Source organism: Pseudomonas sp. DE0010 (assembly GCF_007680745.1).
Classification (GTDB): Bacteria; Pseudomonadota; Gammaproteobacteria; order Pseudomonadales; family Pseudomonadaceae; genus Aquipseudomonas; species Aquipseudomonas parafulva_B.
In genome coordinates this window covers 1-57,671 of the sequence record NZ_VEJQ01000018.1, presented here as the reverse complement: position 1 = coordinate 57,671, position 57,671 = coordinate 1, and the positions used below count along the sequence as shown (strand labels likewise).

Here is a 57,671-nt window from a genome sequence, read left to right as displayed (position 1 = left end):
TGGATTCGCAAGCATGTTTGAACTGGCCTGGCCGTGGATATTCGCCTTGCTGCCCCTGCCTTGGCTGGCACGGCTCGTCCTGCCTGCCGCCGACAGTGGCGAGCCCGTGCTGAAAGTCGGCTTCCTGCACGAGCTCGAGAGCCTGGCGGGTCGCCGCGCCCGTCTGAACCTGCCAACCTGGCGCCAGCAGGCGCCGTTCGTCGTGATCTGGCTGCTGTTGCTGTGCGCCGCCGCTCGCCCCCAATGGCTGGGCGAGCCGATGCCGGTGGCAGCCAGTGGGCGCGATCTACTGGTGGCGGTGGACGTGTCTGGCTCGATGGACTTCCCGGACATGCAGTGGCAAGGCGAGGACATCAGTCGGCTCGACCTGGTGAAGGCCCTGCTGGGCGACTTTTTGCAGGACCGTGAAGGTGACCGAGTGGGGCTGATCCTGTTCGGCAGCCAGGCCTACCTGCAGGCTCCGCTGACCTTCGACCGGCGCACGGTGCGTACCTTTCTCGATGAAGCCCAGATCGGCATCGCCGGCAAGAACACCGCCATCGGCGACGCCATTGGCCTGGCCGTAAAGCGGCTGCGCCAGCGGCCCTCGCAGAGCCGGGTACTGGTGCTGATCACCGACGGGGCCAACAATGGCGGGCTGATCCACCCCCTCACCGCCGCCCGTCTGGCGGCTCAGGAGGGCGTGCGCATCTACACCATCGGCATTGGCGCCGACCCGCAAGCCACCGGCACCCCTGGCCTGCTGGGCCTGAACCCCAGCCTGGACCTGGATGAAGCGTCCTTGCGCGAAATCGCCGAGACCACCCAGGGCGCGTATTTCCGCGCCCATGATGGCGCCGAACTCGACGCCATCGGCGACACGCTGGACCGGCTGGAACCTGTGGCGCAACAGCCGACCCAGGCGCGTACCGCCAAGGCCCTGTATGCCTGGCCGCTGGCCCTGGCGCTGCTGCTGAGCGTGCTGCTGGTGATCAGCGTGCAGTGGCCGGACAACCCGCTGCAGCGCCAGCTGCGCAAGCCGCGCTTTCTGAAACCGCACCCACAATGGCGGCAGCGCCTCAAACGCCTGCGCCTGAGGAGGCCGCGATGATTGATCTGTGGCCCCAATGGCTGCGCCCGCTGTGGTTGTTGAGCGTGCCCGTGCTCGGCTGGTTGCTGTTCAAGCTATGGCACCGGCGCAGGCGCGCCGGGCGTTGGCAAATGATCCTGCCCCCGGCCTTCCACAACGTGCTGCTCGGTGGCGGCAGCGGCACCACCAGCAAGCTACCCTGGATAGCCCTGGGCCTGGCCTGGCTGCTGGTGGTGCTGGCCCTGCTGGGCCCGAGTTGGCAACGCGTGGAGGAAAACCACCAGCGGCCTGCCGACCCTCTGGTCATTCTGCTGGAACTGACCCCGCAGATGCTGGCCGAGGACAGCCCGCCCAATCGCCTTGAGCAGGCGCGCCGCAAGGTCCTCGACGTACTTGAGCACCGCCGTGACAGCCAGACCGCACTGGTGGTCTACGCGGGGTCGGCGCATACCCTGGTGCCGCTGTCCGATGACCTGGCCACCACCCGCAACCTGCTCGAAGCACTCGACCCCTCGATCATGCCCAAGCCCGGCCAACGGGCAGACCTTGCCGTGCACAAGGGCTTGGCGCTGCTCGCCCAGAGCGGCCTTGGCCAGGGGCGATTGCTGCTGGTCGGGTCCTCGCTCAGCGCCGCCGAGCGCCAAGGTATCAGCCAGGCACTGGGTCGCCACGGTCCGAGCCTGCTGATGCTGGGCATCGGCAGCCGCGACGGGGCGCCAGTGCGCCAGGCCAACGGCGAATTTCTCAAGGATGACCAGGGCGCGATCCTGTTGCCAAGGCTGGACAGTGCAGCCCTTAGAGGCTTCATCAACGGCACCGGCGGGCGCTACCGGCATGCCCGCATCGATGACCTGGACCTGCGCGGCCTCGGGCTGTTCGACAACCCGCGCAGCACACGCAGCGAGGGCCAGACCTTGCAACTGGACAGCTGGGCCGACCAGGGGTACTGGCTGCTGATTCCATTGCTGTTGCTGGCAGCCTGTGCCGGTCGGCGGGGTTGGCTATTCTGCCTGCCCCTGTTGCTCGCCCTGCCCCAGCCCGGCCAGGCGTTCGAACTCGAGGATCTGTGGCTGCGCCCCGACCAGCAAGGCCAGCGCCTGCTCGAACAGGGTCGAGCGGCCGAAGCCGCCGGCCGCTTCCGTGACCCCCAATGGCGGGGCATGGCCCTGTACCAGGCGGGTGACTATGCCGGCGCCGCCGAGGCGTTTCTGCAGGTGGACACCGCCGCCGCCCACTACAATCGCGGCAATGCCCTGGCGTACAGTGGTGAACTGGAAGCGGCGCTGGACGCGTATGACCAAGCCCTGGAGCGTCAGCCCGACCTGCAGGCGGCGCTGGACAATCAGGCCCTGGTCGAGCAAATGCTGGCCCAGCGCCAGGGCAAAGCTGCCGAACAGCCCGGCAGCACCGAAGCCCAGGGTTCGCCAGGCCGTGAAACCGAAGGGAACAGCAGCGCACAAGGCAGCCCGGCAGAGCCTGCGCCCGGTTCCGACGAGCAGGCCGGGGACGGCGCCTCGGCGCAAGGCGACGGCAGTGACCAGGGTGCACCTGGCAACCCGCCAGGCGAGGATGACGATGTGGTCGAACCACCCCACACGCCTGTCACCACCGCGCTGGATGCCGAGCAACGCCAGGCGCTTGAACAATGGCTACGAGAAATCCCCGACAATCCCGCGCAGTTGCTCCGGCGCAAATTCTGGTACGAACAGCAATTGCAACAGGAAACCCCACGATGAGTCGCTGCGGCGTCTTTCTTTTCATGCTGCTCTGGAACCTGCTGGCTCATGCCGAGCCGTCGCTCAAGGCCAGTGTCGATCGTACCCGCCTGGAAGCCGGCGAGAGCCTGGAGCTGACCCTCGAAAGCCAGGATGTGACCGAGTTCGGCAAGCCTGACCTGCGGGCCCTGGAAGGCGACTTCGAGGTGCGCAGCACCCGGCAGCTGAACAGCTTGCACACCCTCGATGGCGAAACCCGCGCCAGCACCCGCTGGATCATCACGCTCCTGCCCCGGCGCAGCGGCAGCCTGCAGATTCCTGCCCTGCAACTGGGGCAGTCGTTCAGCCAGCCGGTGGACCTGCAAGTGCTGCAGGCCGATGCCAACCGCGAGGACAACGCCCAGGTATTCATCGAGGCAACCCTGGACAGCACCGATGTCTACGTGCAGGCCCAGGCTGTACTGACCCTGCGCATCTACCATTCGGTGGCGCTGTATGACGACAGCAGCCTCAGCCCGCTGCAACTGGACAACGCCAAGGTCGAGCCCTTGGGCGAATCGCGCACCTACGAAAAGGAAATCCAGGGTGTGCGCCATGGCGTGATCGAGACGCGCTATGCGGTCTATGCCCAGCAAAGCGGCACCCTGGACATTCCTTCACTGACCTTCACCGCCACGGCTGCGGCCAGCAGCCAGGCCGAGCAGAACGGCAACGGCGCTGCACGTGCCGGCCGCCAGATACAGGTAAGCTCACTGCCGCTGCGCCTGACGGTACGGCCCGTCCCGGCCCAGTGGCCAGCCGGACTGCCCTGGCTGCCCGCGCGTAGCCTGACCCTCGAGGAACGCTGGAGCCCCGACCCTTCCGGCCAGCAGACCCAGATCGGCGACTCGTTGACCCGCACCGTCACCTTGCGCGCCGAAGGCCTGTCCAGTGCTCAGTTGCCGCCAGTGCCGCCCACCGAGGCCAACGGCCTGCGCCGCTACCCCGACCAGCCGTTGTTGCGCAACGAGATCAGCGAACGGGGCATGACCGCCACCCGCGAGGAACGCGAGGCGCTCATCCCCACCCACAGCGGCCCGCTGGCCTTACCTGCGCTGGAAGTGACCTGGTGGAACACACGCGAAGATCACCTCGAGCACAGTGGCCTGCCTGCACGCTCGATCACCGTGCAGGACAACCCTGCCCTGGTGGCCGAGACTCCGGTGGTGGGCAATGGCAGCAGCGCGCTGCTGTGGCCTTGGCAGGTGGCGACCCTTGTGCTTGCGTTGACCACGTTACTGGGCTTCACCCTGTGGTGGCGCGCCCGTTCGCAGCCAGCGGTGCTGCGTGCGGCACAAACAGGGCCCAGCCCTCGAACCCTGCTGGACGACCTCAAGCGTGCCTGCCTGGCCAACGACCCCCAGGCCACGCGCCAGGCCTTGGATGCCTGGGCGCGGCAACAACCGCAGACCCTGGCCGAAATGGCAGCGCGCTTCGTGCCCTTGTCCGACGCCCTGGATGGGTTGAACGGTGCGCTGTACAGCGAAAGCGGCCAGCACTGGCAAGGCGAAGACCTGTGGCGGGCGATCGGCACCATTCCACCGGCCGAACAGGTGCTGCTGCCCACTGGCGAGAGCGGCAGCCTGCCACCGCTGTACCCCAAGTGAGCCGGTAGCGCCGCACGTCGTCGACCGGCGTCGCGCCGCGTACTGACCGGCTTTACCAGCCCGCACAGCGCCGCGTGCATGGGGTACCATGACGCCCTTGCCCGCTCGTGCACCTTCATACTCACAGGTCATCCATGCGTCTGTTTCACACTTCCGATTGGCACCTGGGCCAAAGTCTCCATGGCCAGGAACGCGACTTCGAACACGCCTGCTTCCTCGACTGGCTGCTCGGCCAACTGCACCTGCGCCAGCCTGATGCGCTGTTGATCGCAGGCGACGTCTTCGACACCGTCAACCCGCCGGTCAAAGCCCAGGAGCGATTGTACGATTTCATCGTCAGGGCCCACGAACAGCAGCCGAAACTGGATATCGTGATGATCGCCGGTAACCACGACTCCGGCTCGCGCATCGAGCTGCCTGCGCCGTTGATGCGCCGCCTGCGCACCCACGCACTGGGCCGTGTGCACTGGCTGGACGATGGGCAACTGGATGTCGAGCGGCTGCTGATTCCGCTGACCAACGCGCGCGGCAAGGTGACTGCCTGGTGCCTGGCCTTGCCGTTCCTGCGGCCGGCGGAGGTGACCGGCCTGCAACTGGGCGACGACTACCTGCAAGGCATCACGCGGGTCCACCAGCAACTGATCGCCGCCGCCCAGGCCAGGCAGCGCAAGGACCAGGCGCTGATTGCCATCAGCCATGCGCACATGGCCGGCGGTGCGGTCTCCGAAGACTCCGAGCGCAGCCTGATCATCGGCAACGCCGAGGCATTGCCGGCCAAGCTCTTCGACAAGGCCATCAGCTACGTCGCCCTGGGCCACCTGCACAAGCCCCAGAAGGTCAACCGCGAAGACCGTATCCGCTATAGCGGGTCGCCCATTCCGTTGTCGTTCGCGGAGGTCAACTACCCCCACCAGGTGCTGGAAGTCACTTTCGACGGCGCGGCGCTGGCCAGTGTCGAGGCTCGCCCAGTTCCGCGTGCGGTGCCGCTGCAACGCATAGGGCCGGCCCCACTGAACGAGGTCTTGACGCAACTGGCCGACCTGCCCGTGGTGGACCTGCTCGATGACCCCAACCGCCAGCCTTGGCTGGAGGTGCGCGTCGTGCTGAACGAGCCGCAGCCCGACCTGCGCCAGCAGATCGAAACCGCGCTGCACGACAAAGCCGTGCGGTTGATTCGCATCGGTGCCGAGTACGCCGGCCGAGCGGCCGAGGACGAAGGCCCGGCGTTCGTCGAATTGGCCCAGATGACCCCGCAAGACCTGTTCAGCCGTGCCTGGGCGCAAGCCTATGGCGACCCTGCCGATGAGCAGACGCTGGCCGATTTCGCCCTGCTGCTGCAGGACGTACAGCACGAAGAAGAGCAACCATGAAGATTCTTGCCATTCGCCTGAAGAACCTGGCATCGCTGGCGGGCCCGATCGATATCGACTTCACCCAGGAGCCCCTGGCAGGCGCGGGTCTGTTCGCCATCACCGGCCCCACCGGGGCGGGTAAAAGCACCCTGCTCGACGCGCTGTGCCTGGCGCTGTTCGGTACGGTGCCACGTCTGAATGACATCGGCCGTGAGGCCAAGGTGCCGGACGGCGATGGCGAGATCCCCACTTCGGACCCGCGCAACCTGTTGCGCCGCGGTACCGGCAGTGGCTTTGCCGAGGTGGATTTCGTCGGCGTCGACGGGCGCCGCTACCGGGCGCGCTGGGAGGCGAACCGTGCTCGCGACAAGGCCAACGGCAAGCTCCAGCTCAGCCGCCAGAGCTTCTACGACCTGGACAGCGAGCAGGTGCTGGGCAGCGGCAAGAACGAATACAAGCTGCTGATCGAGACGCGCCTGGGCCTTAACTTCGAACAGTTCACCCGCGCCGTGATGCTGGCGCAAAGCGAGTTCGGGGCGTTCCTCAAGGCCGACGACCGCGAACGCAGCGAACTGCTGGAAAAACTGACCAATACCGCGATCTATTCGCGCCTGGGCCAACGGGCCTTTGCCCGAGCACGCGAGGCGGGCGAGGCGCATGCCGCCTTGAAAGAGCGAGCCAGCCACCTGCTGCCCATGGCCGCGGATGCCCGCGCCGAACTGGACCAACGTCTGGAACAGGCGCAACGCGAGCTCAAAACCGCCCAGGCTGGCGAGCGACAGCTGGAGCAGCAGCGCAGTGGGTTGATCGAACATGACCAGTTGCAAGCCCAGCAGGCGCAGGCCCGCACTGCCCTGGAGGCTGCCGAGCAGGACTGGCAAGCCTTGGCCGAGCCGCGCCTGGACCTGGCGCGCCTGGAGCGTCTTGCCCCGCAGCGCCATCAGTTTCACCGCCAGCAGGCACTGGCGGCGCAGCGCGCGCCGATCATCGCCAGGCTTGCCGAACACACCCGGCATCACACCGAGCTGCAACAGCGCACAGCCGAGCAGCAGCAGGCGTTGGAAACAGCACATCTTGCATTGACCGCCGCCCAGGCCGCCCATAGCGAGGCAGGCCCGCTGCTGCGCCAAGCCTATACGGCCCAGGACAACCTGGCCCGCCTCGATCAGCAACTGGCCGTCCAGCGCAGCGACAATCAGCAGGTCGAACATCAAGTGGCTGAGGGCCAACAGCAGTTGCAGCAACTGCAAGCCAGCCAAGAACGCAGTCAACAGCAACTGGCCCAGATCGACACGGCGTTGGCCGAGAGCCAGCATCTGGCCGGGCTGGCCGGTGCGTGGCATGCCTATCTGCCGCAACTCAAGCAGGTGATGCTGATCGGCGGCCGGCTGGGCCAAGGCCGCGAGGAACTGCCCGGCCTGCAGGCTCAAGCCAGCCAGGCCACTGCCCACCTGCAGGCCGAGCGCGACGCCCATGACGCCCTGTTCCGCGAAGCCAAGGCGCAGCCCAACGCCCTGGCAGAACAAATCGACCTGCTCGGCAGCATGCTGCAGGACAACCGCAAGCAGCATCGCGCCGTGGAGCAATTGACGCGTGTACACGCCCGCGTGCTCGAGTTGAGTCAGCAACAGGCCACCCTGCGTGATCGCCAGCAGCACGCCATGGTCGAGCGCCAGCGTCTGATTGGCGAAGGCACCGCCGCCAAGGCTGAACTGGAAAGCGCCGAGCAGGCGCTGAACCTGACGCGTCAACTGCTGGAGCGCCAGCGGCTGGCCCGCAACACCACGGTTCAAGCCCTGCGCGAGCAACTGCGCGACGGCGAGCCCTGCCCTGTGTGCGGCAGCGCCGAACACCCGTTCCATCAGCCCGAGGTGTTGCTGCAAAGCCTGGGTGAACATGACCAGGCCGAAGAAGAGGCTGCCCAGCGTCAGGTGGCAGCGCTCAACACGCGCCTGGTCGAGCTCCGCACCCAGCTAGGTGTGGTCAATGCTCAGCTCAAGGACTTTCAGCAACAACTGCCGGCGCTGGACGAGCAGTTGCAGCCTGTGGTTGCGCAGCTTCATGAACATGCCCTCTGGCCTGCTCTGGCGCCCCAGGACGACCATGCCCGTAGCGGTTGGCTCGACGGCCAATTACGGCGTCTGGATACAGAGATCGGCAACGACGAGAAGCGCCAGCGGGCCTTGCTCAGCCTGCAGAAAGAGGCCGCGCGTCTCAACCAGCAACTGCAAGCCGCCCAGGACGCGCACCAACACGCGCAGCGGCACCTGGAGCAACAGCACCTGGCCCTGGAAAACGACGAGCGCCTCCTGCAGCAAGGGCTCGCGGACTTGGCTGGGGTCCTGCCCGACGAAGCGCTCAAGGCGCTGCGAGACGATCCGGCCAACGCGTTTCTTGCCCTTGACCAACAGATCGCCCAGCGCCTGCAACAGCTCGACCAGCGCAAGGATGAGCTGGAAGAACAGCAAGCTCGCCAGGTCCAGCTGGACAAACTGCACGATCAACAGCAGGTGCGTGTGCAAAGCCTTGCCCAGCTTGACCAGCAGCTCAAAGCCCTGGAGGAGCAGCGACAGCATGCCCAGGCCATGCTCGCGCAGTTACTGGGCGAGCACGTCAGTGCCGAGGCCTGGCAACAGCACATGGACGCCGCGCTGGAGCAAGCGCGCGCGGTCGAAGCGGATCTCGCCCAGCGCCTGCAAGGCCTGCACACCCAGGCTGTGCAGGTGGCCGGTGAACTGAAGGCCAGCACCGAGCAATTGCAGGCGCTGGAGCAAGAAGCCGAGCAGTTGCAGGATCAGATCGCCCAGTGGCGCGCCACACACCCGGAGCTGGACGATGCAGGGCTTGATCGCCTGCTGGCCATGGACGACACCCAGGCCAGTGAACTGCGCCAGCGCCTGCAGGGCGCGGAAAAAGCCCTCGAGCAGAGCCGTGTGCTGCTTCAGGAGCGCGAGCAGCGCCTGCGCCAGCACGCGGCGCTGATGACGCTCGACACCTCGGTCCAGGAAGTGGACCAGGCGCTGCTCGAACTGCGCGAGCGTCTGGTCGTTCACGAGCAGACCTGCGCCGAACTGCGGGCCCAACAGGCCGATGACCAGCGACGTCAGCACGCCTCGCAGGCCCTGGCCGAGCAGATCGAGCAGGCCCGTCAGCAGTGGCAGCGCTGGGCTCGGCTCAGCGGCCTGATCGGCTCGGCCTCGGGTGATGTGTTCCGCAAGATCGCCCAGGGCTACAACCTCGATCTGCTATTGCACCATGCCAATGCCCAGCTGCGTCAACTGGCGCGGCGCTATCGGCTCAAGCGCGGCGGCAGTGCGCTGGGGTTACTGGTACTGGACACCGAAATGGGCGATGAACTGCGCTCGGTGCACTCGCTGTCAGGGGGTGAGACCTTCCTGGTTTCCCTGGCTTTGGCCCTGGGGCTCGCCTCGATGGCATCGAGCACGTTGCGCATCGAGTCACTGTTTATCGACGAAGGTTTCGGCAGCCTCGACCCCGAGTCCTTGCAACTGGCCATGGACGCGTTGGACGGCTTGCAGGCCCAGGGTCGCAAGGTCGCAGTGATTTCCCACGTGCAGGAGATGCACGAGCGCATACCGGTGCAAATTCAGGTCCGGCGCCTGGGCAACGGCTTGAGTGACGTCGAGGTGTACGGTTGATCCTCTATTCGTTTCGCCGCTGCCCCTGGGCCATGCGTGCCCGGCTCGCGTTGCGCTATGCCGGCTGTGAGGTGACCGTGCAGGAGGTGGCAATGAAACACAAGCCCGCCGCCCTCCTGGCGCTGTCACCCAAGGGCACCGTTCCGGTGCTGGACACCGGGAACCAGGTGCTCGATGAAAGCCTGGATATCATGCGCTGGGCACTGGCGCAGAACGATCCGCAAGACTGGCGCCTGTCGAGCTCGCCCGAAGCGGCGCAGCAAGCCGAAGCGCTGATCGCCGTCAATGACACCACCTTCAAGTCCCAGGTGAACCTGTACAAGTATGCCGAGCGCTATCCACAGCACTCACGGCACGACTACCGCGAAGCTGCGCAACACTGGCTGGAACATCTGGAGCACCTGCTCCAGGACCGACCCTACCTGCTGGCCGAGCACCCAAGTATCGCTGACGCCGCACTGTTGCCGCTGATCCGGCAGTTCGCCGCGGTCCAGCCCGACTGGTTCGCCACGGCCCCCTACCCGAGGGTGCGTGGCTGGCTGCAGGGCTGGTTGGGCTCGGACTTGTTCAGAGCCATTATGGCCAAGTGACAACAGCTGTCATCGCACGCGAAGGTCAGCGCATGAACTTCAGGTCCGACGGCGCCGGCTGATCGAAGGTCTGTACCGTTTCCCCCAGCTTGCCCGTGAGCGGGTCGCGGCGCATGACTTTGATCTGGTTGCTCTTCTGATTGGCGACCAGCAGGAACCTGTCACTGGGGTCCAGCGCGAATTCACGGGGATGGTCACCTTCGACCGACCGACGTTGCACCAGCGCCAACCGTCCATCCTGCTTGCCTACGCTGAACACGACGATCTCGTTGGCCGTGCCGCGGTTGCTGACGTACAGAAAGCGACCGTCTGCCGACAGGTGCAAGCCCGCGCCTGCCTTGGCAGCCGCCTCCTGGCGCTCGGTCAGTGGCAGACGCTGGCGTTCGATCAGGTTGCCCTCCCGGACATCGAACATCACCACTTCGGCATGCATCTCCAAGGTCAGGTAGGCATGCTTGCCGCTGGCGTCGAACAACAAGTGGCGTGGTCCACTGCCCGCAGGCAACGAAACCGAGGCAGGCTCTGACGGGGTCAGTGGCTTATTCGTGCTCGCCCCGTCATAGCGGTAGACGAACACCTTGTCTGCACCCAGGTCGCTGGCATAGACATGCTGGCCGTCAGGGGACGGCACCACCGAATGGACATGGGCGCTGGCCTGCCGCTCGGGGTTGACCCCGCTGGCCTGGTGGCGCGCCTGCTGAACCACCGGCTGCAAGGCACCCTGCCTGTCAACCGGCAACACCGAAAGGCTGCCGCCTGGGTCGGGGTCGACCGCGTAGTTGGCCACGAACAGGTAACGGTGGTCCTGGCTAAGGCTGGCGTGGGTAGGCTCGTCGCCCTGGCTAGGCAGTTGATCGAGCAGGCGTACATTCCCATCACTGGCAATGTTGAATGCGCTGACGTGACCGTCTGCGGTTTCATTGACGGCAAACAGCAGGCGCTTGTCTTCGGAAAGCACCAGCCACGAGGGGCTGACGCTCTCTACCACCTGCAGCGGCTCGGGGCGGATTGTGCCGGCTTGGCTGTCGAAGGCGTAGCGGTAGATGCCTTGGCTGGCACCGTCTGTGTAGGTGCCAACCAGCAAGGTGGCAGCCTGGGCAGTGTAGGTCAGGGTCATGCAACTAGCGGTTAGCAGGGTCTTCCAGGTCCGGTTCATGGTCTTCTTCTTCCGGGGCGCGAAATGCATCCAGACAGATGAGTCGGTGCTCACTTTCGGCAGTGCAGATGCGCCAGTCGTTCACTTCTTTACTGGCTGCATCGACCTGCGCGGCGGTGAATACCCAACGGCGCAGTTGCCGGCCGTCCATGCATTCGATGGCAAGGCCCTGCTCGTCGCAGGTGAAATCGAACGCGTGAAGGCCGTCTATCAGAAGCATGTCGCAGTGTTGCAAGGCGCTGGCGAGAGGTGACATGGGGGTACCTGTACGGGACAATGCGTGTGGAAAAGCCCCGCATTATACCCCCATGGCCGCGCAACACCCGGTCGTTTCAATGGGCGAAAATCGAACCCCCCGCCTTGCCTGCCATCTTCTCGGGCTTGATGAGGAACCGCGCCAGCGCCGGCAGCAGCCACAGCGCACCGAACATGTTCCACAACAGCATGAAGGTCAGCATCAGGCCCATATCCGCCTGGAACTTGATCGCCGAGAAGATCCAGGTACACACACCGATGGCCAGGCACAGGCCGGTGAACAGCACAGCCTTGCCGGTGGAGCGCAGCGTCTGGTAATAGGCCTCCTGCAACGGCAGCCCAGCGCGCAGGAAGCTCTCCAGGCGGCTGTAGATGTAGATGCCATAGTCCACGCCAATACCCACGCCCAGCGCAACCACCGGTAGCGTCGCCACTTTGACGCCGATGCCCATGTACGCCATCAACGCGTTGCCCAGCACCGAGGTCAACACCAAGGGCAGCACGATGCACAGGGTCGCGGCGAAGGAACGGAAGGTGATCAGGCACATGATCGCCACACACAGGTAGACCAGGATCAGGATGGTCAGCTCGGCCGACTTGATCACCTCGTTGGTGGCCGCTTCGATACCGGCATTGCCGGCAGCCAGCAGGAACTGCAAGCCTTCCCTGTCGTGGCTGTCGGCAAACGCCTTGGCAGCCGCCGTTACCCGTTCGAGGGTCTCGGCCTTGTGGTCATTGAGAAACACCAGCACCGGCGCCAGCGAGCAATCGCCGTTGTACAGGCCATCGGCCCGTGCGATGGAGTTGTTGAGGACATCGGGGTTGCGCGAGAGTGTTTCCCACTTGAGGCTACCCTCGTTCATGCCCTTGATCACCTGTTTGGACACGCTGACCAGGGAAATGGCCGACTGCACCCCAGGCGTGTTTTCCATGGTCCACATCAGCTCGTCGATCGGCGCCAGGGTCGAATGCACCGAACACTGCTCGGCGGCCGTCTTGACCATGATCACCAGCACATCGGAGCTGGTGGAATAGTTGCTGATGATGAAGTTGTTGTCCTGGTTGTAGCGCGAGTCGGGCCGCAGTTCCGGTGCCCCTTGGTCGAGGTCGCCGATCTTCAGGTTCTGGCTGTACCACAAGCCCCCGGCGAAGGCGACCAGGGCCAGGGCAATGGAAACAGGCGCCACCCTGGGGCTGGCAAAGCGCGACAACAAACGCCAGAAAGGATGCTCGCGCGTGGCGTCGCGCTTGCTGCGCTCGATGGCTTTCGTGCTGATACCCACATAGGAGATGGCCACCGGCAACAGGATGAGGTTGGTGAAGACGATCACCGCGACGCCGATGGAGGCACCGATGGCCAGTTCGCGGATCACGCCGATGTCGATGATCAACAGGGTGATGAAGCCCACGGCATCGGCGAGGATGGCAATCATGCCCGGCAGGAACAGCTGCCGGAACGTGCGCCTGGCCGCCGTCAGGGCGTTGTCTGCATCGCTCGATTGCAGGGCGATGCCGTTGATCTTCTGCACACCATGGGAAATACCGATGGCAAAGATCAGAAACGGCACCAGCATCGAATACGGATCCAGGCCGAAGCCGACCGCGTGCATGAGCCCCAGTTGCCACACCACCGCCACCAATGTGGTAATCAGCACCGCGATGGTGCTGCGGATGCACCAGGTGAACCAGTACAACAACACCCAGGTGATCAACAGGGCGATGCCGAAGAACATCACCACCATGACCAGCCCGTCGATGAGGTCACCGACCTTCTTCGCGAACCCGACGATATGCACCTTCACATTGGGGTTCTGGGCCTGGAACTTGTCGCGGATCTTTTCTTCGAGCAAGTGGGAGAACTGCTGGTAGTCGAGCTTGACCACCCGCCCCGGGTCCTGCGGGTCGGGGTAACTTTCCAGCAGTGGCACGTCGATGATGCTGGATTTGAAGTTGTTGCCCACCAGCCGGCCTATTTGCCCGGACCTGAGCACGTTGTCGCGCAGGGTGTCGAGGCTGGCCTGCGAGCCGTCATAGGTGTTGGGAATCACCTCGCCACCGGAAAACCCCTCCTCGGTGACTTCGCTCCAGCGTACGCTCGGGCTCCACAGCGACTTGAGCCCGGCCCGGTCGACGCCTGGGATGTAGAACACCTCGTCGTGGATCTGGCGCAGGGTCTCCATGTAGTTTTTGTCGAAGATGTCGCCATTGACCGCCTCGACCGAGATACGCACGGTGTTGCCCAGGTTGGCCAGATCGTTGCGGTGCTCCATCATCTGTTCGATGAAGGGGTGCTGCAACGGGATCATCTTCTCGAAGCTGGTGGAGGGGCGAATTTGTGTGGCTTGCCAGAACAGGAAGAGGCTGACCAGCACACAGAGGATGATGACCGCCGGCCGATTGTTGAAGATCAGGCGTTCGAGCAGTGTGGCTTTGTCCTGATGATGCGGCTGCATGGGAAGGTGCTCCTGGCTGCTCATGGCTGTGCCTCACTGTCGGCGGCGTCGAGCCCCTTGGCATTGGCGATGTGGGCGCCGCCCTGCCCTACCAGCAGGAGCTCGCCGTTGGGCAGGGCGCTGACACCGGACAAGGCGATGCGGTCCGGGCGGTTGTGGACACTGAAGGTCTGGCCGGCATCGGTGCTGCGCAGCACGCTGCCGCCGTTGCCGACCACCACGACGGTGCCGTCGTCGAGCAGCGTGGCACCGGCCAGGCCGAACTCGAGCTCGCCTCGCGCAGCCTGCAAGGGGATAGATTGCCAGGTGTCGCCGAAGTCGGTGGAGCGCAGCAGGTTGCCGCGCAAGCCGAACGCCAGCAAGGTACGCGGCTGGGCAGTGCCGATCACGCCGAACAGCGACCCCTGGTAAGGCCCTTCGACTTTCTGCCAGTGCTGCCCATTGTCCTCGGAGCGGAACATGCCGCCCTGCTCCCCAACGATGAACAAGCCAGCGTCACGCACCTGGGCGATGGCATTGAGGTGCAACTGATCGGGGTTGTCGAGGCGCTCGGCCACGTCCTGCCAGTGCTGGCCCCCGTCCGTGGTTTCGAGCAAAGCGCCGTAGGCGCCCACGGCCAGGCCGTGCTGGGCGTCGAGGAACACGATGTCGAGCAAGGGTGCTTCGCGTGACAGGTCTTCGAACTGTTTGCTCCAGGTCGCCCCGCCGTCGCCGGTGGCGAGGATCTGCGCATCGTGGCCGACGGCCCAACCGCGCTTGTCATCAAGAAAAAAAACGGCCGTCAGCAGCTGGCGGGTTGGCACACGGGCCTGGGTCCAGGTGCTGCCCTGGTCGTCGGAGAACAGGATATGGCCCCGGTCGCCGACCACGACCACACGCGTGCCTGCATGGGCAGCGTCGATCAACAGCCTTTTACTGGCCTTGGCCGATTCGGTGGAGTATTCATCGGCTGACGCAGCTTGCGCGCCTTGCCATCCACTCAGCGCAAGGGTGAGCGCTGCTGCGGCCGCTATCGGCCATCCAGCGCACCTTCTCCATTTCCTCATGACTGCCCCCGATTGTGTTTTTTGTTGGGTGGGTCAATACCTTGCAGGACGCAAAAATGCCCGCAATAGAGGCCTGCAAGGGCGTGCGGTGATCGTAACGGGAGGATTTGGCGGAGCACAACGGGCGGGGTGTTATGTTTTGTTATCGGCGCAGGAAGAGCCGTTCGCGCGCAGAGGATGCAGCGCCTGCGGGCGAACACGACTCACCCGCAGGCGCTGCCTGTGCAGCGTAACAACCACGGCAGTTGAAACCGGGGCCCTCAAGCGGGCCCCGGCGTCATGCCAGGCTTTTACTCACCACTTCATAGACGTCACTGGAGAGCTCACCAGAAGCCAGAATCCGCTCCAGCTCACCCTTCATCAGGGCCTGGCGGGCGGCGTCGTATTTGCGCCAGCGGGTCAGCGGCGCCAACTGCCGGGAGGCGATCTGCGGGTTGAGGGCATTGAGCTCGATCACCAGATCCGCCAGGAAGCGATAACCGGAGCCATCGGCGGCATGGAAGTTGACCAGGTTCTGGCCGGCAAAGGCACCGACCACCGCGCGCACCTTGTTCGGGTTCTTCAGGGTGAACGCGGGGTGCTGCATCAACGCCTTCACCCGTGCCAGGCCCCCTGGTAAGGTACTGGCCGCCTGCACGCTGAACCATTGGTCCATGACCAGGGGGTTGTCCTTGAAGTGCTCTGCAAAGCTTTCCAGGGCCTTGGCGCGCTCGGCCTCGAAGGGTGAGTTCACCAGCACCGCCAGGGCCGTGAGGCGCTCGGTCATGTTGTCGCACTGCTCGAACTGCTCCAGGGTCGCTTGCAGCACCTGCGGTTTAGCGCTGAGCATCAGGTACGACAGGGCGATGTTCTGCAGGCTGCGGCGGGCAAAGTGCTCGGCAGAGGCAACGTACGCGGTGTTACGCGAGACCGCGCGGTTGGCCTGGTAACGCGTCCAGAGCGGCTCGAACAATTGCTCGGCAATTTGCCGCCGGGCGAACTCGCGGGCTGCGTGGATGGCATCTACATCGGCCACCTGGCTGATCTCGGTCAAGTAGCCCTCCCCTGGCAGCGAGAGCATTTCGGCCACCATGGCAGCATCGAGCGAAGTGTCGCCCAGTACCGTAGCCAACGCCCTGACCAGACGCGGGTCCAGGTGCAGCGCCTGGCCACGCTGGTGCTGACCGATCAGCTCCTGCAGCACCTGCACGGCCAGTTGCTGACCAGCTTCCCAGCGGTTGAAACCATCACTGTCGTGCTGCATCAGGAACATCAACTGGTCACGGTCGTACGGGAAGCTCAGCTTGACCGGGGCACTGAAACCGCGCAGCAGCGACGGCAACGGCCGTGCCTGGATGCCCTGGAAGACGAAAGTCTGCTCGGCCTCGGTCACCGACAGCACCCGGGTGCTGCCCACTGCCGAGGACTCGCCCGCCAATTGCAGTGGCAGGTCGTTGCCCTGGGCATCGAGCAGGCCCAGTTCGACCGGGATCACGAAGGGCAGCTTCTCGGCCTTGTCCGGGGTGGGTGGGCAGCTCTGGCGGAACGTCAGGCTATAGGTACGCGCCGCTTCGTCGTAGGCGTCGGTCACTTCCAGGCGCGGCGTACCGGCCTGGCTGTACCAGCGCTTGAACTGCGTCAGGTCGACGCCGTTGGCGTCTTCCATGGCCTTGATGAAGTCGTCGGTGGTCACCGCCTGCCCATCGTGACGCTCGAAATACAGGTCGCTGCCCTGGCGGAAGCCTTCGGCCCCCAGCAACGTGCGCACCATGCGTACCACTTCCGAGCCTTTCTCGTACACGGTCAGGGTGTAGAAGTTGGAAATCTCGATGAAGCTGTCCGGGCGCACCGGGTGGGCCATGGGGCCCGCATCCTCGGCGAACTGATGGGTGCGCAGGTAGGCAACGTCCTCGATGCGCTTGACGGTGCGTGAATTCATGTCGGCACTGAATTCGGCATCGCGGAACACCGTGAAGCCTTCCTTGAGCGACAGCTGGAACCAGTCGCGGCAGGTGACGCGGTTGCCCGACCAGTTATGGAAGTACTCATGGGCCACCACGGCTTCGACCCGCTGGTGCGCGGCATCGGTGGCCGTCTCGGCGCGCGCCAGCACGCAGCTGGAGTTGAAGATGTTAAGGCCTTTGTTTTCCATGGCCCCCATGTTGAAGTCGTTGACCGCGACGATCATGAAGATGTCCAAGTCATATTCGCGGCCGTAGACCTCTTCGTCCCAACGCATGGACTTCTTCAAGCTGACCATGGCGTGGTCGCACTTGTCGATGTTCTCCGGCTCCACATAGATGCGCAGGGTCACATCACGGCCTGATTGGCGGGTGAATGTGTCTTCCACACACCACAGGTCGCCTGCGACCAGGGCGAACAGGTAGGCCGGCTTCATGAACGGGTCTTCCCAGGTCGCCCAGTGACGGCCATCTTCGGCAGGGCCGCTGCCGACCGGGTTGCCGTTGGAGAGCAGCACCGGGTAGCGGTGCTGTTCGGCGATCACCGTGGTGGTGAAGATGCTCATCACATCGGGGCGGTCGAGGTAATAGGTGATCTTGCGGAAACCCTCGGCCTCGCACTGGGTGCAGAACATCTTGCCGGACTTGTACAAGCCCTCGAGCGCCGTGTTGGTTTCAGGATGGATCCTGACGGTGGTGTCGAGGGTGAAGTGCTCTGCCCGTGGCTGAACGGTCAGGCTGCTTGCGTCGATCTGGTAGTTGCCTTCCTGCAAGGGTTCATCGTCCAGGGCAGCGCGCACCAGTTCGAGTTGCTGGCCGTCGAGCACCAGCGCAGGCAGGCCGCCCCCGTGCACCGGGTTGCGGCGCATGATCAGTTGCGCGTGGACCAGGGTGTGGTCTTCGAACAGCTCGAAGGTCAGGTGCGTCTCGTCGATCAGGTACTCAGGCGCCTTGTAGTCCTTGAGATGGATCACTTGCGGTTGTTCGGTACGCATCTGCAGGTCCCTTTTACTGGAGCACGGCCAACTGGTAGGCCGTGTACTTGCGAATATTGATCACACCGGTGTCGAAGATCAGGTACTGGCCCTTGATACCCAGCAGCGTGCCCTCAACGATCGGGTTCTTGTCCAGGTTGAAGCTGACCACTTTGGTCGGGTAGGCCTGGACCGGGTATGTCATGTGCACGACCTCGGCGTCGGTCAGAGGCTGAATCGCCTGCAGGCCAAAGCGCGCCTGCAGCTGGCCAAGCCCTTCGGCACATGCCTCCAGCACCTGATCGCGCAATGCCGGCAGGTCGAGCAACTCGGCGTCACCCTTGAGCAGGGCGCGCCAATTGGTGCGGTCCGGCACCTGACTGCGCAGCAGGTCTTCGACCAGCCCGGACTGCTGCCGAGTGGCCACCCTGAGGATAGGCAAGGCCTGGCTGGCACCCTGGTCAAGCCAGCGGGTAGGCAGCTGGGTGGCGCGGGTGATACCGACCTTGATACCGGAGGAGTTGGCCAGGTAGACCACGTGATCGGTCATGCAGAACTGCTCGCCCCAGGACGGATCGCGGCAGGTACCTGCGTCGTAGTGGCAACGCTCCGGAGCCATGATGCACATGTCGCACTGGGCCAGCTTGGTCATGCAGGGGTAGCAGTAACCCTGGCTGTAGCTGCTCTTGGTGCGCTTGCCGCAGTGGCTGCAGTGGATGGCACCCAGGTATTGCAGGCGCAGCGGCTTGCCGATCAGCGGGTTGACCGGCACCAGGGTATCGCCTAGGCGAAAGCTGTATTGCACCACGGGGTCGGCCAGGCTGACGGCCATCTTGCTCAACGAGCCACGAGCGAGTTCGATCAATGTACCGAGTCCGACTTGAACAGGATGTTGGGGACGGGGGCGGATTTGGACGCGCATTCCTGCGGGCCCATGTAACCGGTGCGCTGGTCCTCGGGCAGGTTTTTCATCTCCCAGGCGATGACCGCTTGCAGGGACAGCTCTTTCTGCTCGGCAGTGAGCTTGCGGCCGTCCGACCATTTGCCGATTTCCACGGCCAGCTTCAGGCTCTCGTAGATTTCCGGGGTGATGTTTTCGATCATTTGCGCGAAAGTGGACATGTTGTCTCCTGATTCAAGCCGACAGTTTACGCCGGGCGAGCGCCCCACCCAAGAGCCCGGTCAGGCATCCGATGAGCAACCCACCGACGTGCGCGGCGTTGGCGATCTGGCCCAGGCCCAGCGTCCCGACGACGCCGGTCAGGCACACCACCAGCCAGAGGAGCATCATCACCAGCACGCCCTTGGGCAGGTTGAAGTGCGGGTTCGGTGCCCGCCATTGATACAGCCAGATGTGCCCGAGCAGGCCATAGAGCACGCCTGAAAGCCCACCGAACAGGCCAGGCCCTGTGGTGTAGTGCTGGGCCAGGTTCGATACCAGGCTGAACAGCGCGGTGAGCCCCAGCAGCGTCCATGGGCCCTGGCGCAATTCGATGCGCTTGCCCAGCTCCCAGAACCACAGGCTGTTCATGGCCAGGTGCAGCGCACCGAAATGCAGCAGCATCGGCGAGACCAGCCGCCACCATTGCCCGTGCGCCAGACCCTCGGCCAGCGGCGTGAAGTACAGGTAATCGCCCTGCACGTGAAAATCGAGAAACGTGAACCAGCCGATGGTGGTGAAGTTCTCGCCCAGGCCCGTAAGCCCGGCGACCACGAACGTCAGCAACAGCGTCAGGGCGGTGACCTTGCAGGCCTTGGCCTGGGCCAGCAGCGACGGCTGTGGCATGTCCTGGCCCTGCTGGTCGGGCAGCGCGGCGTCAGGCTCGGCCTGCAGGTCGGCGTTGCCATCGGGGTAGCGCTGGTAGAGGTGCAACACCTCGTCAGCCAAGGCCTCGGGCGCCCAGAGTACCTGGTCCTCGCCCTCCTCGCTGACCCGGTGCGGCACCTGCAAGCGTTGCAGCATCTGCACGAAACCGCTGAGGTCTACCGTCAGCGGCAGGCGCATCACTTGGATAATGTTCATTGGCTAGCCTGTGGTCGGTCGACATCCACCCAGACGAACTTGCGGGGGTCGATACGGGTTTCATCGTCCAGCCTGTAGGCGACAAGCTTGCCGTACAGCACGGCGCTGTAGTCCAGGCAGGCCAGGTTGCTGCGAATCGGGGCGGGCCGGCCGCTGCGCCAGTAATGGCCAACGAACAGCATGGGCTCGTCCTCGGCATAGCGCAGCAACGCGCTTTTCTGGCTGTGGCTGAGCGGTGTGTTGGCCACCTCCGCCGGCAGCGCATCGGGCTGGAAGACGATATCGCCATAGGTCTGCGGATCGTCTTCCCAGAACTTGGTACGGAAGAAGGCACGGGTCAGGCCATCGCCACCGGTCAGGGTGAGGCCATCGGGCAGGCGCATGTCGGTGCCACGCAGCAAGCGGTTGCAAACGTTGGCGGCAAAGCTGCCGCTCACCGCCGAGGCTTGGACGAAGTGGCGGTCGACGCGCCCATCGGGGTACTGGCGACGCAGCGGCTCGATCAGGCTTGCATCCCAGCAGGCGTGCACCAGGCGGAATCGACCGGCATCGATGAACAGTGGCAGCGTCTGGAACCAGTCGAGAAACGCTTGCCAGTCCGCAGGGTGATTGGCGAACTGGGTGAGGGTTTCGTCGATGAGCCTGGCGTGGCGAGGGGTATGTTCGCGCACGAAGGCCTTGCCGCTGCCCGGCAGTGCCGGCGTCACCCAGCCCAGTGCACTGTATTCGTGGTTGCCCATGATGCAGTGCGCCTGCCCGGCGGCGACCATGTCGTGAACGATGTGCAGGGCTTGGCGGATACGCGGGCCGCGGTCCACGATATCGCCCAAGAACAGCGCCTGCCGCCGAGGGTGGCGCCAGACGCCGGCAATGCGCTGGTAACCGAGGGCATCGAGCAAGCGCTCGAGGGTCAAGGCACAGCCGTGAACGTCACCGATGATGTCGAAACTGCGCGCCGGATCGAGCATCAGTCGTCCCTGCCCCCCAGGCGGCTGCCCCAGCCAAGCTTGGTGCGGCAGACTTCGTAGTAGTTGTGGTCCAGCGGGTGGATCAGGCGCAGCTTCTGGGGCTTCTTGCTCACCGTGATGGTGTCACCGGGTGCGCAGGTGAAGTGGTTCTGACCGTCGCACGACACCTGCGGGTAGATCTGCAGGTCCTTGGCCACCACGATCTTCAGTTCGCTGTTGCCATCGACGACGATCGGCCGCCCAGACAAGGTGTGCGGGTACATGGGCACGATGACGATTGCATCGAGCTTGGGGTGCATGATCGGGCCGCCGGCGGACAAGGCGTAGGCCGTGGAGCCGGTCGGGGTGGCGACGATCAGGCCGTCGGCCTTCTGGCTGCAGACGAACTGGCCGTCGATGTAGATCTCGAATTCGATCATGCGGGTGGACTTGCCTGGGTGCAGGACCACGTCGTTTAGCGCATCGCCCTGGCCGATCGCCTCCTGGTGACGGCGCACTTCGGCTTGCAGCAGGAAACGGTTCTCGACCAGGTAGTGACCATCGAGCACTTCGGAGACTTTCTCTTCCAATTCATCCGGACGGATGTCGGTGAGAAAGCCCAGGTTGCCCCGGTTGATCCCCAGTACCGGGATATTGTGACGCGCCAGGGCACGCGCAGCGCCCAGCAGGCTGCCGTCGCCGCCGACCACGATGACCAAGTCACAGACCTCGCCCAGCAGCTTGCGGGTGGAGGTCTGCAGCCCGTGGCCCGGCAGGACTTCACCGATGGTGTCTTCGAGGATCACGTGCAAGTGGCGCTCGAGGAGGAATTTTTTCAGTCGGCGGATGGTGTCCAGCACCTGCGAGCTGCCGAGACGACCGATGATACCGATATTGCGAAATTGCTCCATGGGGCTCCTGCAAGGCTCTGCGACGGGTGACGATGCAGCGATTATGGGCGAACCACGAAGCAGCGGCAAACCGGCTATGCTCGCAGGATGATGCCATTTCCTTCGCTCGTGCACCTGCCCCGGCTATTACAGCGCCCTGCGGTGCGTGACCTTGCCTGGACCCTGCTCTCGCCGCCGCTGCTCGAGCGCGCAGGCTGCCCCCAGCGCCACCCGCTGGCAGGCAGCCTCTGGGTCGAACGGCCGCAGGCATTGCAGGCCTGGTTGTACGGGCTGGACATTGATGACACGCCCTTGCAGCACTGGCTCAAGGGCCTTGGCAGTCGCCGCCTCGGGCTGTACTACGAGCGCCTGTGGCAATTTGCGTTGCAACAGGCGCCCGGCGTGGAACTGTTGGCAGCCAACCTGGCTATCCGTGAAGATGGGCGGACCTTGGGCGAGCTGGATGTGGTGCTGCGTGATCGCGACGGGGTGCATCACCTGGAACTGGCCATCAAGCTGTACCTGGGCCCCGAGCGCTTTGGTGCCGACCCGGGCGGCTGGCTAGGGCCTGGCTGCCACGATCGCCTGCAAGCCAAGCTGGAACACATCCGCCGCCACCAGTTGCCCATGTCGGCCAGCCCCCAGGGCCGTACCGCCCTTGAGCGGCTCGACCTGCCCCCGGTGCAGGCCAGCATGTGGATGGGGGGCTACCTGTTCTACCCGACGCTGGCCCCGAGCGAGGCGCCACTGGGTGTACACCCCCTGCACCTGCGTGGCCGCTGGTTGCATCGCAAGGACTGGATCAGCGCACCCGGCGCGCATTGGCAGCCGCTGGCGCGCAGCGCCTGGCTTGCCCCCGCACGGTGTGCGGCATGCGAGGTCTGGAGCGCTGCTCAGTTCGCCGCGTGGCTGCACCTGCTGCCACCCGATGCGCCTGCGCAATTGCTGGTGAACATGCAACGCCAGCACGACGGCAGCTGGCAAGAGCTAGAGCGGGTATTTCTGGTTGCCGATCAGTGGCCGGGCGCCTTGGCTCTCTGACCGCAGCGCTTGCTCAGGGATGACAACCATTTTTTCACCGACCTGGAGCAATGATGCTGCGCAGGTACCCAGTAAACTGGACCTGAGCGCCACCAAGAGCGCTACCCCACCGACCGATGAGGAACAAGCATGGTTTCGAGCACCCCGGCGCGCCATTACGCGCGCGTGTCCATTGTCCTGCACTGGCTGATGCTGGTGCTGCTGGCCGCTGTCTATGCCTGTATCGAGTTTCGCGGAATCTTCCCGCGCGACAGTGCAGAGCGCAACCTGATGAAAGACCTGCATTTCATGTTGGGCCTGAGCGTATTCGTGCTGGTGTGGCTGCGCCTGGCCATGCGCGTGGTCCATCGCGCGCCGCCCATATCCCCCAACCCCCCGGCCTGGCAAACCGGGCTGGCCCACCTGGTTCACTTGATGCTCTACCTGCTGATGATCGGCATGCCGCTGGCCGGCTGGTTGATTCTGAGCGCCGCCGACAAACCGGTACCGTTCTATGGCCTGGAGTTGCCGCACCTGATCGGTCCTGATCTGGACCTGGCCAAGTTCATCAAGGGCTGGCATGAGCGTATCGGCACCTGGGGCTACTGGCTGATCGGGCTGCATGCACTGGCCGGCCTTTATCATCACTATGTCAAACGCGACAATACGTTGTTGCGCATGCTGCCTTACAAGTAACCCCGGCGGCCCTGCAAACCGCCGGTATGGACGAACACCAGGCGAGTGCCGGGCGCGAACAGCCCGGCTTCGACCTGAGCCTTGAGCGCAAGCAATGCCTTGCCGGTGTAGAGCGCCTCGAAAGGAACGCCGGCCTGCTGCTCGCAATCGGCGATGAAGGCCAGCAGTTGATCGTCGAACTTGCCGAAGCCGCCCCGGCTGGCGCTGTGCAGGCGGTAGCCCTGCGTGCCGGCAAGTGCCGCCACGGTCTCGGCCACGCCATAGTGCTCGGGTACGGCCAGCGCCCCATGCACGGCATGGGCCCCTGATTCGGCCAGCACCAGGCCCGCCAGCGTGGTGCCCGTGCCAGCGGCCAACCACCAGGCGTCATAGTCCGACCAGCCCAGCGTCGCAAGCTGCGCGCGCAGTTGGGTCACGATCGACGCGCACCCCTGTGCACCGGCCTGCCCGCCTCCGCCTTCGGGGATGCAATGCCAGCCGGGATAGTGCGTGTGCCAAGGCGTCCAGAAACCCGCCTCGTTACGACCACGGTAAGCCTCGTAGCCCAGCCAGTGCAGTTGCATGCCCATGGCCTGCAAATCCTGCACAGTGGGTGTTTGGCGTGGATGCCCCCGCAGCAGGCCGGCCGTGGCCAGGCCCAAGCGCTTGCCGGCAGCGGCCAGCGCATGGAGGTGGTTGGAATGGTTGCCGCCCAGGCTCACCAGGCCGGGAGCCTTGGCATCGAGCGCCTGCTCCAGATGGTGGCGCAGCTTGAACCACTTGTTGCCGCTGATCAGGGGGTCTATCAAGTCAAGGCGCAGGATGGCAGCCTCGACCTGGGCCCTCGCCAGCCAGGGCAATGTCAGGCGTTGCAGAGGGGCCAAGGGGAGTTCGACAGGCATGGGCGCCAGTCTATCAGCAGAGCATCTGGCGCGGGCGGTGAATCAAAGCTGCGCCGCCAACCTCGACCCCTGGTCGATCGCCCGCTTGGCGTCGAGCTCTGCCGCCACGTCAGCACCGCCGATCAGGTGTACCGATTGCCGTGCAGCCACCAGCCCGTCCTGCAATTCGCGCAGCGGGTCCTGGCCTGCGCAGATCACCACGTTGTCCACCGCCAGCACCTGCGGCTCGCCGCCGCCAATGCGCACGTGCAGGCCTGCGTCATCAATGGCCAGGTACTCGACCCCATTGAGCATCTTCACCTGCTTGTTCTTCAAGCCGGTACGGTGGATCCAGCCAGTGGTCTTGCCCAGGCCATCCCCTACCTTGGAGGTCTTGCGCTGCATCAGGTACACCTGCCGGGCAGGCGGGTGGGGCTGGGGTGTGATACCAGCTACACCGCCGCGGGCTTCGAGGTGGGTGTCGATACCCCACTCCTTCCAGAACGCTTCGCGGTCCAGGCTGGTGGACACGCCCTGATGCACCAGGTATTCGGAGACATCGAAACCGATGCCCCCTGCGCCGATCACAGCCACTGTCTTGCCCACAGGCTTACGCTCGAGCAGCACATCCAGGTAGCTGAGCACCTTGGGGTGCGCGATCCCCGGGATCGCCGGTGCACGGGGCAGGATGCCGGTCGCGAGGATGATGTCGTCATAGCCGCCGGCCACAAGCGCTGGCACGTCGACGCGCGTGTTCAAGCGCACGTCGACGCCAGTGCTGCGCAGCTTGTTGCGAAAATACCGCAGGGTCTCGTTGAATTCCTCCTTGCCTGGCACCCGCTTGGCAACATTGAACTGACCGCCAATTTCGCTGGCCGATTCGAACAAGGTCACCACATGGCCACGCTCAGCGGCCACTGTCGCAGCGGCCAGGCCTGCTGGGCCGGCGCCCACGACAGCGATGCGCTTGGCCATGCGCACGGGCAGGTAGTTGAGTTCGGTTTCATGGCAGGCCCTTGGGTTTACCAGGCAACTGGTCAGCTTGCCGCCAAACGTATGGTCCAGACACGCCTGGTTGCAGCCGATGCAGGTATTGATTTCATCAGCACGCCCGGCTGCAGCCTTGTTGACGAAGGCAGGATCGGCCAGGAACGGACGGGCCATGGACACCATGTCCGCATCCCCTTCGGCCAGCACCGCCTCGGCCACTTCTGGCGTATTGATACGGTTGGTGGTGATCAAAGGAATACCCACTACCCCGCGCAACTTGGCGGTGACCTTGCTGAAGGCTGCACGCGGCACCTTGGTGGCGATGGTAGGAATGCGCGCCTCGTGCCAGCCAATACCGGTATTGATCAACGTAGCCCCCGCCTGCTCGATGGCCTTGGCCAGGGTCTGGATCTCGTCCCAGGTGCTGCCGCCCTCGACCAGGTCGAGCATCGACAGGCGGAAGATGATAATGAAGTTCGGGCCCACCGCGCCGCGCACCCGGCTGACGATTTCCACGGCCAGGCGCATGCGATTGTCATAGCTGCCGCCCCAACGGTCGGTGCGGTGGTTGGTGTGGGCGGCGAGGAACTGGTTGATGAAATAGCCTTCCGAGCCCATGACCTCGACACCGTCGTAACCAGCTTTCTGCGCAAGCAGCGCGCAGTGGGCGAAGTCGGCAATCTGCTTTTCGATCCCCGCCTCGTCCAGTTCCCGCGGCTTGAACGGGTTGATCGGCGCTTGAATGGCGCTTGGCGCCACCTGGCGCGGGCTGTAGGCATAGCGCCCGGCGTGAAGAATCTGCAGGCAAATCTTGCCTCCCGCGGCGTGCACCGCCTCGGTGACGATACGGTGCTGCTCGGCTTCGGCTTCGGTGCTGAGTTTGGCGGCGCCTGCGTAAACACCGCCTTCATCGTTGGGTGCAATGCCACCGGTGACCATCAGGCCTACGCCGCCGTGCGCCCGTTCGGCAAAATAGGCAGCCATGCGCTCGAACCCGCCTGGACGTTCCTCAAGACCCGTGTGCATGGAGCCCATCAGAGTACGGTTGCGCAACGTGGTGAAGCCCAGGTCCAGCGGGGCCAGCAGGTGCGGGTAGCGAGTGTCGGTCATGGTTCGGGTTCTCTGGTGATCACGGTAAACGGGCATTTCACCCTGAGGCAGCCCTGTCGTTATATGAAGCAGACAGTAAACAGCCGTTTGAACCGGCTCAATGACCAGAACTGACAAGTTATTGATCATCCCGAACAGCGCGTCTACCCTAGGGCTCCTTCATGCCCATTGCCTTGTACCGTTTCATGAAAAAATTTCTGACAAGTGCCCTGCTGCTGGTGGTGATCGCTGCCCTGTGTGGTTACGCCTTCTGGACCCAACAGCGCCCACAGGGGCACTACCTGTCCGACTTGCGCATCGAGCTGGCCGTCAACCACGGGCAACCCGGCGAGCATGGCAACCTGCTGGGCGTCGAGCCGCTGCTGTACCCAGGGGACTACCAGGACCTGCAACGCCTGCACCGCAAACTTGCCGCCTACCTCGAGCAGGCGCGCACGCTAGGCCTGATCACGTCTCGCACCGTGGTGGTATTGCCTGAGCACATCGGTACCTGGCTGTGGGCACGTGGCGAGAAGAACGCGTTCTACCAGGTGACCCAGCAGCGGGAAGCACTGCAATGGTTCGAGCTGAGTAACCCGCTTCGCTATGGCTGGGCCATGCTTGCGGCCGAGGGCGATGACCGACGGGCCGATGCCCATCTGCGCATGAAGGCCGATCAGATGGCAGCCGATTACCAGCAGGTGTTTGGCGGCTTGGCCAAGGAATTCGGCGTCACCCTGGTGGCTGGCTCGATCGTGCTTCCGCAGCCCTACGTCAGCGAGGGTGCATTGCACCCCGGGCGTGGCCCGCTGTTCAACAGCAGCGTGGTATTCGCCAGCGACGGTACCATCCTGGGCCAACCCCAGCGCCAGCACTATCCGGACAGCGAGAACAGGCGGTTCATCCACCCTGGTGTGGACCAGCCTCTGCAGGTGCTACAGACCCCGGCGGGGCGCCTTGGGGTACTGGTGGGGAGCGACAGCTGGTATCCGGAAAATCACCAGCTGCTGCTGGCCCAATCGGTCGAACTGGTGGCCATCCCTGCCTTTCTGAGCGGCAGGCACAGCTGGTTGACACCCTGGCGTGGCAATCGCCACCAGCCTGTCAGCACGCGCTTGCCCGTCAAGCGTGGCGAGGTCAGCGAGCAAGAGGCCTGGCACCGGCTGACCGCGCCTGTCGGTCATCAGGTGAGCAGTGTGAGCGTCTTCATGCGCGGCCAGTTCTGGGAGCAAGGCGCCGATGGGCAAGGATTTGCCTGGCAAGCCGGCGACCTGTTGACCGGGCCACCCAGCCCAGGTGCCCGCTTGCTGAATATATGGCTCTAGCATCATGAGCCGCCCGCAGGTAAGGCTGGGCGACCTGTCGGTAGGCTTCGTGCAACCCTTGGCGGACGCGATTCGACGGCTGGGCCACGACCCTGCACCCTTGCTCGAACGCTATGGCCTGGACACGGCGCGGCTGGCCCAGGCCAATGCGCGCCTGTCGATACCGCGCTACATGCACCTGGGCCACGCCGCCATCGCATTGTGCGCCGAACCTGCACTGGGTTTGCAGATTGGCCAGTTGAGCCGGCTGGCCCATACCGGGCTGGCCGGGGTCACGGCAGCGCAAGCGCCAACCCTGGGCGAGGCGGCGCGCACCTTGCTGCGCTTCGAGCCGCTGTACGCCTCCAACTATCGAGGCCACTCCACTTACTGCGAAGATGGCGAAGGCGCCTGGCTGCGTTTTTACTCCATCAGCCCGTACAACGCCTACAACCGCTTTGTGGTCGACTCGCTGCTCGCCGGCTGGCTGGCCCAGCTGGGCGACCTGGTCGGTACGCCAGTGGTGGCCGAGCGCGTGGACATCGAGTTTGCAGCCCCAAGCTACGCCCCCCTCTATCAGCCCCTGTGCAGCGCGCCGGTCCGCTTTGCCGCCGAGTGCAACCAGTTGCGCCTGAGCCGCGCCACGCTGCAACTGCCAAACCCCAGGCATTGCCCCAGCACCTGGCATCAACTGCTGACCTTAAGCGAAGCGCACATGCATCAGCTGACCCGCGTGCGCAGCCTTGGCGAGCGCATTACCCACCTGCTGGGGCCGCTGCTCAATGGGGGACGTGAACCGGAGCTCGACGAAATTGCCCTGCAGCTTCAACTGCCGCCCTGGACGCTGAGGCGCAGGCTGGCAGAAGAAGGCACGCGTTTTCGTGACTTGTTGAACGGCACGCGGCGTGACCTGGCCGAGACCTACATCCGCGATACCCAATTGAGCTTCGGCGAAATCGCCTACCTGCTGGGGTTCGCTTCGGCAGAGGCCTTTCAGCGCGCGTTCAAGCGCTGGACTGGCCTTACGCCTGGCGCGTACCGCCGCACGCAGCGACGCGGGGACTAGAGTTCGGTTGCGTCTTCTGCCGGTTCGGGCGTGTCCATCTCGTGGGCCTGAAATTCCAGCAGCTCTTCCTGGTAATCGTCCATCTTCCTGCGTCCTTATCCGAATACGGGTTGCTGAGTTCATCGGTAGCTTAGTGCGATGACGTGACATGGGGGTGACGTGACGAGTCATTTCGCGCAGTGCCCCCTCTCTCGTCACAATCATGGACCTTTGGACTGGCTCGTTCGTTTAATCCAAAACGCCCCTTACACGGACCGCAGCGACCCGCTCACGCAACAACGGTTCGGTAATCGCCCAGATATCGTCTTGTCCACTGCGCCCATGGACCGGCTTGCGGCAAGCTAGCCTCACGTTGATTCCCCTATCAAGCGCCAGCCAGTGCCAAGCTCATCGTGCACTGCGCAGGGGGCATTTTCTCAAGCATCGACGGGAGCTACGCCTTGATCGACAAGACCCATACAACCATTGCCAGCGCCGTGGCGGGCATCACCGATGGCTCGACCCTGCTAGTCGGCGGCTTCGGTACCGCTGGCATGCCCTCTGAGCTCATCGACGGGTTGATCGCCACTGGTGCACGCGACCTGACCATCATCAGCAACAATGCTGGCAACGGCGACACGGGCCTGGCTGCATTGCTCAAGGCCGAACGGGTGCGCAAGATCATCTGTTCGTTCCCGCGCCAATCCGACTCGTACGTTTTCGACGCCTTGTACCGGGCTGGCAAGATCGAGCTGGAGGTCGTACCGCAAGGTAATCTGGCCGAGCGCATTCGCGCGGCAGGCTCTGGTATCGGCGCCTTCTTTTCACCCACCGGCTATGGCACCTTGCTCGCCGAAGGCAAGGAAACGCGGGAGATCGACGGCCGCCAGTACGTACTGGAGATGCCGTTGCATGCCGATTTCGCCTTGATCAAGGCGTACAAGGGTGATCGCTGGGGCAACCTGGTCTACCGCAAGGCCGCCCGCAATTTCGGACCGATCATGGCCATGGCTGCCAAGACTGCAATCGTCCAGGTCGACCAGATCGTCGCGCTGGGAGAGCTCGACCCGGAGCATATCGTCACGCCGGGCATCTTCGTGCAACGCGTGGTGGCGGTCCCCGCCGCCGCCCATCCAACCACCCATTCTGAGGCCCGTCCATGACCATCACCCAACGACGCTCGCGTGAGGCAATGGCCCAGCGCGTTGCAGCCGACATCGAGGAAGGTGCCTACGTCAACCTGGGTATCGGCGCACCCACCCTGGTCGCCAACTACCTGGGCGACAAGGAAGTGTTCCTGCACAGTGAAAATGGTGTGCTGGGCATGGGCCCAAGCCCTGCGCCAGGTGAGGAAGACGATGACTTGATCAACGCTGGCAAACAGCACGTGACGCTGCTGACCGGTGGCGCCTATTTCCACCATGCCGACTCATTTTCGATGATGCGCGGTGGGCACCTGGACATCGCCGTGCTCGGCGCTTTCCAGGTTTCCGTAAACGGCGACCTGGCTAATTGGCACACCGGCGCGCAGGGGTCGATCCCCGCAGTGGGCGGCGCGATGGACCTGGCCACCGGCGCCCGGCAGGTGTTCGTGATGATGGACCACCTGACCAAGACCGGCGAAAGCAAACTGGTGAGCGAATGCACCTACCCGCTGACGGGCATTGGTTGCGTGAGCCGCATCTACACGGACCTCGCGGTAATGGACGTGACACCGGCGGGGCTCGAAGTGGTCGAGATTTGCGCGCAAATCACGTTCCAAGCGCTGCAAGAACTCAGCGGCGTGCCGCTGATCGACCGGTCTGTCAAACCTGGCTAGGGCCTGGCCGCCTCGACGCCCGAATCGTGGCGGCACCGGCCCTGCAGACTCATGGCGTAGAGGGCTGGCCTTGAGGGGCCGTTTGATCCTGCGGGGCTGGCGTGGCCGGCTCAGCCTGCTGCACCTCGATGGGAGCTGCATCGGCCGGAGGCGCGACGGGCTGCGAGCTCAGTTGATCCCCACTGGCAGGTGCCTGGGCAGCCTGCTGGTCGGGCGCAAACGCGGCGGGCAAGGCAGCGTCCTTGGGGGCCGTGTCTGGCTCAGCCGGTGCAGCTGCAGCCTCGACCGGTACCGGCGCCGGGCTGGCCGCAGCCTGCTCCGGCAAGCCCAGTTCCACCGCAGGCTTCTCAGTCTTCGGCGCGGGTTGTTCGGCCTTGGGTTGGCTCAACGATTGCGCCTTGGGCTTGGGCTTGGGCAAGTAACTTTCCACCAACGCGAAGTAGCGGTCGTAAAACTGCGCGGCGGTGACTGTCTCACTGGCGACTTTCACCATCGAGTCATCGCTCGAGCCAATCGGCATCGACACCGAACCCAGCACCCCTACGCCCAGGCTTGCCGATGTATTGGACTTTTTCAGGGCATAGCGGTCCTGCAGGGCATTGGCGAACATGGTCGAGTGCTGTTCGTCGCTCGCATCCGGGGCACACGTGACGTTGAAGCTGATCTGCAGGTGGTTATCGCTGTTCTGCTGGAAGCTCTTGTTGCCGACCACCTGGTTGGGGCCGCTGCTGGTGATGATATAGCCTTGGCTGAGCAGCGCACGGCGGGCCGCTTCGCAGGAGTTGGCATCACCTACGGGAAAGCTGCGCGAGAACGTGCCTGAGTCATCGAAGTTCTCATGCTCGTACACCGCAGGTTTCTTGGACGCACAACCGCTCAGTACGGCCAACAGGGCGGCCAGCACGAGCGCACCAGAAACGGAAGATCTTGTCATCGAGGGTTCCGGGTATTTCAAGAAGGTGCCTATTGTGCAACACAGCAGCCAGGTACAGGAACCACTGGTCGGTGAAGTACCCGCAAGGTTTCATGCAGGCGGCAAGGTAAATACGGCAAACGCCAAAAACGCAAAAAGCGACCCGAAGGTCGCTTTCACGTAGCGCCAAGGTGTTCAAAGGCCCTTGGAGCGAAGATGGCGCAGCGGACGGGACTCGAACCCGCGACCCCCGGCGTGACAGGCCGGTATTCTAACCGACTGAACTACCGCTGCGTATCATTCAGGCTTGCGCCCGATTGAAACTTGGGTCTACCCACCAGATAAGCTGGGGGAAGGCATGAAAAACGGTGCAATGACCATTCGTTCATGGTTGCCTCAAGGTGTTCTAGGGACCTTGGAGCGAAGATGGCGCAGCGGACGGGACTCGAACCCGCGACCCCCGGCGTGACAGGCCGGTATTCTAACCGACTGAACTACCGCTGCGTATCGTTCAGGCTTGCGCCCGATTGAAACTGGGTCAGCCCAAGGTGCTGGACCTTGTGGCTTCAGACCGGCGACAAGCACCCATCTGTTAATCAAAATGGCGCAGCGGACGGGACTCGAACCCGCGACCCCCGGCGTGACAGGCCGGTATTCTAACCGACTGAACTACCGCTGCGCAGTGCATTCCTCTCTGGCTGTTAGCTTCTTGCGAAGCCTTGAGCGTCAGGAACATCTCAGGAAGTGGTGGGTGATGACGGGATCGAACCGCCGACCCTCTGCTTGTAAGGCAGATGCTCTCCCGGCTGAGCTAATCACCCTCGCGATGTAACTTGTTGCGTTTGCTTCGCTGAGGCCGCGAAATTTACGCAGGTGACGACGCTAAGTCAATAGCCCTGTTGAGTTTTTTTCCAACTTGCAGGTGCCGGTGACGCTGCTCAGTGCAAAGCCGAGCACACCTTGATTTGTGCCCAGCCAAGCCCGGGTACGAAAAAGGGACCTTGCGGTCCCCTCCTCTTCTGGTCTGCCCACAAGGGCCTTCAGGTGTAGATCATCTTGCGGGTCATGCCGCCGTCGACCACGAACTCCTGACCGGTCACGAACGCCGCTTGCCGAGACAGCAGCCAGGCGACCATGGCTGCGACGTCTTCGACGGTGCCCACGCGCCCGGTAGGGTGCTGGGCGTGGTCGGCATCGCTCAACGGCTCGGCACGGCGCTGAGAGGGATCTCGGGCATCGATCCACCCCGGGCTGACGGCGTTGACACGGATCTCCGGGCCCAGGCTGATGGCCAGCGCATGGGTGAGTGCCACCAGGCCCCCTTTGCTGGCGGCATAAGCTTCAGTGTCAGGCTCGGACTGCCGCGCCCGCGTGGACGTCAGGTTGACAATGGCGCCATTGTGCGCGCGCAGGTAAGGCGCACAGTGCTTGGCCAGCAGCATCGGGCCATTGAGATTGACTGCCAACACACGGTTCCATTGAGCCAGGCTCAGGCTTTCAAGCGTCTGGCTGTGGGGGTTGGCAATCGCAGCATTGCACACCAGCGCGTCAAGCCTGCCGAATTGCCCGAGCACCTCGGACACCCCGGCACTGACCTGGGACTCGTCTGCCACATCCATGGTGATGAACCAGGCGTTATCCCCCAGGGCCTTGGCCGCTTTCGCCCCCCGCTGACGGTCGAGGTCACTGAGCACCACCTGCCAACCTTCGCAGATCAGCCAGGCGGCGATGCCAAGGCCGATACCGCGCGCAGCACCGGTGACCAAAGCGACCCGGCCGTTGTGGCCGGGCGTGTTGAGACCAATTTCGATCACAATGCCGCCAGTCCACGCGCCAGGTCGGCCTGCAGATCCGCCACGTCCTCCAAGCCGACGGCCACACGAATCAGGCTGTCGCGGATGCCGGCAGCCGCACGTTCCTGGGGCGTCAGGCGGCCATGGGAGGTGGTGGCCGGATGAGCGATGGTGGTCTTGCTGTCACCCAGGTTGGTGGTGATCGAAATGACCCGGGTAGCATCGATGAAGCGCCAGGCCCCTTCCTTTCCGCCCTTGACTTCGAAGCTCACCACAGCGCCGAAGCCACTCATCTGGCGCTTGGCCAATTCGTGCTGCGGATGGCTTGGTAGGCCGGCGTAATGCACTTTTTCAATGCCGTCCTGCTGTTCCAGCCATTGCGCCAGTGCCTGAGCACTCTCGCAGTGAGCCCGCATACGCAGACGCAGCGTCTCCAGGCCCTTGGTGAATACCCACGCGTTGAATGGGCTGAGTGTCGGGCCTGCCGTGCGCAGAAAACCGACCACTTCCTTCATTTGTTCGGCACGGCCCGCCACTGCACCGCCCATGCAACGGCCTTGGCCATCGATGAACTTGGTGGCGGAGTGGAAGACGATGTCGGCACCGAGTTTGAGCGGTTGCTGCAGCGCCGGTGTGCTGAAGCAGTTGTCCACCACCAGCATAGCCCCACGGGCATGGGCGATTTCGCTGAGCGCAGCGATATCGACCAATTCGGCCAGTGGGTTGGACGGCGACTCGACGATCAGCAGCTTGGTATTGGGCTTTATGGCCTGCTCCCAGCCGGCAAGATCGACCAACGGTACGTAGTCCACCTGCAAGCCGAAGCGCTTGAAATACTTCTCGAACAGGCTGATGGTCGACCCGAACACGCTCTGAGAGACCAGTACGTGATCGCCTGCACTGCACAGCGACATGACCACGGCCAGAATCGACGCCATGCCGGTGGAGGTGGCCACGGCCTGCTCGGCACCTTCCATCGCCGCCAGGCGCTCTTCGAATGCCCGTACGGTCGGGTTGGTATAGCGCGAATAGACATTGCCCGGGGTTTCACCGGCAAAACGCGCAGCCGCATCGGCAGCCGTACGGAACACGTAGCTAGAGGTCAGGAACAGCGCTTCGCTGTGCTCGGCCTCCGGTGAACGGCATTGACCGGCGCGCACTGCCAGGGTGTCGAAGCCGACACCCTCCAGGTCGCTGTCCAGTCGCCCGGCATCCCATTGATCGGTCATGCCATCGCTCCCTGAAATCAGTTGTTGTAGAGGTCGATGATTGCGCTGACTGCCTGCGTCTTGACCTTGGCTAGGTCATTGCGGGCCTGCTCGATGCGGTCAAGGTAGGCTTCATCGATATCGCCAGTGACGTATTCACCGTTGAATACCGCGCAATCGAAGTGCTCGATCTTGATCTTGCCGCCACCGACCGAGTCGATCAGATCAGGCAGGTCCTGATAGACCAGCCAGTCGGCGCCAATCAACTCGGCCACCTGCTCGGTGGTACGGTTGTGGGCGATCAGTTCGTGAGCGCTCGGCATGTCGATGCCGTAGACGTTGGGGTAGCGTACTGCAGGGGCTGCGGAGCAGAAATAGACATTCTTGGCGCCGGCCTCACGCGCCATCTGGATGATCTGCTTGCAGGTGGTGCCGCGCACGATGGAGTCGTCAACCAGCATGACGTTCTTGCCGCGGAACTCAAGCTCGATGGCATTGAGCTTCTGGCGGACCGACTTCTTGCGGGCAGCCTGGCCCGGCATGATGAAGGTACGGCCGATGTAGCGGTTCTTGACGAAGCCTTCGCGGAATTTCACGCCCAGGTGGTTGGCCAACTCAAGCGCGGCAGTGCGGCTGGTATCCGGAATGGGGATGACCACGTCGATGCCGTGGTCCGGGCGTTCGCGCTGGATCTTGTCGGCGAGCTTCTCGCCCATGCGCAGACGCGCCTTGTACACCGAGACACCGTCCATGATCGAGTCCGGGCGGGCCAGGTAGACGTGTTCGAAAATGCAGGGTTGCAGTTTCGGGGCCTCGGCACACTGCTTGGTGTACAGCTGACCTTCTTCGGTGATGTAGACCGCCTCGCCTGGCGCCAGGTCGCGAATCAGGGTGAAGCCGAGCACGTCGAGCGCAACGCTTTCCGAAGCAATCATGTACTCCACGCCTTCGTCGGTATGGCGCTGACCGAATACGACCGGGCGGATACCGTTGGGATCGCGGAAGCCGACGATGCCGTAGCCGGTGATCATGGCAACGACAGCGTAACCGCCGACGCAGCGGCTGTGTACATGGGAGACCGCGGCGAACACGTCCTCTTCGGTAGGCTGCAACTTGCCGCGCACGGCCAGCTCATGGGCGAATACGTTGAGCAGCACTTCGGAGTCGGAGTTGGTGTTGACGTGACGCAGGTCCGACTCGTAGATCTCCTTGGCCAACTGCTCGACGTTGGTGAGGTTGCCGTTGTGGGCCAGGGTGATGCCGTATGGCGAGTTGACGTAGAACGGCTGGGCCTCGGCGGAGGTCGAGCTGCCCGCCGTCGGGTAGCGCACATGGCCGATGCCGATGCTGCCCACCAGGCGTTGCATGTGGCGCTGCTGGAACACATCGCGCACCAGGCCATTATCCTTGCGAAGGAACAACCGGCCGTCATGGCTGGTCACGATACCGGCAGCGTCCTGGCCGCGGTGCTGGAGGACCGTAAGCGCGTCATACAGCGCCTGATTGACGTTCGACTTACCGACGATACCGACGATGCCACACATGCGACGCAACCCCTACTTTGATGAAACTTGAGTGAATAGCGCTCAAGGCCGGGTCGGCCCGAGCAGCTGCTCCTTGAACGGAAGATCAGACGGTGTACTGATCGCTCCGCCGGACATCCATTGGCTGGTGAAGCCCACAACCAGGTTTTTGGACCAGTCGGCTACCAGTAGAAACCGAGGTATCAGGCGAGACTCCTGCCACCACGTGTCTTGTTGAACCGGCCCCAGGCTCAGCAGCCCGACTGCCACGACCACCAGCAGGCCGCCCCTGGCAGCGCCGAAGACCATGCCCAGAAAACGATCGGTGCCCGACAGGCCGGTGACACGAATCAGTTCGCCGATGAGAAAGTTGAGCATCGCCCCCACCAGCAAGGTGGCGACGAACAAGATACCGCAGCCTGCGATCACGCGCATGGAGGGCGTCTGGATATAGCTTTCCAGGTACACCGAGAGCGAGCCACCGAACATCCACGCCACCGCACCGGCAATGATCCAGATGAGCAAGGACAGGGCTTCCTTGACGAAGCCGCGTTTAAGACTGATCAGTGTGGAGACGGCGATGATCGCGATGATCGCCCAATCAACCAGGGTAAATGCCACGGTGCTGCCTGCAGATCGTTGAGGCGGCGGATTTTACCAGAGCGACGAGGGCTTGGGTAAGCGGAATGTCAGTGGATGATCCAGCCAGCACAGCAAGCCTGCTGGGCACTGCCCGCAGGCTCGCTGCCTGGCACGGGACGGCGATGCCGCCCCGCGCCTTCAGCTGCGTTCCGGCTGGAAGCGCACGACAAAGCCCTTGAGGCTGTTCTGGCGGTTGATGGCATCGCGGGTGCGCTCGGCGTCGGCACGCTCGATCAGGGGGCCGACATACACCCGGTTCATGCCACCGGCCGCACGGATATAGGCGTTGTAGCCTTGGCTACGCAAGGTCTGCTGGAGCTTTTCGGCGCCTGCCCGGTTGGACAGGCTCGCCAACTGGATCGACCAACTGACCGGCAGGCCGTTGGCGTCGAGTTTGGACGGCGCGGCAGCCTTGGTCGACGTTGCAGCTGGCGCAGAAGCGGCCGGCGCCTTGGGCTCGGCCTTGGCCACGGCCGCCGGAGCAGGCTGGGCCTGCTGTGTCTGCGGCGACGGCGTGATGGGCTGGCTGGGCGCACGCGCAGGGGCGGACGACTCGTCTACCACCACCGGCGACGGGTCCGCTTGCTCCGGCAAGGCCTGGGGTTCTGGCACGGCAACAGGGTCGACCTTTACGTCAGGCAGCGACGGTGCAGCAGGCGCTTTTGGGGCATCGACGTGCACCTCACGCATTTCATCCTGCCGCGAAAACAGCATCGGCAGGAAAATCACCGCCAGCGCTACCAGCACCAGCGCACCGATCATGCGCTGCTTCATTCCTTTATCCAGCACTGCCATCTATCCCACCCTCCCGGGGATGCCGCTGCAACCATTCCAGCGCCTGAGCGACACAGAAAAACGAACCGAACAGCAGGATCTGATCATCTGCCGTGGCGTTCGCGCACTGCCCCTCCAGGGCAGCGTCGACGCTGGCATAAGACTTCACCGTGGCGCCGAGGTTCGTCAGGGCCTCAGCCAATTGCGCGGCAGGCCGGCTACGCGGGGTGGCAAGCGGCGCAACGGCCCACTCATCGACCAGGGCCTGCAAGGGCGCAATCACACCCTCGAGGTCCTTGTCGCAAAGCAAGCCGAAGACGGCCAGACGCCGACCGACCAGTGGTCGGGATGCCAGACGCCGGGCCAGGTACTGCGCTGCATGTGGGTTATGCCCTACATCGAGCAGCAGTTCCACCGCGACGCCACGCCAGTGGATCACGCGCCGGTCGAGACGACCTGTGATGCGCGTCTGGGCCAATGCCTGGCTCAGCTGCGCAGGGCTCCAGGGCAGGCCGCTCAGCAGGTAGGCTTGCAGGGCCAAGGCTGCGTTTTCCATGGGCAGGTCCAGCAGGGGCAGGTCCATCAAGGCGACTTTTTCACCTTCGCCGGACGTCCCGTACCAGCTCCAGCCATGCTCGGCCACCTGAAGGTCGAAGTCGCGGCCCCGCAACCGCAGCGGGGCCGCCAGTTCGCTGGCCTTGTCCAGCAGCGGCTGGGGCGGATCGAGGTCGCCACAGAGCGCGGGCTTGCCGGCACGGAAGATACCGGCCTTCTCGAAGGCCACTTGCTCGCGGGTATCGCCCAGGTAATCGATGTGGTCGACCCCGATGCTGGTCACCAGCGCGATGTCGGCGTCCACGACATTCACCGTGTCCAGCCGCCCGCCCAGCCCGACCTCCAGCACCACTGCGTCGAGCTGAGAGCGCTCGAACAGCCAGAACGCCGCCAGGGTACCCATCTCGAAATAGGTCAGGGAGATTTCGCCGCGCGCCGTTTCGACCGCTGCGAACGCCTCGCACAATTGCGCATCGCTGGCTTCAACGCCGTCGATGATCACCCGCTCGTTGTAGCGCAGCAGATGCGGCGAGCTGTACACGCCGACCTTCAACCCCTGGGCGCGCAGCAGCGAAGCGAGGAACGCGCAGGTCGACCCCTTGCCGTTGGTGCCCGTTACCGTCACCACACGCGGGGCAAGCTTGCCCAACGCCAGGCGCGCCAGCACCGCCTGCGAACGCTCCAACCCCATGTCGATGGCTGAGGGGTGCAACTGCTCAAGATAGGCGAGCCACTCGCCAAGGGTCCGTTGGGTCATCACGCGACCGCAGCCGCCTCGAGGGCTTCGACCGGTGTCTGCTGGCCGGTCATCTGGGCCAGCAGGCGCGCCAGCCGTGGACGCAGGTCGCCACGAGAGATGATCAGGTCGATGGCACCGTGCTCCAGCAGGAATTCGCTGCGCTGGAAGCCTTCAGGCAGCTTCTCGCGTACGGTCTGCTCGATGACGCGCGGGCCGGCAAAGCCGATCAGGGCCTTGGGCTCGCCAACGATGACATCGCCCAGCATCGCCAGGCTGGCGGACACGCCACCGTAAACCGGGTCGGTCAGTACCGAGATGAACGGGATGCCTTCTTCACGCAGACGCGCCAGCACGGCAGAAGTCTTGGCCATCTGCATCAGCGAGATCAGCGCTTCCTGCATGCGGGCACCGCCGGAAGCCGAGAAACACACCATTGGGCAGCGATGCTCCAGGGCATGGTTGGCTGCGCGCACGAAGCGCTCGCCGACGATGGCACCCATGGAACCGCCCATGAAGGAGAATTCGAACGCACTGACCACGATCGGCATGCCCATCAGGGTGCCGCTCATGGAGATCAGGGCGTCCTTTTCACCGGTCTGCTTCTGCGCGCCGGTCAGGCGGTCCTTGTACTTCTTGCCGTCGCGGAACTTCAACCGGTCGACCGGCTCCAGGTCGGCACCCAGCTCGGCACGGCCCTCGGCATCCAGGAAGATATCGATGCGAGCACGTGCGCCGATGCGCATGTGGTGATTGCACTTGGGGCATACGTCCAGGGTCTTTTCCAGCTCCGGACGGTACAGCACGGCCTCACAGGACGGGCATTTGTGCCACAGGCCTTCAGGTACCGAGCTCTTCTTCACCTCGGAACGCATGATGGAAGGGATCAGTTTGTCGACTAACCAGTTGCTCATGCTTTCTTTCTCCAGTATCGGCGGGAGGGGACCAGCGTAGCCGGCCTGCCCTGCCCTTTGAGCTCAAACGCTTAAAACGTGGGTGAAACGGCGACCCGGGTTCAGTACCCCTGCCGCGCCACCCTGAACAATTCGGTTGACCGCCCCACGCGGGGCCGGCCGGCCCACGGGGCTGAGATAGCTATGGACGATGGCACGCTGCCTGCCGTCACATCTGCTCAAGCCTGTTTCACCGCGCGTACGAATGCTTCTATTCTGGCCGCATCCTTGATGCCCTTGGCTTGCTCGACACCGCCGCTGACATCGACCGCGTACGGGCGCACCTGGGCGATCGCCTGCCCGACGTTGTCCGCCGACAGGCCACCGGCCAGGATGATCGGCTTGCCCAGGTCGGCAGGCACCAGTGACCAGTCGAACGCTTCGCCCGTGCCCCCAGGCACACCCGGCACGAAGGTGTCCAGCAAGATACCGGATGCGCCAGCATATTGCCGGCACGCAAGCTTCAGGTCGTCATCCGGACGTACTCGCAGTGCCTTGATCCACGGCCGGTGATGGCCTGCGCAATCGTGCGGGGTTTCATCACCATGGAACTGCAAAAGATCCAGGGGCACCGCTTCGAGTATTTCGCCCAGCTCGCAACGCGTGGCATTGACGAACAACCCGACCGTGGTCACGAAGGGCGGCAGCTCGGCAATGATGGCACGCGCCTGCTGTACGCTCACGGCACGCGGGCTCTTGGCATAAAAGACCAGCCCGATGGCATCGGCGCCGGCCTCGGCAGCTGCCAGAGCGTCTTCGATGCGGGTGATCCCGCAGATTTTACTGCGAACGATGCTCATGGACAGCCACCTGTTTGCGCGGTCAAAGGCGGAATCTTAGCAAATGGCGCTTCGTGCGTCAGTCCGCCAATGCATCGTAGCCCGTCAGAAAGTGTGGGCCAATGTAACGCTCAGGCAGCGCAAACGCCTCCGGGTACTCCACCTGGACCAGGTAAAGCCCGTAGGGGTGGGCCGTGACGCCACCTTCGCGGCGGTCCCGTCCCTCCAGCACCTGGCGCGCCCACTCAACCGGCCGTTCCCCCGCGCCGATAGCCATCAGCACGCCAGCAATGTTGCGCACCATGTGATGCAGAAAAGCGGTAGCCCGGACATCCAGCACGATCATCTGCCCGTGACGCGTCACCCGCAGGTGGTAAATGTGCTTGATCGGCGACTTGGCCTGACACTGGCTAGCGCGGAATGCGCTGAAATCATGGGTGCCAAGCAAACTTGAGGCAGCCTGGGCCATGCGCTCGACGTCGAGCGGGCGGTGATTCCAGGTCACCTCTTCGGCCAGGTGAGCAGGCCGAATCGGGTCGTTGTAGATCACGTAGCGATAGCGCCTGGCACAAGCCTTGAACCGCGCATGAAAATCGGCAGGCATGGGCCTGGACCACACGACGCTGATGTCATGGGGCAAGTTGAAATTGGTGCCCATGGTCCAGGCACGTTCGTCACGCACCGCTCGGGTGTCGAAGTGCACGACCTGCCCACAGCCATGCACGCCGGCGTCGGTACGCCCTGCACAAACGACTGAAATGGGTTCGTTGGCCACTTTGGAAAGTGCCTGTTCCAACGCTTGCTGAACGCTGGGCACGCCGCTGGCCTGACGTTGCCAGCCGCGGTAGCGGGCGCCCTTGTATTCCACACCCAGGGCGATGCGCGTGCAGCCTTCGGCAGCGGATTCGGCAGAGGCGGTGTCAATGATGTCCAAGAATCTGCAACCTGTTGGTGGACCAAATGCCGGGGATTATAACGACAATGGCAGCCGTTCAGGGCTGCCATCAGGTTCACGCGTTACAACTAAAGGGCTCCGCGCAAGGACTTAGACCAGACGCGAAAGCATGTCCTCTGCTTCTTCGCGCTGACGCTCATCGCCGTCCTTGACCACTTCGTCGAGGATGTCGCGGGCGCCCTGGTGATCACCCATATCGATGTAGGCGCGCGCCAGATCGAGCTTGGTGGCCACTTCGTCGGCTCCGGAAAAGAAGTCGAAATCCAGGTCGTCGATCGGTTCGAGCTCAGGTTGCGCAGCGGCGTCCTCGGCAGTGAAGTGCGGCTCCAGAGAGGGCGACTCCAGGCTTTGCGAGAGCTTGTCCAGCTCGGCGTTGACGTCATCGAGCTCGGAGGCGAACTGCTGCGCGCCTGGCGAGTCGTCCTGCAGGGACAGGTCGAAGTCCGCCGGCAGGTCGAACTCGGTGGCCGGATCGAAAGCCGGTACCGGATCAACCGTACTTGGCGCAGCGTCATCCCGACCACCTGCCACCTCGGGCTCACCGATGTCCAGGTCGAAATCGGACAGGTCCTGGGCTGGTTGAGCTTCAGCACTGGCCTGCGCCAGCAAGGTTTCGAAGTCTGCATCGGCCGGGTCTTGCATCTGCCCTCCTGCAGAGAGCGCCTCATCGGCCGGGTCGGCAGCCGATGTCGCGGGCTCGGGAGAAGGGTCGTCCAGGCTCAAGTCGAAGTTGTCATCCAGCGCTTGATCATCCAGCGCCGCGGTATCGAGCGTCGGAATATCATCGAAGGCGTCCGGCTCGGCAGCGGCCTGTGTGTCCGACTCTGCTGGCTCTGCATGCGGTGAACCCGGCTGATCATCGAGCAGCCCTTGCACATACTGCTCGTCTAGCTTGGCTGCCAAGGCAGCAGCACCCAAGCCGGCCGCGGCGAGGGCCAACATCGCCGGGTAACGCTCGCGAAGGCTGGCCACTTCTGCCGTGTTCCCGGCCGTCGCCGGCAACTGGCGCTCCTGCTCGGCGAATGCGCTTTGATCACCTTGGCGGGCATAGACCTCCATCAACTTCAAGCGCAGGTCATCGCGTCTGGGCGCGCTGGCAACTGCAGGCTCCAGCAGCTCGGTGGCGCGGTTCAGGCGGCCTTCGGCAATGCACGTGTCCGCCTGTGCCAACAATGGCCCATAAGGGTCTGCCGCAGGCTCACGCACAGGCTGTGCAGCCGGTTTTTCAGAGGCCGCTGCGGCTGCCGCTGAGGCGGCGACTGCCGCTGGCGACAGCGTAACGGTCGGGGACACGACTTCGACGCCATCAAGGCTGTCGTCCTCTGGATCGAAACCCTCGATCTGCTCCTCTTCCAAAGCGCGCGCCATGCGCAAATGCTTTTCGGCTTCCTGTTGGGCCCTGCGCTTACGCGCCAGCAGCCAGAGCAGCAGCGCCAGGACCAAGACGGTAGAACCGGCGATCAGCCATAGCAACCAGCGGCTTCCCAGCACGTCGTCCAGGGTGCTGTCCGACGGAGCTTGTGCGGCAGGTTGAGCGTCCGGCGCAGCCGAGGGCGCTGGCGCGATCACGGGTTGATCGGGAACGGTCGGCTGGCTCGCCGTCGGCACCGGATCGGTCACAGGCACAGCCGCCTGGGACGGCGCCGGGGCCTGCTGACCGGGTTCGCCAGGGACCGTCGCTGCTGGCGCAGGGGTAGCCGCGCCTTGCGCTTCCAGCCGGGCCAACTGATCGTTCTTGAGCTCGATCAGGCGCTGCAGCTTGTCCAACTGGCTCTGCAGGTCGGACATGCGGCTTTTGAGTTCTTCGTTGTCGCGGCGACTGGTGTCCAGGCTTTCCTGCGCCACTGCCAACTTGTCGTTCAGCGCCTTGGCCTGCCCAGCACCAGGCTGGTTGCCGGGGCTGACCAGACGCAGGTTGTCGCCTTGGGCGATGGCAGCGGGCGCGGCGTCTGCGGCACCACGCCGGGTAGCGTCGAGCTGGCGGGCACGCGGCCCCAGGCGACGACCCTCGCGCCAAGCCGCGTACTGCTCAGCGACCTCGCGATTGGCTTCGCCTTGGGCGATGCTCTGGATCTGTTGCTGATCGGGCAGGCGCAAAACCTGGCCAACCTTGAGCTGGTTGATGTTGTTGCCGATGAACGCATCCGGGTTCAGCGCCTGGATCGCGATCATCGTTTGCTGGATCGATCCACCCTGGGCATTACGCGCTGCGATCTGCCACAGGGTATCGCGGCGCTGGGTCGTGTAGCTGCCAGGGCCGGTGGTCGCAGTGGCGACATTGCCAGTTGCGGCTTCTGGGCCCTGGGCCTTGGCCTGATCCAGCAGGACGTTGTAGTCACGCAACAGGCGGCCTTGAGGCCACATCACCTGCACCAGGAACTTGACCACTGGCCCCGGCATGGGCTGGCTGGAGGTCACGCGAAGCACGCTTCGGCCATTGGGGTTGATCACGGGCGTGAAGCGCAAGTCCTGCAAGGCGCTCGAGAAGTTCACGCCTGCCTTGGCGAATTCCTCAGGCGGGGCCAGGCTCGGTGCCAACTGCGCCGCGGTCAGGTCTCGCACATCGAGCAGTTCGATCTCGGCCTCCAGGGGCTGGTTCTGCGCCGACTTGAGGGTCAGCTCTCCCAGGCCCAGAGCATTGGCCATGCCCGAGGACAGCGCCGAGGCTGCTGCCATGGCCAGAACCAGTTTGCGGATTCGAAGCATGAACTCTTCCCTTGTATGGATCGTCCCGAAACGTGCAGGCAGAGCAGGACAAAAGTGCCTGCCAGTATCTTTTACAGACCGTGTTTAATCAACAATTGCGCCACCTGCACAGCGTTTAGCGCCGCGCCCTTGCGCACATTGTCGATGGTCAGCCAAAGGTTGAGCTGCTGCGCTTGATCAACACCATGTCGTACACGTCCAACATAGACCACGTCCTGCCCGACTGCGTCGCCCACCGGCGTTGGATAGTCGTCTAGGTCTACCCGTTCGATGCCAGGCGCCACCTCCAAAGCCTGGTTGACGGCCGCCAGATCCACGGCGTGGCGGCACTGCACGGCCACATTGAAGCTATCGCCGAAAAAGACCGGGACTTGAGTGCAGCTTGTTGAAATACTCAGTTCAGGCTGGCCCAACAGCTCGCGCAGCTCCTGCACCATGCGCCGCTCCACGGTGGTATGGCCCTGTTCGTCGACCTTGCCGACCTGGGCCAACACGTTGAAGGCGACCTGGCGGTCGAAGAAGCGCGGTTCCAACGGGCGGGCATTGAGCAACTCGGCCGTTTGCCGAGCAAGCTCGTTGACCGCCTCACGGCCTTGAGCCGACACTGCCAAAGACGCCACCACCTGAACATGCTCGATGTCCAGCAAATGCTTGATCGGGGCCAGGGCGGCGGCGGCGGCCACGGCGCCTGAACAGGGGCTGGTGATCAGCGCGGGCAGCTTCAGCCCAGCCACTTGATCGGCGTTGGCTTCTGGAACGACAGCCAGTGCGTTGTCCAGGGCACCGGACAGGTCGATGACGGTGCAGCCCGCTTGCACAGCCTGGGTGGCGAAGCTGCGACTGACCGCGGCACTGGCTGCAAAGAATGCCAGCTTGACCTGCGCGAAATCGAACCCCTCGACCTCACGTACCTTGAGCTTCTTGCCGGCGAACATCACGCTACTGCCCGCTGACTCGATGCTGGCGAGCAGGTGCAGGGTGGCGACCGGGAAATCCAGCTCTTCGAGAATCTGGACCAACGTCTCACCGACGCTGCCGGTGGCACCGACGACGGCGATATCGAATGAAGGTTTCATATTGCAGGCTGCCTCTGGCGAAACGGGAGCGGCACTTTACCTGCATTACACAACCGAGGCCAACGCCGACCCGTGGCAGGGAGTCGCCAGCTGTGCGCAGGCTTCCCCTGCCACCTGCACTGCGCGCCCTAAAATAAAAACCCGCGCTGGAAGCAGCGCGGGTTCGGGTACAGATGGTCGTATCAACGTTCCAGCAGGATCCGCAACATGCGACGCAGCGGTTCGGCAGCGCCCCACAGCAGTTGGTCACCCACCGTGAACGCCCCCAGGTACTGGGAACCCATGTTCAGCTTGCGCAAACGTCCAACCGGGATATTCAGCGTGCCGGTCACCTTGGTAGGGGTCAGTTCCTGCATGCTGATTTCACGCTGGTTGGGCACCAGCTTCACCCAAGGATTGTGCTGGCTGATCATGCCTTCGATGTCGGCGATCGGCACATCCTTGTTCAGCTTGATGGTCAGCGCCTGGCTGTGGCAACGCATGGCACCGATGCGCACGCAGATGCCATCCACCGGAATCGGGTTCTTGAAGCGACCCAGAATCTTGTTGGTTTCGGCCTGCGCCTTCCATTCTTCGCGGCTCTGGCCGTTGGGCAATTCCTTGTCGATCCAGGGGATCAGGCTGCCAGCCAGGGGGACGCCGAAGTTTTCAGCCGGATAGGCCTCGCTGCGCATGGCCTCGGCCACTTTGCGGTCGATGTCGAGGATGGCACTGGCCGGGTTGGCCAGGTCATCGGCAACCGCGGCATGGGTGGCGCCCATCTGCTTGATCAGCTCGCGCATGTTCTGCGCCCCTGCACCGGAGGCTGCCTGGTAGGTCATGGCACTCATCCAGTCCACCAGACCGGCCTCGAACAATCCGCCAAGGCCCATCAGCATCAGGCTGACCGTGCAATTGCCGCCGATGAAATTGCGGGTACCGGCGTCGAGCTGGTGATCGATGACCTTGCGGTTGACCGGGTCGAGCACGATGACTGCATCATCCTGCATGCGCAGGGACGAGGCCGCATCGATCCAGTAGCCCTGCCAGCCTGCTTCGCGCAGCTTGGGGAACACTTCATTGGTGTAGTCGCCGCCCTGGCAAGTCAGGATCACGTCGAGGGTCTTGAGCTCTTCGATGGAATACGCGTCCTTGAGCGGCGCGGTATCCTTGCCCACGTTCGGGCCTTGGCCACCAATATTGGAGGTGGTGAAGAACACGGGCTCGATAAGGTCGAAATCCTGCTCCTCCAGCATTCGCTGCATGAGCACGGAACCAACCATGCCGCGCCAACCGATCAGACCTACACGTTTCATCGCAACTACACCTTTGCTAAAAGTGGGCCGCCATCGGGATTGGGGATGGCGGGCCAGAGAGATTACAGATTCCGCAGCGCTGCGACTACTGCGTCGCCCATTTCCTGCGTACCTACTTTGCGACAGCCTTCGGAGAAGATGTCGCCAGTGCGCAAGCCCTGGTCAAGCACCAGGCTGACCGCCTGCTCGATGGCCTCGGCGGCAGCCGACTGGTCGAAGCTGTAGCGCAGCATCATCGACACGGACAGGATGGTGGCCAACGGGTTGGCGATCCCTGCACCGGCAATGTCTGGCGCCGAGCCGTGGCAAGGCTCGTACATGCCCTTGTTGTTGGCATCGAGCGACGCCGAAGGCAGCATGCCGATGGAACCGGTCAGCATGGAAGCTTCATCCGACAGAATGTCGCCGAACATGTTGTCGGTCACCATGACGTCGAACTGCTTCGGCGCGCGCACCAGCTGCATCGCCGCGTTGTCGACATACATGTGGCTCAGTTCCACATCCGGGTAATCCTGTGCCACGCTCTCGACCACTTCACGCCACAGCTGGCTGGAAGCCAGAACGTTGGCCTTGTCCACCGAGCACAGCTTCTTGCCACGCACCCGCGCCATATCGAAACCCACGCGGGCGATGCGCCGCACTTCGCTTTCGCTGTAGGGCAAGGTGTCATAGGCCTGGCGCTCGCCACCTTCAAGCTCGCGCTGACCACGTGGGGCACCGAAGTAGATGCCGCCGGTCAGCTCGCGCACGATGAGGATGTCCAGGCCAGAAACGATTTCCGGCTTGAGCGAGGACGCATCGGCCAGCTGCGGGTAGAGAATGGCCGGGCGCAAGTTGGCAAACAGCCCCAGCTGCGAGCGGATCTTCAGCAGGCCGCGCTCAGGGCGAATGTCACGCTCGATCTTGTCCCACTTGGGACCGCCCACGGCGCCGAGCAGCACGGCATCGGCCTGGCGTGCACGCTCCAGGGTTTCATCGGCCAGCGGCACCCCGTGCTTGTCGATGGCTGCGCCACCGATCACGTCATGGGCCAGGCTCAGGTCGAGCTGGAACTTGTCATTGGCCAGCTCCAGCACCTTGACGGCTTCGGCCATGATTTCAGGACCAATGCCATCACCCGGAAGAATCAAAATCTGCTTGCTCATGCTTTCCTCTATGCATTCACGCAGCGCGGCGAATGGGGCCGCGCCAAAAAAGGCTTAACGTTCTGCCCACAGCACCAGCACATCCGTGCTGAACGAGCCATCGGCCTCGATCTGGTAATACTGCCGTACTTCTTCGCCCATGGCTTGCTGCAGTTCGCGGATGGCCAGGCGCATCAGCTCAGGGGTGCGCATGCGCTCGACCCAACTGCCGAACTCCAGGCGCAGTGACTGCCGGGCATGACTGCGAACACGCAGGCCGGCCTCGCTGACCTGCCGCTGCCACTGGGCAGCAGAGTAATTGCGAACGTGACTGGTGTCGCGCAACACCTCTACTGCTTGCAGATACGTGTCCAGCAGCGGGCTACCCGGGGACATGACGTCAATGAATGCAGCCACACCGCCCGGCTTGAGCACGCGGCGCACTTCGCGCAGCGCCAGGCCCAGATCGCTCCAGTGATGGGCTGAGTAGCGGCTGAACACATAATCGAACGAAGCATCGGCAAACGGCAGGGATTCTGCCGCGCCACGCTCGGTCATGATATTGGTCAGCGCACGATCGGCGGCAGCGTTGGCGACGACGTCCAGCATGGACTGGGAAAGGTCGTACGCGACTACCTGCGCCACCAACGGCGCAATCTGGAAGCTGACGTGACCTGCCCCGCAGCCCAGGTCCAGCACGCGTGCGTCGCCCTGCCCCTGCAACTGGGCCTGCAACAGCGCGAACTCGCTGCCTTGAGCATGCACGGCGCTGCTGAGGTAGGCCCCAGCCTGATCGCCGAACTGGCGCTGAACCACATCGGTATGCTGCGTGCGCGTCATTGGAATGTCCTGGTGTTGGAGTAGTCGCCGATATGGGCTCGGCCATTGCGCCAGTGGCACTGGCTTGAGCCAAGGTGCGTGAGGGACGCCGCTTGCACCGACCTGCTGGCAAGCAGGCCGGCGAGCGCGCAGGGTTTAGTCAGGCGTCGCGAAACAGCCAGGGTTGCGCAGCACGGTGCTTGTCCTCGAACGCCTTGATCGCCTCGCTGTCCTGCAAGGTCAGACCAATGTCGTCCAGGCCATTGAGCAGGCAATGCTTGCGGAATGCGTCTATCTCGAAGTGCAGCACCTTGCCATCTGGGCGTGTGACCGCCTGGGCCTGCAAGTCGATGGTCAGCTGGTAACCCGGCGCAGCTTCCACCTGCTTGAACAGCTCATCGACGTCTTCATCGCTGAGGATGATCGGCAACAAGCCATTCTTGAAGCTGTTGTTGAAGAAGATGTCGGCAAAGCTAGGCGCGATGATGCTCCGAAAGCCGTACTCGTCCAGTGCCCAAGGGGCATGCTCACGGCTGGACCCGCAACCGAAGTTCTCCCGCGCCAACAACACGCTGGCGCCTTGGTAGCGCTGGTGATTGAGCACGAATTCCTCGTTTACCGGGCGCTTGCTGTTGTCCTGATAGGGTTGGCCTACGTCCAGGTAGCGCCATTCGTCGAACAGGTTGGGGCCAAAGCCTGTGCGCTTGATCGACTTCAAGAACTGCTTGGGGATGATCTGGTCGGTATCGACGTTGGCACGGTCCAACGGCGCAACCAGGCCAATGTGCTGAGTGAAAGCTTTCATGCTGCGCTCCCTTGGATCAACTCGCGGACATCGATGAAGTGGCCGGTGACGGCGGCGGCGGCGGCCATGGCCGGGCTCACCAGGTGCGTGCGGCCACCTGCGCCCTGACGCCCTTCGAAGTTACGGTTTGAGGTGGATGCGCAGTGCTCGCCGCTTTCCAGCCGATCGGGGTTCATGGCCAGGCACATCGAGCAACCTGGCTCGCGCCATTCGAAGCCGGCTTCGACGAATATCTTGTCCAGGCCTTCACGCTCGGCCTGAGCCTTCACCAGGCCGGAGCCGGGGACGACGATGGCCTGCTTGACGCTGCTCGCCACCTTGCGGCCCTTGGCGATCTCTGCCGCCGCGCGCAGGTCTTCGATGCGCGAATTGGTGCACGAGCCTATGAACACGCGATCCAGGTGAATATCGGTGATCGCCTGGTTGGCCTTCAGGCCCATGTACTTCAGGGCGCGCTCAATGGAGCCACGCTTGACCAGGTCGGCTTCGGCAGCCGGGTCCGGCACACGCTGGTCGACGGCAAGCACCATTTCTGGCGAGGTACCCCAGCTGACCTGCGGCTTGATCTGCGTGGCATCGAGTTCGACCACGGTATCGAAGACGGCATCCTCATCGGAGACCAGGTCTTTCCAGACCTGGACAGCACGGGTCCACTGCTCGCCCTTGGGCGAGTACGGGCGGCCTTCAACGTAAGCGATGGTGGTGGCGTCGGTGGCCACCAACCCGACACGGGCACCGGCTTCGATGGACATGTTGCAGATGGTCATGCGGCCTTCCATCGACAACTCGCGAATGGCACTGCCGGCGAACTCCATCGCGTGACCGTTGCCACCGGCAGTGCCGATCTTGCCGATTACCGCCAGGACGATGTCCTTGGCCGTGACACCCGGCGACAGTTGCCCCTCGACCCGCACCAGCATGTTCTTCATCTTCTTGGCCACCAGGCACTGGGTAGCCAGCACGTGCTCGACCTCGGAGGTGCCGATGCCGTGGGCCAGCGCACCGAAGGCGCCGTGGGTTGAGGTATGCGAGTCGCCGCAGACCACGGTCATGCCTGGCAAGGTAGCGCCTTGCTCGGGGCTGATGACGTGAACGATGCCCTGGCGCTCGTCGTTCATCTTGAATTCGACGATGCCATATTCGTCACAGTTCTCGTCGAGGGTCTGCACTTGCAGGCGCGACACCTGGTCGACGATGGCCTCGATCCCGCCCTTGCGCTCGGGGGTGGTCGGCACGTTGTGGTCGGGCGTGGCGATGTTGGCATCGATACGCCATGGCTTGCGCTTGGCCAGGCGCAGCCCTTCGAAAGCCTGCGGCGAGGTCACTTCATGGATGATGTGACGGTCGATGTAGATCAAGGACGAGCCATCATCACGGCGCTTGACCTCGTGGGCTTCCCAGAGTTTGTCGTAGAGCGTTTTGCCAGCCATCGGACTGTTCCTCATCAGCGTCTTTCTATGCCAAAGACCACTTGGCTTGTATGGGCGATGCTAGGGGGTTAGATTGAATAACTCAAATTCATATTTTTTATCCTTTGGATAACCAAAAGGAATTCAGTAAATGGACTTGGCCAATCTCAGCGCATTTATCGCCATTGCGGAAACCGGCAGCTTTTCCAGTGCGGCAGAACGCCTGTACCTGACCCAGCCCGCTGTCAGCAAGCGCATTGCTGGCCTGGAGCAGCAGTTGAGCACACGGTTATTCGACCGCCTGGGGCGCGAGGTGACCTTGACCGAAGCCGGGCGGGCACTGTTGCCCAGGGCCTACCAGATTCTCAACGTACTGGAGGATACCCGACGGGCGCTGACCAATCTGTCAGGAGAAGTAGGGGGTCGCCTGACCCTAGCAACCAGCCATCACATCGGCCTGCACCGCCTCCCCCCACTGCTGCGGGCTTTCACCCGCCAATACCCGGCAGTGGCGTTGGATATTCAGTTCCTGGATTCGGAACAGGCCTACGATGAGATTCTGCATGGTCGAGCTGAACTCGCCGTCATCACCCTGGCACCTGAACCTCATCCCCTGATCAACGCTGTACCGGTATGGCAGGACGCGCTGGATTTCGTAGCCGCCCCGGAGCACCCATTGGCCAACAACGACGCCGTTACCCTTGCTGATGTGTCGTGCCACCCCGCCGTGTTTCCAGGGGGCAATACGTTCACCCACCACATTGTCCAGCGTCTGTTCGAAAGCCAAGGCCTGACACCGAACATCGCCATGAGCACCAACTACCTGGAAACCATCAAGATGATGGTATCGATCGGCCTTGCGTGGAGCGTGCTGCCGCGCACGATGCTTGACGAGCAGGTGGCGCCCATCGCCTTGCCCGGCATTGGGTTGTCCCGCCAGCTAGGCTACATTCTGCACACCGAGCGCACCCTGTCCAACGCCGCCAAGGCGTTCATGGCCCTGCTCGATGACCATGCCGCAAGCGCCTGAACAGCCGTCTGCCCGCCCCTTCAAGGATGTGCCCCATGCCAAAGGTCTGGTAACCATGCCCAAATCAGCAAACCGCTTCATGCGCCTGCCGCGCATCCATGCGGCGGACCCCGAGGCGTCGGAGCAGGCCTGGCAGAGTGCGCCGCAGCTGTTGGCTGCCCTGAACGGGGCGCGCCTGGGTGCGTGGCTTTGGGATATCGAAAGCGGCCGGGTAAGCTGGTCCCGCGGTACCCAGGCCCTGTTCGGTTTCGACCCGCTGCGCGCCCTGCCTGGAGATATCGATTACCTGGACCTGCTTGCCGAGGAGGACCGCGCGCGAACACGCAAGGCGTTTCAGGCGGTGTTCGATGGCGAACCGGTAGGGCGAGCCATGCGCCACCGCATTCGCTGGCCAGACGGCAGCCTGCATTGGCTGGAGATCAATGGCAGCCTGACCTGCGACCGGCACGGCAGGCCGCAGATGATTGGGGTAGTGCGCGAGATCACACGCCAGCGCGAGCGGGAAACTGCGCTGATGAACTCTGAAAAGCGCCTCGCTACCCTCTTCCACCTTAGCCCCAACGCCATTTTGTTGACCCGTCGTCATGACGGCATGATCTTCGAAGTCAATCAGCACTTCGAAGATACGTTCGCCTGGCCCGCCAGCCAGGTCATCGGCCGCACCAGCGTGGCGCTGGGTTTGTGGGCCGACGCTGCGCAACGCCAGCACATGCTCGATTCTTCTCGCCTGAACGGCGGCCCGCTGACCATGGAGGTGCAGTTCCGCGGCAGCGACGGCAAGGTCCATGATGGCATCCTTTGCACCCAGGGCATTGAGCTCGAAGGCACCACCTATCAGCTCAGCACCTTCGTCGACACCACCGAGCGCAAGCGCGCGGACCTTGCCCTCAAGGACAGCCAGGAGCGCCTGGACCTTGCGCTGGACTCGGCGCAGTTGGGCACGTGGGACTGGCACATTCCCAGCGGCATGCTCTACGGTTCGGCGCGGGCTGCACAACTGCACGGGCTGCCGCCAGTAGCCTTTCACGAGTCCTTCGATGCGTTTTTCGAAGGCGTTGCGGAACAGGAACGCCTCTCCATGCGCAAGGCCTACAGCAGCCTGCGCGAAGGGCCGGCCGGCAATTATCAGTTCACGTACCGGGTACAGTTGGAGAACGGCGTCTCGCGGTATATCGAAAGCCGTGCGCGCTTGTATCGCGACGAGCACGGCAACCCTCTGCGCATGGCGGGCACCCTGCTCGACATCACCGACCAGGTTGAACGCGAGCTTCGCCTCAGTGCCTCGGAAGAAAAGTTTGCCAGCCTGTTTCAAGTCAGCCCCGACCCGATCTGCGTGACGCGTCAGGACACGGGACAGTTCATCGAGATCAACCCCGCCTTTACCCACACCTTCGGTTGGACGACCGAGCAGTTGATCGGCCGCACGGCCCAGGAGATAGGCCTGTGGGCCGAATCTGCCCTGCGAGCCCACCGCATCGAGCGGGTCATCCGCGAGCAGGCCTTGAGCAACGTGGCGTTGGTCGTCCACCACCGCAGTGGCGAAGCCTTGACCTGCCTGATCTCCAGCCGCCTCATCACGGTGGGCGACCAACCCTGCAGCGTCACCACGCTGCGCGACATCACTCAACAGCAGCGGGCAGAGGCAGCGCTCAAATCCAGCGAAGAGAAATTCGCCAAGGCGTTTCACTCAAGCCCGGACGCCATCACCATCACCGAATGCCTAACCGGGCGCTACCTGGAAATCAACGACGGTTTCTGCCGGTTGACTGGATACTCGGTGGGCGACGTCGTCGGGCGCACCGTATTCGACATTGGAATCTGGACCGATGCGCAACAGCGAACCGCCCTGCTGGCTGAACTGCGCGAGTATGGCCGGGTACATCATCGGGAAATGCTGGGGCGCAACAAGCGCGGCGATCTCCTGACGGTAGAGGTGTCCGTGGAGCAGATCATGCTCAACGATGTAGAGTGCCTACTGATGACCGCGCGGGACGTCAGCCAACTGAAACAAGCCCAGGCACAGATCCGTCACCTTGCTTACCATGACCCGCTGACCAATCTCCCAAACCGTGCCCTGCTGATGGAGCGGCTGGGTCAGCAGATTGCCCTGCTCAAGCGGCGCGACTTGCGTGGCGCCCTGCTTTTCCTCGACCTGGATCATTTCAAGCACATCAACGACTCGCTGGGCCACCCGGTCGGTGATGCCGTGCTCAAGATCATCACGGCCAGGCTTGAGGCCAGTGTACGTGTGGAGGACACCGTGGCACGGCTGGGTGGTGACGAGTTCGTGGTACTGCTCAGCGGCCTGGAAGGCAATCGTGATGAGGTGGAGGATACGGTTCGCCAGCTGGCTGACACCGTACGCGCCCTGTTGGCCCAGCCCATGTCACTCGACGGCCAGCGCCTGCAGGTGACCCCCAGCATTGGCGTGGCTTTGATCCCGGACCACGGCACAACCCCAGCCGATCTGCTCAAACGCGCCGACATCGCGCTTTACCGCGCCAAGGACTCCGGGCGCAATACGACTCAACTGTTTCACGCCACCATGCAGAAGGCGGCCAGCGAACGCCTGCGCATGGAGAGTGATCTACGCCTGGCGCTGGCCCGTGGCGAAATGGCCCTGCATTACCAACCACAGGTCGACGCGCGCGACAACCGGATCGTCGGTGCCGAGGTGCTGTTACGCTGGCACCACCCCCAACTCGGCCAGCAGTCGCCGGGCCAGTTCATCCAGGTCCTGGAGGAAAGCGGGTTGATTCTGGAGGTGGGCAACTGGGTACTCGATGAGGCGTGCGTTGCCTGCGCCCACCTGCTGGCCGACGGCTTGATCGATGTCGACGATTTCAGCCTGTGCGTCAACATCAGCCCACGGCAATTTCGCCAGAAAGATTTTGTAGGCCGCGTCTTGCGCAGCCTCGACGACAGTCAACTGCCCAGGAAACTGCTCAAGCTCGAAATCACCGAAGGTATCGTCATCCAGAACCTGGATGACACCATCGCCAAGATGCGGGAGTTGCAAAGGCACGGGGTAACGTTTGCCATGGACGACTTCGGCACAGGGTACTCCTCGCTGACCTACCTTAAACGCCTTCCAGTCGATGCCCTGAAGATCGACCAGACGTTCGTCCGTGACGTGACGATAGACCCCAACGATGCTGAAATCGTCCGCGCCATCGTGGCCATGGCGCTTAGCCTTGGTCTTGCGGTAATCGCCGAGGGTGTAGAGCTGGCCGAACAGCTGGCGTTTCTGGAAAAACTGGGGTGTCACCTGTACCAGGGCTACCTGCACAGCCGGCCTTTGCCGCTGCAGGCGTTTCGGCAACTGTTGCAAGCGCCCTGAAGTGGCGGCGCGTCAGCATAACGCAAGAAGGGCACCCTAGGGTGCCCTTCTTGTTGATGCGCTGGATCAATTCAGCGCGGGTTGCTCGCCGTTGATCGGGATGCGTTTGGCCTTGGCTTCTTCAGGCACGATACGCAGCAGATCGATGCTGAGCAGACCGTTGGCCAAGCCAGCAGCCTTGACCTCGATGTGGTCAGCCAGGCGGAAAGAGAGCTTGAAGGCGCGCTGGGCAATGCCCTGGTGCAGGTATGTCACTTCTGCCGAGCCATTGTCACGCTTGCCACCGGTAACGGTGAGCACGCCTTTTTCGACCTGAAGGTCGAGATCCTCTTCCTGGAAACCAGCCGCGGCAACCACAATGCGGTACTGGTCGTCACCGTGCTTTTCCACGTTGTAGGGCGGGTAGCTGCTACCGGCCTCATTACGGGCCGCGGATTCGAACAGGTCATTGAAGCGGTCGAAACCAACGGAGTGGCGGAACAGCGGTGCAAGAGAGAAAGCGGTAGTCATGGTCATAACTCCTGAGATATCAGCAAGTAAGTCATTACGCGACCCGAATTCGGCATCGCGTACTCAAGAGATATGGCCCATCAATGTGCTTTCAAGGGCAGTGCCAAAAAAAATTTCGGCTGTGCCAGGCGGTCACGCTACCTGTGCTTCATCTGCCGTCGGCGTCAGGCCAAGCAAGTGCCCGATGCGCGTGCAGTCATCTTCGCGGCGCAGCTCGGCAAACAGCAGCACGGCCTCGGGGTAGCTGCGCGTCAACATGGCGACCCACTGCTTCATGCGTCCTGGGGCGTAACGGGGTGACAGTTTGGCCTGGGCCTGACCCCAGAATGCCTGAAGTAGCGGCAGCAGTTGATCCCAGCCCATGGCCTGGTAGGGCGTCCCGGCATTGGCGGCGGCGATCTGCATACCCAGGTCCGGGCGAGACACCAGGCCACGCCCCAGCATAATGTGCTCGGCGCCGCTGACTTCCCGGCAACGACGCCAGTCCTCGACTGTCCAGATCTCGCCATTGGCAAACACCGGCACCTTGACCACGTCCTGCACGCGCGCCACCCATTCCCAGTGCGCGGGTGGCTTGTAGCCTTCAACCTTGGTCCGCGCATGCACCACCAAATGGGCCGCCCCGCCCTCGGCCAGGGCCACGCCACAGTCCAGCGCCCCGTCCGGGCTGTCAAAGCCCAGGCGCATCTTGGCGGTGACGGGGATCGAGGCAGGCACCGCGCGCCGGACCTCGCGGACAATGGCGTGAAGTAGCTCAGGCTCCTTGAGCAGCACCGCCCCGCCCCGGGACTTGTTCACCGTCTTGGCAGGGCAGCCAAAGTTGAGGTCGATAACCGGGGCGCCCAGCTCGCAGGCCAATGCAGCGTTATCGGCAAGGCACGCCGGGTCAGACCCCAGCAGTTGCACACGCATGGGCACCCCTGCCGCCGTATGCGCGCCGTTGCTCAGCTCGGGGGCCAGTTTATGGAACGAAGAAGCTGGCAGCAGACGATCACAGACGCGGATGAATTCGCTGACGCACCAATCGACGCCGCCTACGCGGGTCAGCACGTCTCGCAGAATGTTGTCGACCAGCCCCTCCATCGGGGCCAGGGCAATTTGCATGGAATGATCTCGGCGCAAAAGGCGGCAGTCTAGCAAAATTTGCGCGTACTTCAGGCCGGGATCAGCGCTGGCGCGTAACCTTCCAGAAATTCGGCAGGCATGCGCCTGGGTTTGCCGGTAGAGAGCTCGATACAGGCAAAGGTGGTCCGGGCGCGAAGCAATACCACCCCATCGCGCGCACGGCGCAGCTGAAAGCGTCGGGTCATGCGCAGACGCTGGTCCCAGTCGACGATCCAGGTGGCTAATTCCAATTCGTCACCTTCGTAAGCGGCGGCGAGGTAATCGATTTCGTGACGGACCACCGCCATGGCGCGATCAAGCCGGCGATACGCCGCCAGGTCCAACCCCAGGCGTTGGGAATGCCGCCAGGCGCACCGCTCCAGCCAGGTGACGTAGACGGCATTGTTGGCATGCCCCAGGCCATCGATGTCTTCGCTGCCGACATGCACGTCGATGATGAAAGGTGTGGGCAGGTCCCAGCTCATGTTGATGTCCCAAGGGCAAAAAAGGGATTTAGCAGTGAGCGAACGAGAAATGTCTACCCCAGAACGGAGGGCGGCGATGGGATTTTTTTCGAGAGAAAAAACAAAAGGCCCATTCAATATGCGAATGAGCCTTTAAAGTCCCGCAAAACGCGGGTAAACGTGGCGTCCCCTAGGGGACTCGAACCCCTGTTACCGCCGTGAAAGGGCGGTGTCCTAGGCCACTAGACGAAGGGGACGTAACCTTCGCAAAAGTCTGCAATGCAAACCCTGGCAGTAATTGGTGGAGCTAAGCGGGATCGAACCGCTGACCTCCTGCATGCCATGCAGGCGCTCTCCCAGCTGAGCTATAGCCCCAGATTTTTAGCCTCGCGGCCCAGCACTGTCGAAACACTGCTTGTGTAAAACTGGCGTCCCCTAGGGGACTCGAACCCCTGTTACCGCCGTGAAAGGGCGGTGTCCTAGGCCACTAGACGAAGGGGACATAACCTTCGCAAAAGTCTGCAATGCAAACCCTGGCAGTAATTGGTGGAGCTAAGCGGGATCGAACCGCTGACCTCCTGCATGCCATGCAGGCGCTCTCCCAGCTGAGCTATAGCCCC

47 protein-coding genes and 8 tRNA genes (1 of these 55 running past the window's edge) are annotated in these 57,671 nt (G+C 63.5%); 15 read left to right on the top strand and 40 right to left on the bottom strand.

Going from position 1 to position 57,671, the window contains the following annotated elements:
* The 7 genes from FS767_RS14750 to FS767_RS14720 all read left to right on the top strand — a co-directional run.
* Nucleotides 1–21 carry the final stretch of a DUF4381 domain-containing protein gene (locus FS767_RS14750; RefSeq protein ID WP_058637649.1) on the top strand. 474 nt of this gene lie to the left of the window's left edge, so the window shows 21 of its 495 coding nt (coding positions 475–495); its start codon lies off the left edge, out of view; it ends in the stop codon at nt 19–21.
* Nucleotides 14–1,090 carry a VWA domain-containing protein gene (locus FS767_RS14745; RefSeq protein WP_144966483.1) on the top strand — a complete coding sequence of 359 codons (1,077 nt, stop codon included), beginning with the start codon at nt 14–16 and terminating at the stop codon, nt 1,088–1,090. Before FS767_RS14750 ends, FS767_RS14745 begins: the two co-directional genes overlap by 8 nt.
* Nucleotides 1,087–2,805, top strand: coding sequence for a tetratricopeptide repeat protein (locus FS767_RS14740; RefSeq protein WP_058605511.1), 1,719 nt, complete (start codon nt 1,087–1,089; stop codon nt 2,803–2,805). Before FS767_RS14745 ends, FS767_RS14740 begins: the two co-directional genes overlap by 4 nt.
* Nucleotides 2,802–4,430, top strand: coding sequence for a BatD family protein (locus FS767_RS14735; RefSeq protein WP_144966481.1), 1,629 nt, complete (start codon nt 2,802–2,804; stop codon nt 4,428–4,430). Before FS767_RS14740 ends, FS767_RS14735 begins: the two co-directional genes overlap by 4 nt.
* 134 nt (nt 4,431–4,564) lie before the next feature.
* Complete coding sequence (locus FS767_RS14730) at nt 4,565–5,800, top strand: exonuclease SbcCD subunit D C-terminal domain-containing protein (protein ID WP_144966479.1); 1,236 nt, start codon at nt 4,565–4,567, stop codon at nt 5,798–5,800.
* Nucleotides 5,797–9,441, top strand: a complete 3,645-nt coding sequence (locus FS767_RS14725) for an AAA family ATPase (RefSeq protein WP_144966478.1) — start codon at nt 5,797–5,799, stop codon at nt 9,439–9,441. Before FS767_RS14730 ends, FS767_RS14725 begins: the two co-directional genes overlap by 4 nt.
* Nucleotides 9,438–10,031, top strand: a complete 594-nt coding sequence (locus FS767_RS14720) for a glutathione S-transferase (protein ID WP_144966475.1) — start codon at nt 9,438–9,440, stop codon at nt 10,029–10,031. Before FS767_RS14725 ends, FS767_RS14720 begins: the two co-directional genes overlap by 4 nt.
* A 25-nt stretch (nt 10,032–10,056) precedes the next feature.
* Here the strand turns inward: FS767_RS14720 and FS767_RS14715 are convergent, their stop codons facing one another.
* From FS767_RS14715 to FS767_RS14670, 10 genes are all read right to left on the bottom strand, one after another.
* Nucleotides 10,057–11,187, bottom strand: coding sequence for a lactonase family protein (locus FS767_RS14715; protein WP_144966473.1), 1,131 nt, complete (start codon nt 11,185–11,187; stop codon nt 10,057–10,059).
* Nucleotides 11,153–11,443 carry a DUF5629 family protein gene (locus tag FS767_RS14710; RefSeq protein WP_144966471.1) on the bottom strand — a complete coding sequence of 97 codons (291 nt, stop codon included), beginning with the start codon at nt 11,441–11,443 and terminating at the stop codon, nt 11,153–11,155. The genes FS767_RS14715 and FS767_RS14710 overlap by 35 nt, the downstream gene beginning before the upstream one ends.
* A gap of 76 nt (nt 11,444–11,519) precedes the next feature.
* Nucleotides 11,520–13,895, bottom strand: coding sequence for an RND family transporter (locus tag FS767_RS14705; protein WP_144966469.1), 2,376 nt, complete (start codon nt 13,893–13,895; stop codon nt 11,520–11,522).
* A gap of 20 nt (nt 13,896–13,915) precedes the next feature.
* Nucleotides 13,916–14,941 (bottom strand): YCF48-related protein, encoded by a 1,026-nt coding sequence (locus FS767_RS14700; protein WP_144966467.1) that lies wholly within the window; start codon nt 14,939–14,941, stop codon nt 13,916–13,918.
* 277 nt (nt 14,942–15,218) lie between these two features.
* Complete coding sequence (gene pepN / locus FS767_RS14695) at nt 15,219–17,876, bottom strand: aminopeptidase N (protein ID WP_144966465.1); 2,658 nt, start codon at nt 17,874–17,876, stop codon at nt 15,219–15,221.
* Between the two features lie 13 nt (nt 17,877–17,889).
* Nucleotides 17,890–18,720 carry a DUF2797 domain-containing protein gene (locus FS767_RS14690; RefSeq protein ID WP_058637660.1) on the bottom strand — a complete coding sequence of 277 codons (831 nt, stop codon included), beginning with the start codon at nt 18,718–18,720 and terminating at the stop codon, nt 17,890–17,892.
* On the bottom strand, nt 18,717–18,977 hold the full coding sequence (locus FS767_RS14685; RefSeq protein WP_023533690.1) for a YeaC family protein: 261 nt from the start codon (nt 18,975–18,977) through the stop codon (nt 18,717–18,719). Before FS767_RS14685 ends, FS767_RS14690 begins: the two co-directional genes overlap by 4 nt.
* A gap of 13 nt (nt 18,978–18,990) precedes the next feature.
* On the bottom strand, nt 18,991–19,878 hold the full coding sequence (locus FS767_RS14680; protein ID WP_144966463.1) for a rhomboid family intramembrane serine protease: 888 nt from the start codon (nt 19,876–19,878) through the stop codon (nt 18,991–18,993).
* The gene (locus FS767_RS14675) at nt 19,875–20,846 is read right to left on the bottom strand and encodes a metallophosphoesterase (protein WP_058605522.1); all 972 of its coding nucleotides are present in this window, start codon (nt 20,844–20,846) and stop codon (nt 19,875–19,877) included. The genes FS767_RS14680 and FS767_RS14675 overlap by 4 nt, the downstream gene beginning before the upstream one ends.
* Nucleotides 20,846–21,736 (bottom strand): NAD(+) kinase, encoded by an 891-nt coding sequence (locus tag FS767_RS14670; protein WP_023533692.1) that lies wholly within the window; start codon nt 21,734–21,736, stop codon nt 20,846–20,848. The genes FS767_RS14675 and FS767_RS14670 overlap by 1 nt, the downstream gene beginning before the upstream one ends.
* Nucleotides 21,737–21,823: 87 nt before the next feature.
* On the opposite strand from FS767_RS14670, the gene FS767_RS14665 reads away from it, so the two are divergent.
* Nucleotides 21,824–22,756 (top strand): DUF1853 family protein, encoded by a 933-nt coding sequence (locus FS767_RS14665; protein ID WP_256674273.1) that lies wholly within the window; start codon nt 21,824–21,826, stop codon nt 22,754–22,756.
* A gap of 129 nt (nt 22,757–22,885) precedes the next feature.
* Nucleotides 22,886–23,431 carry a cytochrome b gene (locus FS767_RS14660; RefSeq protein ID WP_144966461.1) on the top strand — a complete coding sequence of 182 codons (546 nt, stop codon included), beginning with the start codon at nt 22,886–22,888 and terminating at the stop codon, nt 23,429–23,431.
* On the opposite strand, the gene FS767_RS14655 is transcribed toward FS767_RS14660, so the two are convergent.
* Nucleotides 23,422–24,312: a 1-aminocyclopropane-1-carboxylate deaminase/D-cysteine desulfhydrase gene (locus FS767_RS14655; RefSeq protein ID WP_144966459.1), complete on the bottom strand. Its 891-nt coding sequence runs from the start codon at nt 24,310–24,312 to the stop codon at nt 23,422–23,424. The genes FS767_RS14660 and FS767_RS14655 overlap by 10 nt on opposite strands.
* A gap of 42 nt (nt 24,313–24,354) precedes the next feature.
* A complete protein-coding gene (locus FS767_RS14650) occupies nt 24,355–26,391 on the bottom strand; it encodes an NADPH-dependent 2,4-dienoyl-CoA reductase (protein WP_144966457.1) in 2,037 nt (678 codons plus the stop codon).
* A 185-nt stretch (nt 26,392–26,576) separates the two neighbouring features.
* Here FS767_RS14650 and FS767_RS14645 point away from each other — a divergent pair, with 185 nt between their 5' ends.
* From FS767_RS14645 to FS767_RS14630, 4 genes are all read left to right on the top strand, one after another.
* Nucleotides 26,577–27,695: a nitrilase-related carbon-nitrogen hydrolase gene (locus FS767_RS14645; protein ID WP_144966545.1), complete on the top strand. Its 1,119-nt coding sequence runs from the start codon at nt 26,577–26,579 to the stop codon at nt 27,693–27,695.
* A 4-nt stretch (nt 27,696–27,699) separates the two neighbouring features.
* Entirely contained in the window at nt 27,700–28,740 is a 1,041-nt protein-coding gene (locus FS767_RS14640; RefSeq protein WP_144966455.1) for an AraC family transcriptional regulator, read from the top strand.
* Between the two features lie 440 nt (nt 28,741–29,180).
* A complete protein-coding gene (locus FS767_RS14635) occupies nt 29,181–29,882 on the top strand; it encodes a 3-oxoacid CoA-transferase subunit A (RefSeq protein WP_144966453.1) in 702 nt (233 codons plus the stop codon).
* Nucleotides 29,879–30,538: a 3-oxoacid CoA-transferase subunit B gene (locus FS767_RS14630; protein WP_144966451.1), complete on the top strand. Its 660-nt coding sequence runs from the start codon at nt 29,879–29,881 to the stop codon at nt 30,536–30,538. The genes FS767_RS14635 and FS767_RS14630 overlap by 4 nt, the downstream gene beginning before the upstream one ends.
* Before the next feature lie 49 nt (nt 30,539–30,587).
* Here the strand turns inward: FS767_RS14630 and FS767_RS14625 are convergent, their stop codons facing one another.
* The 21 genes from FS767_RS14625 to leuC all read right to left on the bottom strand — a co-directional run bounded on the left by FS767_RS14625 (nt 30,588) and on the right by leuC (nt 50,624).
* Nucleotides 30,588–31,472 (bottom strand): DUF2242 domain-containing protein, encoded by an 885-nt coding sequence (locus FS767_RS14625; protein ID WP_144966449.1) that lies wholly within the window; start codon nt 31,470–31,472, stop codon nt 30,588–30,590.
* Between the two features lie 196 nt (nt 31,473–31,668).
* A tRNA-Asp gene (locus tag FS767_RS14620) sits at nt 31,669–31,745 on the bottom strand.
* Nucleotides 31,746–31,878: 133 nt separating this feature from the next.
* Nucleotides 31,879–31,955, bottom strand: a tRNA-Asp gene (locus tag FS767_RS14615).
* Nucleotides 31,956–32,053: 98 nt separating this feature from the next.
* Nucleotides 32,054–32,130 (bottom strand) — tRNA-Asp (locus FS767_RS14610).
* A 66-nt stretch (nt 32,131–32,196) separates the two neighbouring features.
* Nucleotides 32,197–32,272 (bottom strand) — tRNA-Val (locus FS767_RS14605).
* A 219-nt stretch (nt 32,273–32,491) separates the two neighbouring features.
* Nucleotides 32,492–33,265, bottom strand: coding sequence for an SDR family oxidoreductase (locus FS767_RS14600; RefSeq protein WP_027916500.1), 774 nt, complete (start codon nt 33,263–33,265; stop codon nt 32,492–32,494).
* Nucleotides 33,262–34,473 (bottom strand): O-succinylhomoserine sulfhydrylase, encoded by a 1,212-nt coding sequence (locus FS767_RS14595; RefSeq protein WP_144966447.1) that lies wholly within the window; start codon nt 34,471–34,473, stop codon nt 33,262–33,264. Before FS767_RS14595 ends, FS767_RS14600 begins: the two co-directional genes overlap by 4 nt.
* A 17-nt stretch (nt 34,474–34,490) precedes the next feature.
* Entirely contained in the window at nt 34,491–35,996 is a 1,506-nt protein-coding gene (purF, locus tag FS767_RS14590; RefSeq protein WP_058605533.1) for an amidophosphoribosyltransferase, read from the bottom strand.
* Between the two features lie 42 nt (nt 35,997–36,038).
* On the bottom strand, nt 36,039–36,596 hold the full coding sequence (locus FS767_RS14585; RefSeq protein ID WP_144966445.1) for a CvpA family protein: 558 nt from the start codon (nt 36,594–36,596) through the stop codon (nt 36,039–36,041).
* Nucleotides 36,597–36,755: 159 nt separating this feature from the next.
* Complete coding sequence (locus FS767_RS14580) at nt 36,756–37,412, bottom strand: SPOR domain-containing protein (RefSeq protein WP_144966443.1); 657 nt, start codon at nt 37,410–37,412, stop codon at nt 36,756–36,758.
* A complete protein-coding gene (gene folC, locus FS767_RS14575) occupies nt 37,396–38,703 on the bottom strand; it encodes a bifunctional tetrahydrofolate synthase/dihydrofolate synthase (RefSeq protein ID WP_144966441.1) in 1,308 nt (435 codons plus the stop codon). Before folC ends, FS767_RS14580 begins: the two co-directional genes overlap by 17 nt.
* The gene (gene accD, locus FS767_RS14570) at nt 38,703–39,596 is read right to left on the bottom strand and encodes an acetyl-CoA carboxylase, carboxyltransferase subunit beta (protein WP_144966439.1); all 894 of its coding nucleotides are present in this window, start codon (nt 39,594–39,596) and stop codon (nt 38,703–38,705) included. The genes folC and accD overlap by 1 nt, the downstream gene beginning before the upstream one ends.
* A gap of 218 nt (nt 39,597–39,814) precedes the next feature.
* The gene (locus FS767_RS14565) at nt 39,815–40,435 is read right to left on the bottom strand and encodes a phosphoribosylanthranilate isomerase (RefSeq protein ID WP_144966437.1); all 621 of its coding nucleotides are present in this window, start codon (nt 40,433–40,435) and stop codon (nt 39,815–39,817) included.
* Nucleotides 40,436–40,493: 58 nt separating this feature from the next.
* Entirely contained in the window at nt 40,494–41,348 is an 855-nt protein-coding gene (gene truA, locus FS767_RS14560; RefSeq protein WP_058605539.1) for a tRNA pseudouridine(38-40) synthase TruA, read from the bottom strand.
* A 111-nt stretch (nt 41,349–41,459) separates the two neighbouring features.
* Complete coding sequence (locus tag FS767_RS14555) at nt 41,460–44,075, bottom strand: FimV/HubP family polar landmark protein (protein ID WP_144966435.1); 2,616 nt, start codon at nt 44,073–44,075, stop codon at nt 41,460–41,462.
* Nucleotides 44,076–44,146: 71 nt separating this feature from the next.
* Nucleotides 44,147–45,151 (bottom strand): aspartate-semialdehyde dehydrogenase, encoded by a 1,005-nt coding sequence (locus FS767_RS14550; protein WP_144966433.1) that lies wholly within the window; start codon nt 45,149–45,151, stop codon nt 44,147–44,149.
* 182 nt (nt 45,152–45,333) lie between these two features.
* Nucleotides 45,334–46,446: an aspartate-semialdehyde dehydrogenase gene (asd, locus tag FS767_RS14545; RefSeq protein ID WP_058637677.1), complete on the bottom strand. Its 1,113-nt coding sequence runs from the start codon at nt 46,444–46,446 to the stop codon at nt 45,334–45,336.
* Nucleotides 46,447–46,508: 62 nt separating this feature from the next.
* Nucleotides 46,509–47,591, bottom strand: coding sequence for a 3-isopropylmalate dehydrogenase (gene leuB / locus FS767_RS14540; protein ID WP_144966431.1), 1,083 nt, complete (start codon nt 47,589–47,591; stop codon nt 46,509–46,511).
* Nucleotides 47,592–47,645: 54 nt separating this feature from the next.
* On the bottom strand, nt 47,646–48,410 hold the full coding sequence (locus FS767_RS14535; RefSeq protein ID WP_144966429.1) for a class I SAM-dependent methyltransferase: 765 nt from the start codon (nt 48,408–48,410) through the stop codon (nt 47,646–47,648).
* A 139-nt stretch (nt 48,411–48,549) separates the two neighbouring features.
* On the bottom strand, nt 48,550–49,194 hold the full coding sequence (leuD, locus tag FS767_RS14530; RefSeq protein ID WP_144966427.1) for a 3-isopropylmalate dehydratase small subunit: 645 nt from the start codon (nt 49,192–49,194) through the stop codon (nt 48,550–48,552).
* Complete coding sequence (gene leuC, locus FS767_RS14525) at nt 49,191–50,624, bottom strand: 3-isopropylmalate dehydratase large subunit (RefSeq protein WP_144966425.1); 1,434 nt, start codon at nt 50,622–50,624, stop codon at nt 49,191–49,193. The genes leuD and leuC overlap by 4 nt, the downstream gene beginning before the upstream one ends.
* A 130-nt stretch (nt 50,625–50,754) precedes the next feature.
* On the opposite strand from leuC, the gene FS767_RS14520 reads away from it, so the two are divergent.
* Nucleotides 50,755–51,633: a LysR family transcriptional regulator gene (locus FS767_RS14520; protein ID WP_144966423.1), complete on the top strand. Its 879-nt coding sequence runs from the start codon at nt 50,755–50,757 to the stop codon at nt 51,631–51,633.
* 55 nt (nt 51,634–51,688) lie between these two features.
* A complete protein-coding gene (locus FS767_RS14515; protein ID WP_144966421.1) occupies nt 51,689–54,973 on the top strand; it encodes a bifunctional diguanylate cyclase/phosphodiesterase in 3,285 nt (1,094 codons plus the stop codon).
* Nucleotides 54,974–55,039: 66 nt separating this feature from the next.
* On the opposite strand, the gene FS767_RS14510 is transcribed toward FS767_RS14515, so the two are convergent.
* From FS767_RS14510 to FS767_RS14480, 7 genes are all read right to left on the bottom strand, one after another.
* On the bottom strand, nt 55,040–55,483 hold the full coding sequence (locus tag FS767_RS14510) for an Hsp20 family protein (RefSeq protein ID WP_027916483.1): 444 nt from the start codon (nt 55,481–55,483) through the stop codon (nt 55,040–55,042).
* 132 nt (nt 55,484–55,615) lie between these two features.
* Nucleotides 55,616–56,587 (bottom strand): tRNA-dihydrouridine synthase, encoded by a 972-nt coding sequence (locus FS767_RS14505; protein WP_144966419.1) that lies wholly within the window; start codon nt 56,585–56,587, stop codon nt 55,616–55,618.
* Nucleotides 56,588–56,637: 50 nt separating this feature from the next.
* Nucleotides 56,638–57,072, bottom strand: a complete 435-nt coding sequence (locus FS767_RS14500; protein WP_144966417.1) for a thioesterase family protein — start codon at nt 57,070–57,072, stop codon at nt 56,638–56,640.
* A 160-nt stretch (nt 57,073–57,232) separates the two neighbouring features.
* Nucleotides 57,233–57,308 (bottom strand) — tRNA-Glu (locus FS767_RS14495).
* A gap of 42 nt (nt 57,309–57,350) precedes the next feature.
* Nucleotides 57,351–57,426, bottom strand: a tRNA-Ala gene (locus FS767_RS14490).
* Between the two features lie 51 nt (nt 57,427–57,477).
* Nucleotides 57,478–57,553: transfer RNA gene (locus FS767_RS14485), tRNA-Glu, on the bottom strand.
* A 42-nt stretch (nt 57,554–57,595) separates the two neighbouring features.
* A tRNA-Ala gene (locus tag FS767_RS14480) sits at nt 57,596–57,671 on the bottom strand.

Coding starts and splice junctions, on each gene's coding strand:
- FS767_RS14675 (WP_058605522.1), bottom strand. CDS start 20,846: ATGCTCGATCCGGCGCGCAGTTTCGACATCATCGGTGACGTTCACGGC.
- FS767_RS14715 (WP_144966473.1), bottom strand. CDS start 11,187: ATGAACCGGACCTGGAAGACCCTGCTAACCGCTAGTTGCATGACCCTG.
- FS767_RS14660 (WP_144966461.1), top strand. CDS start 22,886: ATGGTTTCGAGCACCCCGGCGCGCCATTACGCGCGCGTGTCCATTGTC.
- FS767_RS14705 (WP_144966469.1), bottom strand. CDS start 13,895: ATGCAGCCGCATCATCAGGACAAAGCCACACTGCTCGAACGCCTGATC.
- FS767_RS14520 (WP_144966423.1), top strand. CDS start 50,755: ATGGACTTGGCCAATCTCAGCGCATTTATCGCCATTGCGGAAACCGGC.
- FS767_RS14505 (WP_144966419.1), bottom strand. CDS start 56,587: ATGCAAATTGCCCTGGCCCCGATGGAGGGGCTGGTCGACAACATTCTG.
- FS767_RS14650 (WP_144966457.1), bottom strand. CDS start 26,391: ATGACCGACACTCGCTACCCGCACCTGCTGGCCCCGCTGGACCTGGGC.
- FS767_RS14745 (WP_144966483.1), top strand. CDS start 14: ATGTTTGAACTGGCCTGGCCGTGGATATTCGCCTTGCTGCCCCTGCCT.
- FS767_RS14625 (WP_144966449.1), bottom strand. CDS start 31,472: ATGACAAGATCTTCCGTTTCTGGTGCGCTCGTGCTGGCCGCCCTGTTG.
- FS767_RS14710 (WP_144966471.1), bottom strand. CDS start 11,443: ATGTCACCTCTCGCCAGCGCCTTGCAACACTGCGACATGCTTCTGATA.
- FS767_RS14670 (WP_023533692.1), bottom strand. CDS start 21,736: ATGGAGCAATTTCGCAATATCGGTATCATCGGTCGTCTCGGCAGCTCG.
- FS767_RS14565 (WP_144966437.1), bottom strand. CDS start 40,435: ATGAGCATCGTTCGCAGTAAAATCTGCGGGATCACCCGCATCGAAGAC.
- FS767_RS14580 (WP_144966443.1), bottom strand. CDS start 37,412: ATGGCAGTGCTGGATAAAGGAATGAAGCAGCGCATGATCGGTGCGCTG.
- FS767_RS14535 (WP_144966429.1), bottom strand. CDS start 48,410: ATGACGCGCACGCAGCATACCGATGTGGTTCAGCGCCAGTTCGGCGAT.
- leuD (WP_144966427.1), bottom strand. CDS start 49,194: ATGAAAGCTTTCACTCAGCACATTGGCCTGGTTGCGCCGTTGGACCGT.
- FS767_RS14630 (WP_144966451.1), top strand. CDS start 29,879: ATGACCATCACCCAACGACGCTCGCGTGAGGCAATGGCCCAGCGCGTT.
- FS767_RS14645 (WP_144966545.1), top strand. CDS start 26,577: ATGAAAAAATTTCTGACAAGTGCCCTGCTGCTGGTGGTGATCGCTGCC.
- FS767_RS14680 (WP_144966463.1), bottom strand. CDS start 19,878: ATGAACATTATCCAAGTGATGCGCCTGCCGCTGACGGTAGACCTCAGC.
- purF (WP_058605533.1), bottom strand. CDS start 35,996: ATGTGTGGCATCGTCGGTATCGTCGGTAAGTCGAACGTCAATCAGGCG.
- FS767_RS14735 (WP_144966481.1), top strand. CDS start 2,802: ATGAGTCGCTGCGGCGTCTTTCTTTTCATGCTGCTCTGGAACCTGCTG.
- FS767_RS14510 (WP_027916483.1), bottom strand. CDS start 55,483: ATGACTACCGCTTTCTCTCTTGCACCGCTGTTCCGCCACTCCGTTGGT.
- accD (WP_144966439.1), bottom strand. CDS start 39,596: ATGAGCAACTGGTTAGTCGACAAACTGATCCCTTCCATCATGCGTTCC.
- pepN (WP_144966465.1), bottom strand. CDS start 17,876: ATGCGTACCGAACAACCGCAAGTGATCCATCTCAAGGACTACAAGGCG.
- FS767_RS14665 (WP_256674273.1), top strand. CDS start 21,824: ATGATGCCATTTCCTTCGCTCGTGCACCTGCCCCGGCTATTACAGCGC.
- leuB (WP_144966431.1), bottom strand. CDS start 47,591: ATGAGCAAGCAGATTTTGATTCTTCCGGGTGATGGCATTGGTCCTGAA.
- FS767_RS14555 (WP_144966435.1), bottom strand. CDS start 44,075: ATGCTTCGAATCCGCAAACTGGTTCTGGCCATGGCAGCAGCCTCGGCG.
- FS767_RS14515 (WP_144966421.1), top strand. CDS start 51,689: ATGCCCAAATCAGCAAACCGCTTCATGCGCCTGCCGCGCATCCATGCG.
- FS767_RS14725 (WP_144966478.1), top strand. CDS start 5,797: ATGAAGATTCTTGCCATTCGCCTGAAGAACCTGGCATCGCTGGCGGGC.
- leuC (WP_144966425.1), bottom strand. CDS start 50,624: ATGGCTGGCAAAACGCTCTACGACAAACTCTGGGAAGCCCACGAGGTC.
- FS767_RS14700 (WP_144966467.1), bottom strand. CDS start 14,941: ATGAGGAAATGGAGAAGGTGCGCTGGATGGCCGATAGCGGCCGCAGCA.
- FS767_RS14730 (WP_144966479.1), top strand. CDS start 4,565: ATGCGTCTGTTTCACACTTCCGATTGGCACCTGGGCCAAAGTCTCCAT.
- asd (WP_058637677.1), bottom strand. CDS start 46,446: ATGAAACGTGTAGGTCTGATCGGTTGGCGCGGCATGGTTGGTTCCGTG.
- FS767_RS14740 (WP_058605511.1), top strand. CDS start 1,087: ATGATTGATCTGTGGCCCCAATGGCTGCGCCCGCTGTGGTTGTTGAGC.
- FS767_RS14640 (WP_144966455.1), top strand. CDS start 27,700: ATGAGCCGCCCGCAGGTAAGGCTGGGCGACCTGTCGGTAGGCTTCGTG.
- FS767_RS14550 (WP_144966433.1), bottom strand. CDS start 45,151: ATGAAACCTTCATTCGATATCGCCGTCGTCGGTGCCACCGGCAGCGTC.
- FS767_RS14655 (WP_144966459.1), bottom strand. CDS start 24,312: ATGCCTGTCGAACTCCCCTTGGCCCCTCTGCAACGCCTGACATTGCCC.
- FS767_RS14685 (WP_023533690.1), bottom strand. CDS start 18,977: ATGTCCACTTTCGCGCAAATGATCGAAAACATCACCCCGGAAATCTAC.
- folC (WP_144966441.1), bottom strand. CDS start 38,703: ATGACCCAACGGACCCTTGGCGAGTGGCTCGCCTATCTTGAGCAGTTG.
- FS767_RS14500 (WP_144966417.1), bottom strand. CDS start 57,072: ATGAGCTGGGACCTGCCCACACCTTTCATCATCGACGTGCATGTCGGC.
- FS767_RS14595 (WP_144966447.1), bottom strand. CDS start 34,473: ATGACCGATCAATGGGATGCCGGGCGACTGGACAGCGACCTGGAGGGT.